The sequence below is a fragment of the Virgibacillus alimentarius genome (assembly GCF_017874635.1).
Lineage (GTDB): Bacteria > Bacillota > Bacilli > Bacillales > Amphibacillaceae > Virgibacillus_B > Virgibacillus_B alimentarius.
The window spans coordinates 1-49,980 of sequence record NZ_JAGIKX010000022.1; the positions used below are offsets into that span (position 1 = coordinate 1).

Below are 49,980 nucleotides of genomic sequence, written 5' to 3' on the forward strand. Positions count from 1 at the left end.
TTATCAAAAGTTACGTCAACGTGGTAAGGCTCATGGTACAGCAGTTGGGGCCGTTGCACGCAAGTTAACGCATATTATTTTCGCAATACTTAGGGATAACAAACCTTACGAACCAAGACCAACTCTTGAATAATAACCCTCTTTCCAATTTAAAAATACATAGTTGGAAAGCTTATTTGACATGCCTAATTTTAAATATCACCACTTTTCAAGAATAGCTAAATACTTTTTCATTCTTCTCTTGACTTTTTATAGCTGGTCTTTTTATAAATGGCTGTTTTCGTATAGGAATCTTCGGCAGCGTTACATCGCACGCAGAAAATGCGTATGCATTCTCAAGGAATCTTTGTATATTTCAACTGCTAATTTCCTTTAACTGTTCAAAAATTAATTTTCCAATAACAACAATCTTTTAGAAAACAGCCTTAAAAATCAGTGGATTTCCTACAGTATAAAACAAAAAGAATGATGATGATATGAAAATTAAAGAAAGTTCAATTCAAAAAAGTCTAAAATGTACCTGTGGTTAAAAAGATGGTAGGAGTAATATTAGAATAGAATGTTGGTTTAATAAAACAAAAAAGCAGCTATAAGATAGCTGCCCATAGAAAGGTGGTGTGATGTTATAGTACAGAACATATAAAAATCATTCAAAAAACATTATCTTGCAGGGTGATCACATTCGTCACATACATTTCTGTAGCAATCGGCTTTTTCATTCATGGCGTTGCCACATTGGTGACATCTTTTTTTGGGTAGATTTCGAAAAAACTCAACAACGCTCATCATTTTTAGCATCCTCCTAATTTTCTGATAAATCCATTGTATTATAACAATATGACTTTTGTCAACAGTGTATTACAACAAAACACGAAATCACATAAAAAGAGAAATATTAGAACAATGTTATGTTATAGTACAGTAGATGTAAAAAATTATCCTAATTATCTCGCAGGGTGGTCACATTCGTCACATATGTTTCCATAGCAATCGGCTTTTTCATTCATCTCATGACCACATTGGTGACATTTTTTCTTAGGTATATTTTTAAAAAACTCAATAACATTCATCATGTTGATCATCCTCTCAATTTTCTGATAAATCAATTGTATTACAACAGTATGCTAATTGTCAACCTTGTGTTACAACAAAATTTGAAAAAGGGCGTGTTTTTATGAAACTAACAATCCTTGGCTTTTGGGGTGGATATCCTGCTGCAGATGGGGCCACTTCAGCTTATTTATTAGAAGAAAAAAATTTTAAATTATTGCTTGATGCAGGAAGTGGTTCATTAGCTAAATTACAAAAGTACATAAATCTTAAAGATTTGAATGCAGTTATTCTGTCGCATCACCATCATGATCATATAGCTGATATTGGAGTTTTACAGTATGCAAAACTGGTCCAATCCTTTACTACAGATTGCAGGCGAACACTGCCTATTTATTCCCACAACGAAGATAAGGAAAGGTTTGATGCTTTATCTCATGATTACACGGAAGGGGTTGTATATAATCCAAATGCACCTCTTCACATAGGACCTTTTTCAATTACTTTTATGAAAACATTTCATCCTGTACCATGCTATGGAATGCGCATTACGAACGGTGAAGGAACACTTGTATACACAGCTGATACAGCTTATAAAAAAGAATGGGAAGCATTTGCTGCGAATGCGGATGTACTAATTACGGATTGTAATTTTTACGCAGATCAGGATGGGACAAAAGCAGGTCATATGACGAGTAAGGAAGGAGCTATTATCGCGGAGCATGCTAACGTAAAGCAATTAATTTTAAGCCACCTGCCACAGTACGGGGATCATTCGAGATTAATACAGGAAGCGAAACAATATTATAATGGTCCTGTTCAGTTGGCTAAAGAAGGCCTGACGTGGGAATTTAAAAGTGGAGAACAATAAGTGCAAAAAAGCTCGAATCTTTGATTGCTCAATTTTTTTAACGTAAGATATAGAAAGGCAAGGAGTATATATTAGAGGAGGCTATTATAAATGAAATTTATTGATAATAAAGGTATCACAGACCCCAGTATAAATTTAGCAATCGAGCAGTATGTTTTACAAAAGTTTGGGACAGAGGATACGTATTTACTGTTTTATATTAACCGTCCATCCATTATTATTGGGAAAAACCAAAATACAGTCGAAGAAATAAACACAGATTATGTGGATGAACAGGGAATAAAAGTGGTTCGCCGGTTGTCTGGCGGGGGAGCGGTTTACCATGATGAAGGTAATTTGAACTTCAGTTTTATAACAAAAGATGATGGTGACAGTTTTCATAACTTTGCTAAATTTACCGAACCAGTTGTCCAAGCGTTAAATAAAATGGGCGTACCCGCAGAATTACAAGGTAGAAATGATCTCGTCGTAAATGGACGTAAAATTTCCGGAAATGCAATGTTTTCTACAAAAGGGCGGATGTTCAGCCATGGAACATTAATGTTTGACTCAGAAATTGAACATGTAGTCTCTGCGTTAAATGTTAAGAAGGAAAAAATACAATCTAAGGGAATAAAATCGATCCGAAGTCGTGTAGCGAATATAACAGAATTTCTTGATGAAAAAGTAACAATGGATGACTTTAAAGAGCTTATTTTGCGCTATATTTTTAATGTTGATGACGTTAAAGATGTACCACGCTATGAATTGACTGAAGAAGACTGGGAAAATATTCATCAAATCTCGAAAGAACGTTACCAAAACTGGGATTGGAATTTCGGCAAATCACCTGCCTATAATATAAAAGAAAGCTATAAATTTGATTCAGGTTTAGTTGATGTGCGATTAAATGTGAGAAAAGGCATCATCGAAAATTGCAAGGTTTATGGAGATTTCTTTGGTCTTGGTGACGTCAAAGTAATTGAAGACCAATTAGCAGGTGTCCGGCATAATCGTCTTGCTATTGAAGAAGCGTTAAAAGATGTAGATGTTTCCCATTACCTAGGAAAAATCACGAAAGAGGAGTTTGTTCAATTAATTTATTAATGCCAAATGAATACGTTTATATAACACTCTCTCCATAATAAAAGCAGCCTAATTTTTTACATAGGCTGTTTTAATTTTTTAAAAATTCTATTTTAAGACTTGAAAAAATAGTAGCAGTAATTTACACTTGATAGTGAATTGAATGATTATTCATTCATTAATGCAGGGAGGATTATTTATGAATTTAAGTGAACAACTTTCAGTGACAGCCAAGAATTATCCACATAAGTCTGCCTATATTTTTCAAGGGGAAAAAACGAGCTATTTAGAGTTAGAAGGTGCAGTTACTAAATTTGCATCCCAACTAAAAGCGTTAGGCTATCAACGAGGGGATCATATTGCATTAGTGGCTGGGAACAGTCCTCATTACATTATCAGCTTATATGGTGCTCTTCGCATCGGTGCGGTTATTATTCCAGTTAATCCAATGTATACTCCACAAGAACTGTCCTATATTTTAAACAATGGAGATGTGAAAGCAGTTATTACGATGGATGTATTAGTGGAAAAATTTGAAGCTATTAAAGATAAGCTGCCACAAATCAACCATTACATAGTTTGTGAAACAACTTCGGAGATGGCGACGACTGAAGAACAATCCTTCCCCGGAGAAATGAAATCGTTTACAAATATGGTTCGCGAAGGCAGCCCTATATTGGATGCACCGGAATTAAATGAAGAAGATGTAGCACTAATTTTATATACATCTGGAACAACCGGAACACCAAAAGGAGCGATGCTTACACATAAAAATCTTTACTCCAATGCGAAGGACACTGCTGATTACTTAGCGATCAACGGGGAGGATCTTGTGATTGCAGCATTGCCAATGTTCCATGTCTTCTGTTTAACCGTTGCGCTAAATGCCCCGTTAATGAATGGGGGAACCATTATTATTTTACCGAAGTTTTCCCCTACATCCGTTTTTAAGGTTGCTAAAGATCATAAAGCTACTATATTTTTTGGTGTTCCTACAATGTATAATTACTTATTACAAAGCTCTGAAGGCCATGAAAATGATTTTAGTAATATTCGTTTATGTATTTCTGGAGGAGCGGCGATGCCGGTCACTCTATTAAAAGAGTTTGAAAAAGTATTTCAAGTTATTGTATCAGAAGGATATGGATTGTCAGAAGCTTCTCCTGTAACCTGCTTTAATCCACTTGATCGTCAAAGAAAGCCTGGATCAATCGGTTGTAATATTGTGAATGTCAAAAATAAAGTTGTCGATGAATTTGGAGAAGAGGTTGAGGTTGGAGAAGTAGGAGAGCTTATTTGCAAAGGCCCTCATATCATGAAGGGATATTATAAAATGCCGGAGGAAACTGCTGTTGCATTAAAAGATGGATGGCTTTATACAGGAGATATGGCCCGTATGGATGATGAAGGGTATTTTTATATTGTCGATCGTAAAAAAGATATGATTCTTGTCGGAGGCTATAATGTTTATCCAAGAGAAATTGAAGAAGTCCTACATCAGCATCCAAATGTTTTAGAAGCTGCTGTGATAGGCATTCCAGATCCAAACGTGGGGGAAGCAGTCGTTTGCTACGTGGTTACAAATGATCATTCACTAACAGAAGAAGCTTTGATAGAATTCTGTTCTGCTAATTTAGCTAAGTATAAAGTCCCGAGTAAAATTGAATTTTTGGACGAACTGCCGAAAAATACAACCGGCAAAATTCTTCGTAAAAGTTTACGTGAAAATATAGCTAATAAATAAAGAAAAGTGCTGTTTCAATGGGGGAACACCTCATAATTGAAGCGGCATTTTTTTAAAAAAACAAAAAAGATACAACAAACAGTTTAAAAAAGATACATATTTTAGAAAATTGTATCTTTTTGTATCTTTTTTCCTGTAAATCTGGTAAATTAGTTCTAAAGCCTCTTTCTTTTTTCGATAAATGAAGAAAGGATGACTATTTAACATGTTGAATGAATACTATTCATCAGCAAATAAATCACCAAGTGAAATTACTCCACTAACAATGGCTGTTTTGGCACAGCAAGATGAAAATGGTAATCCAAGTACATTTGTATTGGAAGAAGAGTCAGAATACATTGTCAATAACTCCCCAAGTAAAATCATTAATAACGCCTGCATTTATTTTGGTGCAAGCCTCAAAGGGAAGCAAGAAGGGACCAGGAATATTTGCGGTATTACCCATAAAGCACCGATTTCTATTGATCCCTTTAGCGGAATGTATTTTTTCCCGACGATGTCTCCGTCCAATCCTAAATGTTCCTGGATTGCTCATTCTCATATTGATAAAGTGAATAAAGCTGATAATCAATGTACAGAAATACATTTTAAGAATGGAAAGAAAATTATCATTGATATATCATTTGGCTCTGCACTGAATCAAATACAGCGTACGGCACAATTTCGCTATATACTTGATAATCGAATTAAGCATTTGCAGAAAAAGCAGGGAGATCCGGATAAAGAGCCTTTACCATAAGTTCTTGTATAATCGCTTCTACTTTTTTACGAATAGCAGGATTAAAATAATTACGTTTTTCTTCCCTCCCTTGACATAGAAACAGAAAGGATGAAAACGATTCATTTTTATTGAGTGTAACAACATTTATTTTTTTATCTTTCATTGTTTTCCGTAATTGTCTGCGTTCATCTGTTGCATTAGAAGCCATTTTTTCCAAAAGTTCTGTGTACGGTTCTTTAATTTTGAAGCCTCCTTTTTGGATATGCTTCATATCTTGTTCGATAACAACAATTGCCATCGAGAGAAATAAAAAACGAGAGGCTATTTGCAGTTCATCTTTATTTAAATAGCGCATCAGAAATCCTCCTCCACAAAAAGGAACGTTTGTTCTATTATATGATAAAACAAAGAAAAAATACATGAAAAAGAAAAAATATTTTTCGAGATGAAACGAAAGAGGCTTATGTTTACTTTTTACTTTGTAGATTTTAATGTTTACATTAAAATAAATATAGATAGACTAATATATATACATCGTAAATACATGTTTTTATGAGGATGAGGGGATCTGGTGGCTAAATGTATTTATTTAACATCATATCAGATGGGAAGCAATTGCTTGAAAATGATCAATTAGACAATTATATTATGGATTTGCTAAATCATTATGAAAGTTTAGGGCCTTTACCAGGGATTTTATTACCGTTTATTGAAGCATTTCTCCCTTTTTTGCCGTTAGTTGTATTTGTTTTAGCGAATGGTGCTGCATACGGATTACTGGAGGGCTTCTTATTATCGTGGTTAGGATCAAGTCTTGGTTCCATACTTGTTTTTTTTATTATACGCAAGCTTGGTGATAAGCGAATTTTCATAGCAATACGGAGAAATAAACAAGTCAATAAAGTCACAAACTGGCTGGAGAAGCGTGGCTTTGGTCCACTATTTTTGTTATTGTGCTTTCCGTTTTCTCCTTCATCTGTTATCAATGTTGTAGCTGGTTTATCAAAAATCAGTATACAACAATTCATTTTAGCTGTTTTCTTAGGGAAATCAGTAATGATTTTTTCGATAGCTTATGTTGGATCAAGTATTGTATCATTTGCTAAGCATCCGGTTAAAACAATCATTGTTGGTGTTTGTATTATGCTATTTTGGATGTTAGGCAAGTATATTGAAAAAAGATTACAGAAAAAAACAATATGGAAGGATACTGAGATGGACAACGATTAAAGACGTTCCAAACAGGGTATATTACAAATAAAATAACTGTGGAGGAAACCATATGAAAAAAGTGAATTATCGCCGATTAATTCCAGTTATTTTATTTGTTGCTGTTTTTGGGATGCTTTTTCGTTCGAATTTGTTTACAAGTTATGTTGTAGATGGTAAATCAATGGAGCCGACACTTCATGATGGCAATTTATTAATGGTTAATAAAATTGCATATGATTTAAAAGATGTGGTTCGTTTCGATGTCATTGTGTTTCATGCAAATACAAAAGACGATTATGTTAAGCGAGTCATTGGATTGCCTGGTGATGAAATCGTATATAAACAAGATAAACTTTATGTAAATGGGGAGTATGTGCAGGAGAGATTTCTTCATTCCTTAAAAGTAGGAAGTACACATGAACCGTTTACAAATGATTTTACATTAATGGAAATTACCGGACATAAAAAAGTACCAGAAGGAAAGCTATTTGTAATGGGAGATAATCGCCCGGACAGCCTAGACAGTAGGTCATTTGGTTTTATATCTATTGAACAGCTAGTTGGAAAAGTAGATGTCAAATATTGGCCGCTTTCTTAGGTGTTTGAAGACTAGTTAATAGTATGTTAAAACTTCTATCTTTGATAAAATAAGATAGAAGTTTTACTTTTTAGAAAAACGATTCATAAAAAGAATGTGGATGATATAAATGGGGGATGAAAATGGGACTCCGGTTTTTGTTGGGAAGGGCTGGAACTGGTAAAAGCAGTCGGACATTAGATGAAATAAAAGAAAAATTGCAGAATGACCCACAGGGGCCATCGATATTCTATATCGTTCCTGATCAAATGACCTTCCAGCAAGAATATGCATTATTTAAAGATGAAAATATTAAAGGAAGTATTCGTGCGCAAGTGGTTAGTTTTTCCAGATTAGCTTGGCGAATATTGCAGGAGACTGGTGGATCTACACGGCAATTTATTAGCTCAGTAGGAATTCAAATGATGCTCAGGAAGATTATCGAAGAGAAGCAAACAGATTGGCGTATGTTCCAAAAAGCAGTAGAAAAGCAGGGATTTTTAGAGCAATTGGAAAAAATGATAACTGAGTTTAAAAGGTACTGTATTACCCCAGACATTCTTGATGAACAGATAGAAAGTATTAATCAATTTGTTCATCAATCTCCGCACGAAGAAGCTTTAACAAAGAAATTAGAGGATTTATCTTATATTTATGAAAAACTCGTCTATGCCTTACAAGATAACTATATTGATAGTGAAGATCAATTACAGCTATTAGCAGAAAAAATTAGTGAAGCCACGTTATTAGAAGGGGCAACTATTTATATTGATGGATTTTATCGATTTACACCACAGGAATTGCTCGTTGTAGAGGAATTATTAAAGATCTGTAAAAATGTAACGATCACTTTAACCGTTGACAATCTAGACGATGAGTCGGTATCAGAAATGGATTTGTTTTATCAAACAACGGAAACATATTATAAATTACAAGGAATAGCTGCGAAAAACCAAATTCCAGTTCAAGAAACTGTTGTGTTAGATCCTGAACATGGAAGATTTAGGGACAGGCCCTATTTCGCTCATTTGGAACGTAATTTTGACGTCTGGCCTTCACCCGCATATGAAGGAGGCGAAGTACCCCTGAAGATTGCGGAAGCAGTTCATCCCCGCGCAGAAGTGGAAGGTGCTGCACAAGAGATTATTCGGCTTGTTCGTGAAGAAAAATATCGTTTTCGTGATATAGCCATCTTTATTAGACAAACAGATGTGTATCATGATTTAATCGCAACCATTTTTCGTGACCATGGTATACCTGTATTTATTGATGAAAAACGTACCATGTTAAACCATTCCCTTATTGAATTTATTCGTTCCTCCCTAGAAGTAGTTGAAGGAAATTGGCGTTATGATGCAATTTTTCGTGTGCTAAAAACGGGATTCATACCATCGTTAGACACTGAATTTCCGTTAACTAATGACGCTATTGATGAATTGGAAAACTATGTACTCGAATATGGGATTCGTTCAAGGGAGAGCTGGACGGGAGATAAGGAATGGATTTTCAAGAGATTCAAAGGATTTGACCAAACGACTCAAACGGATTCCGAGAAGAAAAAACAACAACATATTAATCGTTATCGATTCCAAGTGGTGAGTGCTTTACAAGACTTTGATAAGCAAATAAGAAGTGCTAAGACGGTGTATGATTTTTGTGAGGTTACCTACACATTACTGGAAAAGCTGAATGCTCCTAAACGGCTCGAAAAAATACGAGAATACTATGATGATCAAGGTGAGCTCGAAAAAGGAAGAGAACAAGAACAAGTATGGAATGCTGTTATTCAATTACTGGAAGAGATGGTTGAAATGGCTGGAGATGAAAAAATGAGTCTAGCAACATTTCGGTCAACACTTGAAGCGGGTTTTGAATCATTGAAATTTGCCCATGTTCCACCGAGTATCGATCATGTTATTGTTGGTACGATCGATCGTTCGCGAATTAGCGGAATTAAATGTTCCTTTTTATTTGGTGTTAATGACGGTATATGGCCGATGAAGCCGTCTGCAGATAGTGTGATTAATGAGCAAGAAAGAGAAATACTTGCTGAACATGGACTTGAACTGGCTGAAAGCAGCAAGCGCCAATTACTTGATGACTGGTTTTATATTTATATTGCCTTTACTGCTGCGAGAGATAGACTTTGGGTAAGTTATCTGCTAAGTGATGAGGAAGGTAAATCGAAAATGCCCTCACAATTGATAAAGCGAATGGAAGATTTATTTCCATCTTGCTGTGAACATATTTTACTGCAAGATCCCGATGAGTTGGTTGAGGCAAAACGATTTATTACAACCCCATTAAAAACGAGAGCAGCATTAACAACGCAATTAGCTAGAAACCGAAAAGGCTATCCGATTCAGTCGGTTTGGTGGCATGTCCTTAACTGGTATATCAAAAATCACGGGAAGTATAGTACAACATACATGATTTTACAAAGCCTCTATTATCAAAATCAGCCTATCAATCTATCAAAAGAGACTGCTCGCAAATTATATCCAAAACAAGTGAAGGCGAGTGTGTCACGGCTGGAAACATATTATCGCTGTTCATATCAGCATTTTGTAAAGTACAGCTTAGGATTAGAGGAGAGAAGAACGTATAAACTGGACGCTCCAGATATAGGGCAATTGTTTCATGAAGCTTTGAAAACAATTACAGAATGGATTCAAGTGGAGGACAGAAACTTTGCTGAATTAACAAAAGAAGATTCAAGCAGTTATGCGCAAAGAGCAATGGTTCAATTAGCTCCAGTTTTGCAGAATCAAATTTTGCATAGTTCGAACCGTTATAAATATATCCAATACAAGCTCCAAGAGGTGATTGCACGTGCTACCTTTATATTAAGTGAACAAGCACGAAGGAGTAATTTCTCACCAGTTGGACTAGAACTTGGGTTTGGTACAAATCAAAAACTGCCACCGCTCTCCATGCCGCTTCCAAATGGATATGAATTAATATTGCGAGGCAGAATTGATCGGGTAGATAAAGCATTAAATGAGGACTCCTTATTCTTAAGAATTATTGACTATAAATCAAGTGCAAGAGGGCTAAATTTAGTGGAAGTATACTATGGATTAGCCTTGCAAATGCTCGCTTATTTAGATGTAGTCCTATCTCATTCAGAGACGTGGCTGGGGACAAAGGCAAATCCTGCAGGAGTACTTTATTTTCATGTGCATAATCCAATGATTTCCGAAAATCAAAAAATCGAGGATCTCGAAATTGAAAAAGAAATTTTTAAACAATATAAAATGCAAGGGCTGCTGATTTCCGATGAACAGATTGTAAAAATGATGGATACATCCCTTGAATCAGGGACAAGCCAAATTGTACCAGCGGGCGTAAAGAAAAATGGCGGATTTCGCAGCAGTTCGAAAGTGGCTGACAAAGATACGTTTGCTAGTTTACAAACGCACATACACCATTTGATGAAACTGGCAGGAATCGATATAACATCCGGTGGTATTGATTTAAATCCTTTTCAGCATAAACAAAATACTGCTTGCACGTATTGTCCTTTTCTCTCCGTTTGTCAATTTGATCCTACCCTGGAAGGAAATAAATATCGAAAGCTAACTGATATGAAAGATGATGATGTTTTAGAAATAATTCGCAGAAAGGAAGAAAAGAAGTGGTGAGCTGGACAAAAGAGCAGGAAGAAGCGATTTATACAGATGGCAGTGATATCCTTGTTGCAGCAGCTGCCGGTTCTGGGAAAACAGCTGTATTAGTGGAACGGATTATTCAAAAATTGCTAAACAAAGAAAACCCAGTAGATATTGATTCTTTACTTGTTGTTACATTCACAAATGCTGCTGCTCAGGAAATGAGAAACCGTGTTGGATTAACGCTGGAAAAAGCATTAGCAGAAAACCCAGCATCTAATCATTTAAAAAAACAGCTGTCTTTATTGCAGCGGGCTTCCATCTCTACGTTACACTCCTTTTGTATGGATGTAGTAAAACAGTATGCTTATTTACTTGATCTCGATCCATCTTTCCGAATTGCTAATGATATGGAAGCTGATTTAATGAAACAAGATGTGATGGATGACTTATTTGAAGAATGGTACGGCAAAGAAGGAGAAGAACAGGAACGCTTTTTTGCTGTCGTAGACCGTTTTTCTAGTGATCGAAGCGATGTAGATGTTGAAGAGGTCATTCGTAAGTTGTATGCATTTGCAATTAATCACCCCTGGCCTGACCTGTGGCTTGATGAGCTAGCGCAAACCTATGATGTCCCTGAAGATTGCCAAGAACAGGAACTTGTTTGGCTGGAAATTCTTAAACGGGAAGTGCGCATGCAACTAAAAGCAATTGAAGAAGAAATCTCTCTTGCGCTAAAGATTGCAGAGTCAAGTGATGGACCTGTCCAATACGTGGAGGCAATTGAATCAGATTTAGCCAATGTACAGCAGGCATATAAATATATAGGCAGCTGGGATGACTTACAAGTATTTATGGCTTCTAGTACATTTGTGAGCTTATCAAGAAAAAAGACAGAATGTGATAGTGGAAAGAAAGAAAAGGTAAAAAAACTGCGGGATGGCTATAAAGATCGCTGGAAAAAAATGAAGGAAAAATGGTTCATGCGCAACCTTCAGGGGCATATTAGCGATATGAGGGAACTTGCTCCCGTCATCAAACAACTTACTGCACTAGTAAAGCAATTTAAGGAGAAATTCACAAAACAAAAAAGAGAAAAAGCAATTGTTGACTTTTCGGACTTGGAGCACTTTTGCCTGCAATTATTTTTAGATGCATCATCTACAGCAGGCAATCCAATACCATCATCTGTTGCAAGGCACTTCCAAGAACAATTCAGTGAACTATTAGTCGATGAATATCAGGATGTAAACCGCGTACAAGAAACCATTCTAATGCTATTAAGCGATCAAAGCGGTAGTGGGAATATGTTTATGGTTGGTGATGTCAAACAAAGTATTTACCGTTTCCGCCATGCAGAACCAACGCTCTTTATTGAAAAGTATAATCGTTTCGCAAAAGAAGAACATGCTGGAAAACGAATAGATCTAGCACGTAACTTCCGAAGCCGAGAAGATGTTTTAACAGGTGCTAACTATATCTTTAGACAAATTCTTGATGAAGAGTTAGGTGACATTCAATATGATGCAGATGCTGAGTTAATTTATGCCAATAAAATGTATGACGTATTAAAAAATAGCGAAACAACTCCTGAATTTCTCATTATTGATCAGGAAGCGGATGAAGCATCAAAGAATACTTTAGAAGAAGAGGATTATCGAGATTTGGAAAAAGCTCAGCTGGAAGCAAGAGCATATGCAGAAAAAATAAAAGCTTGGATTGGACAGAAAGAAAGTGCCCCCCTTCAGATCGTTGATAAAGCTACTGGAAAGCAGCGTGATATCCAATACCGTGATATTGTTATCCTGCAACGTTCGATGGGACAGGCACCGACAATGGTTGAGGAGTTAAAAAATCAAGGTATACCTGTTTATGCAGAACTATCGACAGGTTATTTCGATGCCATTGAAATCAAAATATTGATTAGCTTATTAAAAGTGATCGATAATCCACGTCAAGATATCCCGCTAGCATCTGTATTACGTTCACCGATCGTTGGATTAAATGAAGAAGAGTTAGCTTCTATTCGTTTAGCAGGTCAAAGGAAGCCCTTTTATGATGCTTTAAAACAGTTCAAAAATCAAAATAATAATGAAACGTCTACAAAAGCTGCGAATTTTCTAGAACAATTAAGACAATTTCGGATAGCTTCCAGACAAGGGGCTTTATCGGAATTAATTTGGCAAATTTATCGTGAAACAGGCATTTATGATTTTGTTGGTGGGATGCCCGGCGGTCGTCAACGCCAGGCGAATTTACGTGCGCTATATGACCGGGCCCGCAGCTATGAAACAACATCATTTCGGGGGTTATTCCGCTTCTTGCGTTTTATTGAGCGCATGGAGGAAAATGGAGAGGACCTTGGAGCTGCAAGAGCACTTAGTGAACAAGAAGATGTTGTGCGCATGATGACGATTCACAGCAGTAAAGGGCTTGAATTTCCAGTCGTTATTTTAGGCGGAATGGATAAACAGTTTAATATGCAGGATTTAAACCAAAAGTATTTATTGCATAAAGATCTTGGGTTTGCAAGCAAGTATATTGATCCAATCAAGCGAATTACGTATCCGACATTGTTTTATTATGCCCTTCGTGAGGAAAAGTCACGTGAACTTTTAGCAGAAGAAATGCGTGTGCTTTATGTAGCGCTAACTCGTGCTAAAGAAAAATTGGTTATGATCGGGAATGTATCAAGTTTTGAGAAGAAAAGAGACAAATGGGAAAAGATGCTTGAATATTCACAGTGGGTTTTACCTGTTCACTTTCGTGCTGAGGCCAAAAGTTATCTGGATTGGGTAGGTCCTGCGCTTATCCGGCATAACGATAATGATGTACTTAGAGCGGAGCAAGGATCTAATGATGAAATATCTTCTGAGATACGGTTAGATCCTTCGAACTGGAAAGTAACTATTGTACATGGCAGTGCTTTAGCAAATTTAACAGAAAAAAAGGAAGAAGCGGATAAACAATTAGAAGAACATATCATTAACTGGAAGCCGATTACAATGGATAACAGAGAAATGGAGCAATGGGTGGATGAACGTCTATCATATACGTATCCGTTTCAGGAATCTGCTGAATCCCGGGCGAAACAAACGGTAACGGAAATAAAACGCCAGCGGGAATTAAAGGATGAATACAGTGCTGACCAAATCGTTAAACCTTTTCAACCATCCATTGTCAAACGGCCAAATTTCATGCAAAAAGAAAAAATAATTACTGCTGCTGAAAGAGGAACAGCAATGCATACAGTAATGCAGCATTTACCAATGACAAAATCATTGAATGAAGAGGAAATAGAGGAATATACAGAAGTCCTCGTAGAACGTGAAATTCTTACAAAACAAGAAGCAGAAATTATTGATATTAGGGCTATTAGAGAGTTTTTTATGACGGATATTGCTGCTTGTATGATGAATGTCTCAACGATTTATCGTGAGGTACCGTTCAGCATAACATTGCCCGCAAGTGAGATTTATGCATCGTGGAAAAGCGATGTGGACGAACAGGTACTCATTCAGGGTGTCATTGATTGTCTGATACCGAAAGAAGATGGTTGGATGCTTTTAGATTACAAAACGGATGTTATTGATGGGAAAGTAACAGAACAAATGATAAATAAACTTAGAGCAAAATATGAAGTTCAGATGAATCTTTACCGTCATGCGATTGAACAGATTTGGCGTCAACCTGTAAAAGAGACATATCTTTATTTCTTTTCCAAACAATTAATGGTGAACGTTCCAACAAAATAAAACATTTGTATTTGAAGCTAAGCTCGCTAAAAAGTGAGTTTAGCCTTTTTTCATCATTGGGGCGATTTTCATGATTTTAGACAAAAAGAGTGAGATTAATTACATGTATGAAGGAATTTCTTTGATTGTACCGAATTGTAGTATAGATAAATAGATATTATTGGAAGGGATGCATACAAGTAATGAAACATTCGGCTGTGCCTATAAAAGAAAAAAATCGCCTTGCATGGATTGATGCAGCAAGGGGATTCGCAATTTTGGGTATATTCATCGTAAATGTTGGTGGGTTTTCTGCTCCATATTTTTTATATGGGGGAGCGGAAGAGGCGTGGCCTTCAGGCGTCAATCAATTTGTACAAGTAATCATTGACATCTTTTTCCAAGCTCGTTTTTATACATTATTTTCCATGCTGTTCGGCTTTGGGTTTCAGCTGATGAAAGATAGTGTAGTTCAAAAGGGATTACGCTTATACCCATTTTTAACAAGGAGAATGTTTATTTTAATTGGATTTGGTATAGTTCATGCTTTTTTCATCTGGTATGGAGATATTTTACTTTCATATGGAGTGATCGGTTTATTTTTGCTTTTCTTTGTAAAGGTAAAAGATAAAACATTGCTCATGTGGGGATTTGGTTTATTAGGTGCTTGTACCGTTTTAATTACACTCGCATTGTATGCAGGGCGGGATTTACTTGATGTCACACAGGAAACCTCAATAAATCAAGCAATGGAAAGTTATCAAAGCAATAATTTATCTATTATTTGGTCACAAAATTATACAGACTGGATGTATTCAAATGGTGCTGGCTTTTTATTAATGTTTTTTGTTCTTTTACCGTTGTTTTTATTCGGCATGTATATCGCAAGCAAGAGATGGCTGCATGAGCCTAAGCGCCATCACTCCTTGTTGCAATCACTATGGATGATTAGTTTGGTATTATTTACTGTTTTTAAAATAGGGCCTTATTTATACGGCAATCCGTCATGGTTTATGTTTATGCAGGATAATATAGGTGGAACTGCTTCTGCACTCTTTTATATTATTTCTATTACATTGCTTGCACAGACAAATGTTGGGAAGAAGTTGATTAATCATTTGTCCTATGTTGGGCGAATGTCATTAACGAACTATATGATGCAATCGGTTATTTGTTTTATCTTATTTTATGGGATTGGCTTTGGGCTTTATGGATCCGTTAGCCCATCATTAGGAGTTATGATCGCACTGCTTGTTTTTGGCGGTCAAATCTTTTTTAGCAAATGGTGGGTTACGAACTATCGGTTCGGTCCATTTGAATGGGTGTGGAGAAGTTTGACGTATATGAAACGTCAGCCTTTCCGAAAAAAGCAAGCGGATTGTTGATCAAGTGAAATAAAGACATCAGAAGTTTTTAGAAAAAATGCGAGTGTCCTTTTTAGGGATACCCGCATTTTAAAATTACTTGTTAAATACTTCTTTAATCTGATCCAAAGCCCATGTTAGTTCTTTTTTAGTAATAATAAGTGGAGGAGCGAATCGAATGACATTTTCATGTGTTTCTTTGCATAAAAGCCCTTTTTCCTTTAAAGCTTCGCAGTACGGGCGAGCTGCTTCAGTTAGTTCAACTCCAATAAATAGGCCTTTTCCTCGGACTTCCTTAATAACTGGATTCTTAATATTTTTCAATTCACCCATCAAATAATTACCGAGCTCTAGTGAGCGTTCAGCTAATCTTTCATCTTCAATAACATCCAATGAAGCTGAAGACACGGCACACGCTAAAGGATTTCCTCCAAATGTGGAACCGTGTGAACCGGGGTTAAATACACCAAGAATCTTCTTATTTGCAACAACACAGGAAATAGGGAAGACTCCGCCGCCTAAAGCTTTTCCTAATATGAAGATATCAGGTGAGACATTTTCCCAGTCACAAGCGAACATTTTTCCTGTCCGTGCTAAGCCTGCTTGAATTTCATCTGCAATATAAAGCACATTATTTTCTTTACAAACTTCATAGGCTTCTTTTAAAAAACCTTCAGGAGGAATAACAATACCCGCTTCACCTTGAACCGGTTCAAATAAAAATCCAGCAGTATTTTCATTAATCGCATTTTTTAGTGCGTCAATATCACCATAAGGAATAATTTTAATACCTGGCAGCATGGGGCCAAACCCACGTTTATATTCATTTTCTGATGACAGAGATACAGCGGTCATCGTTCTGCCATGAAAATTACCTTCACATGCAATGATTTCTGCTTTGTTCTCGGCAACCCCTTTTACATCGTAAGCCCAGCGTCTTGCTGCTTTAATCGCTGTTTCTACAGCTTCTGCACCAGTGTTCATTGGCAGTGCCATATCTTTATTCGTTAATTTACAAATTTTTTCATACCAAGGCCCAAGTTGATCATTATGAAATGCTCGTGATGTTAAGGTTACTGCATCTGCTTGCTTTTTTAATGCTTCTATAATTCTTGGATGGCGATGTCCCTGATTAAGAGCAGAGTAAGAACTTAGCATATCCATATACCGATTGCCTTCAGGGTCTTCTATCCAAACACCCTTGGCATGTGAAACGACGACAGGAAGCGGATGATAATTTTTTGCGCCGTATTCCTGAGTTTGATCAATGATTTGTTGACTTATTTGTGACATACGATCCCTCCCATAAAATACATTCAACTAAAGTATAACAGTTTTTATTAAATTTTCCGATGAAGTGAAATGTAAAGAATGTTCAAAGATAATTCATATGTATTCCCATTATTTACATGATATGATATCGTTAAGATGTAGTTGGACTTTCAAGGAAGAAAGAGGAGGTACAAATATGGCACATATGCATATTACATCATGGGTACTTGCATTTATTCTAATCATTCTTGTTGCAATGTTTTACAAACAAGGGAAAGTAAAACCGGGAAAAATACTTCATATGATCTTACGCTTAGATTATTTATTTATTCTGTATACCGGAGGAAGTCTGCTAGGTGATTATTTTTCCTCAACGATTGGGCACACTGGCGAAGTAATTATAAAAGTGATTGCCGGATTATGGGTTATTATGGCAATGGAAATGATAGGGGTAAAACTTAGTAAAGATAAAAGTGCAAAGGGCTGGGTAATTCAATTAGTTATTGCAGCAATTATTGCAATAGCTCTAGGATTCGGTCGCCTGCCATTAGGTGTATTACCATAGAATGAAAAAGACGAAGAACTGTTCCATTCGGGCAGTTCTTTTTTGATGAAAAGGAAATATGAAGTATTTTCAACAAAATAGCGTTTTTTATTGACTATTATTGTGTAAAGTTAATAATAGGAAATGAACAATAAGAAATTCGGGGGAACTTATATGAAAAAAGTCGTACTCATTCTGTTAGCTGTACCATTTTTATTAATAGGAGCTAAGCCAATTATGGCAGAAAATGAGGCAGGGTTACAGGAAGAAATCATTTATAATATACTTGTCGACCGTTACAATAACGGGGATAATACATTGAATGGGCAAGTTAGTGTCGATGACCCATATGCGTATCATGGCGGGGATATTAAAGGAATTATTGATAAATTGGACGAAATCCAAGAGCATGGTTTTACAGCGATTACCCTTTCTCCAATTATGGAAAATGCAGATAATGGCTATCATGGTTATTGGATTGAAGATTATTATAATGTTGAACAGCAATTTGGCACAATGGAAGATGTTCAAACACTTGTAGAAGAAGCACATAAAAGAGATATGAAAGTTATATTGGAATTTGTAACAAATTATGTTGCGGACTCTCATGAAATTATCAGTGACCCGGATAAAGCAGATTGGCTGAAAGAAAATAAACTAGAAATCCAGGAAGAGACAAAGTGGCTGGAGCATGCCGCTGTTTTAAATCAAGAGAATCCAGCTGTCAGGGAATATTTGTTTGATGCTGCAGCGTTTTGGATAAATGAGACAGACATTGATGGTTTTAAATTACATGCCGCAGATATGGCTTCAGATGAGTTTTTAAAGAAATTTACTTCATCGTTGAAAGAGATAAATCCTGACTTTTATATACTTGCAGATGTGATGCAGGATAATCAAAGGATAAAAGAATTAAAAAACATTCCTGCTATTGATGCAGTAGATAATCAAAAAGTGCGGAAGGAATTAAATGAAGTATTTGATCAATCTGGTCAAGGCCTAGCCCCGCTAAATCAGCATTTGGAAGAAAAAAATAATACGCTTGATTTGCTCTCTGTTGATAATAAAAATACAAAGCGATTTTCTCAAGCTGTTGCTGAAAATGGACGTAAAGCATCTACTGTTTGGCAATTGGCATTAACTTACATGTATACTACTCCAGGGGTCCCCAGCATTTACCAAGGCTCTGAAATTCCGATGTATGGGGAAGGGGTTCCTGAAAGTCAAATGATGGTTTTATTTAATAGCGGGGAACAAGACATACCGGAATTCCTTGGACGTATTTCATCAATTCGAACTGAATTTCCCGCTTTAGTGCATGGTGATTATGAAGAAGTAGGGTCTAGTGGTGCGATGAGTGTCTTTAAACGCACGTATAAAGATGAAACATTATATGTTGCAATTAATAATGATAGCGAGTCGCGTTCTGTTTCAGTAACTGATATTGATTCAGGTTTGCAATTAAAAGGGTTGCTTGGTGATAATCTTGTTAGAGAAAAGGAAAACGGAGAATTTAAAATAGGCATTCCTCGCGAAACAGCAGAAATATATGTCGTAGAAGAAGATACGGGCATTAATTGGTTATTTATTGCCTTTATTCTTGGAGTTTTTTTCCTATTTATCTTCGCCGTTATCTACCTAAGTCGTAAACAGAAAAAAAGAAACTGACCTTATAAAAGTACCCGATCAAGTAGGCTTTTCTAAAAAGATCTCTTGATCGGGTACTTTTCTGATCAAGCTATCCATTTCCAATCGTTCCGCCATTCACATGAATAACTTGACCAGCTACATAAGTTGAGTTATTACTAGGCAAGTACACAAAAGCCGGAGCGAGTTCTTTCGGTTCACCTGGTCTATGCATCGGAGAGTCGTGACCGAATTTGATCAGATACCGAGAAAAAAGTCTTTCATTAAAGGTAATGAGCATCTAATCTATAGACACCCAAAAAAGTAGCATATGAAAATCTTTGCAATTGTCACATGCTACTTTAATTTATTAAAAGCAGCCCCACATAAAGAGATCCCATTGTCTTATAAAAAGGCTGTTACATTAGAAAGTCCCATAATCGTGTGCTGATTTCGCTCCTTGCTTTTGCAAATAATAATAAATGGTTTGGTAATGCTTGATGTCTATTTCACCTGCTATGTATTTTTTTTGATAATAATCTAATAAATGATTGATCGATTCCGGTTGTTGGTTCCGGTCTCGTTCATAGGTGCTAAATAATTCATTTATTTGCATGTTGGACCTCCTCTTATATAGTTATACCTTAGGGTTTGTCTATATATATGAAAGAGAAAAGGGATTCATGCGTGTTTTTTATTTATATGGCTTATTTAAGAAAAATAGTGCAATCGTTCCCGGGCCGGAGTGAGCGCCAATGACAGCTCCGACCATTTCAATAATAACTTCTTTTACATTGAATTTTTCCTTAATCAATGAAGCCAGCTGCTCTGCTCGTTCTAAATCATCACCGTGGCTTATTCCGATTACCTGATTTTCAAAATTTGCACCTCGTTTTTCCATTACTTCCAACATACGTTTTAATACTTTTTTAGATCCCCTAATTTTTTCCAAAGGGATTAACTTTCCATCATCGACATGTAATAAAGGCTTTATTTTTAAAAGTGATCCTACAAAGGCAGCCGTCCTACTGACCCGACCTCCCCGGTGTAAATACTCTAAATCATCAACTGTAAAAATGTGTTCCATATGTTGTGCGTGATCCGTTGCTGCATGAATAATTTCATTTAGTTGTGCTCCCTCTTTTGCCAGTTTTGCAACATGCAGAACGACTAATCCATATCCAAGCGAAGCACATTTCGTATCAAGAACATGAATTGGTGCATCTGGATATTCTTCCTTTATTTCTTGTTCTATCATTTTAGCGGTTTGATATGTACCTGATAACTGAGAAGAGAACGCTAAATATACCAATGGTTGATTTGTTTGCGCATATGATGTAAAAATAGTTTTAAAGGTTTGTGGCGAAACTTGGGATGTTTTTGCATGCCCCCCGTTTCTCAGCGCGTCATACACTGTTTTTGGTGTTATTTCAATACTATCTTTATAGTCATTTCCGTTTATATGAACGGTTAATGGTACCATTTCAATGTCAAATCCGTTATAATAGTGTTCCGACAAATCACATGCTGAATCAGCAAGAATTTTAATTGTCATTTCTTCACCTTCATTCATCTAAAATAATGCTTGAACCTACATATTTAGTTTATAGTTAGATGGTAAGATAGTCAAAATATATATCATTAATATTTTAAATAATGTAACAAATAATGTTTAGAAATTTTTAGAAAGGTAAGTAGAGGAGAGAGAGGAAGGTTTTTTTATGTTTTTCATGGAGGCAAAACGTATCGCGATCGTGATCGTTGGTTCGCTGCTTGTAGCAGTATCACTTAATTTCTTTTTAATTAATGCCAATGTATATGCGAGTGGATTTACCGGTGCTGCTCAGTTAGCATCTAGCGTATTTAAAGATTTTTTAAATTTAAAGGTTACGACAGGGACATTATTATTTCTATTTAATATCCCGGTGTTTGTATTAGGTTGGTTTAAAGTGGGAAAAGGCTTTACCATTTATAGCGCAATTTCCGTTGTGTTTGCTACGATATTTTTAGAAATATTGCCTGTGGTATCTTTAACGGACGATATTATCTTGAATGCAGTGGCAGGTGGAGTTATTGGCGGTGCTGGTGTAGGAATTTCATTAAAATTAGGTGCTTCAACAGGTGGAATGGATATCATTGCAATGATACTATCACGTTTGCAAGATAAGCCTATAGGGATGTATTTTTTGATCCTTAATGGCATTATTATTGCGCTAGCTGGTATTTTGTATGAACCTGAAAATGCCTTGTATACAATGCTCACATTATATATCACTACGTTAGTGATTGATGCTATCCATACACGTCATGAAAAGGTAACAGCTATGATTATTACGCACAAAGCGGAAGAATTACAAAATGCTATCCATCAGAAAATGGTACGGGGGATTACAATATTACCTGCAAAAGGGGCATATAGAAAAGAAGATAAGAATATGCTATATCTTGTTATCACACGCTATGAATTATACGATTTGGAACAAATTATCACTGACGTAGATCCCGAAGCATTCACAAACATTGTACAAACAGCAGGCGTCTTTGGATTCTTTAGAAAAGAAGGAGAACAAATAAAAGCAGATTAAAATGATCGATTAATAAAAAAAGGACAGCAAAGTAGCTGTCTTTTTATCATATAAGAAGGATATTGTTGCTTATTAAAATCCGTGTTTTGTAAATACTTCTTCTACTTTAGGTGTTAGATTATCCCACTCCGCATCAAATTGTTTATTTACAGTAATAAAATTTTGATAACCGAATACATTATCAACACCGTCAAGTTGCATCAAGTCGTTTAAAATATCATATTCACTTTTATCACCAGTCATAACAGAAATACTATCATTGCCTTCAAATATAAGTTTATCTGTTGTAAATTTCAGTGCATTTGGATTTGGTGTTGTTTCAGCACGAACTCCCATTATCTCTTTCCTCCTTACTTTACATACTTAGCTTTATAGTAGCAGAAATAAGCAAAGGAGAAAAGGAATAAACCTTAAAAAAACCAGTCTCACTTTTAGTAAGACTGGTTACTTGTAGGGCGTAAACTCTGTTTCATCGCATTAATGAAGTAGTAATTACGATACAAGCTTTGTATGACTTATATTAGCCTAAGTGATTTTGGTCTTTGAGCTGTTGCTCAAGTTGTTGTAATTGCTGTTTTTCTTCAGGAGTTGCATTATTATATGCTGCTTGGATAGCGTTTTGTGCAGCTTGTTTGTCTGCTTGATTATTATTTTGATTCCCTTGCAAATTAGTTGTTAAGTTGGCAATAGCATCCTTTGCTTGTTGAAACAAATTATTATTGTTGCCCAACTAAAACCCTCCTATAGTGTGGTTATCTACTTCTTCGTTTTTTCGTTCTACATCAGATAGGCGAGAACGATAAGGAAACCTCTCAGCATGCTTTTTTACCGAATCAGCACTTTGATGGCTAAAACGTTTTGATTTGCTTCGCTTTCCCACCGCAAACTCCTCCTTCGTGAAAAACGGCAAACTGTATTTTTTATACTTTTCTCCAAGATAAACATGTTACTGTTAAAAAGTATAAACAGAAAGTGAACGCTTCATCTGCGTTCACTTCTAGTATGACTCGGGATGTTCATTAATATAGAAGGAAAATGCCGGTAATTAGACAGTTTTTAATTGAAGTTTTAAATACGCTTCCAGAAATAAACCGATGCCATCTTGCTCATTCGTTTTTGTTACATAATTAGCAATGGTTTTAAGCTCATCAATAGCATTCCCCATTGCAACTCCAACTCCTGCATAGTCAATCATTTCCAAATCATTATCCTCATCACCAAATGCAATGATCCGCTCTTTGGGAATGTTAAAATAATGGGCTATTTTTTGTAATCCAACCGCTTTGTTCATTCCTTTTTTTACAATTTCAATGATATTTAAAGGGGCACCCCACTTGCGGTGCTCGATCAACTCTGCATGAAAGTCATTTAAATGGTTACGTAATTCCTGGATATGTTTTTCGTTTGGATGTATAAGTAATGATGTTGGATCATCTGTAAGTTCACGCTTTAAACGTCCAATCGTAAATGGAGATTGCACTTGATTAGACTGGAAGATTTTAATAAGATTTTCATCATATTGATCAAGGTATACATTATCTTGAACTTCTGCTAAAATATTTCGAACATTCAGCTGATAGCAGGCATCAACAATTTTTAGGGCCGTTCTATTAGGCATCGGGTTATGAAGTGCACCCCATTTATCATCACGCGGATGATGAATGAATGCTCCATTGAAATTTACCATTGGTGTATTGAGTCCCAATGTATGGTAGTAAGGAATGCTCGACCGATGAGGTCTTCCTGTTGCAATAACAACAATATGACCTTCTTCCATTGCTTTAAGGACGATTTGCTTTGTTTGACTGCTAATTTCTTTCTTATCTGTTAAAAGTGTTCCATCTAAATCAAGAGCAATCAAATGTTGTTTATTTTCCAATGATTTCACCTCGTTTGAACTATAGTGTATAAGTGATTGAACAATATGTAAAGGATTATATTATCCACAATTTGCAAATAGTACTAAAAAAATACTATGATGTAAGATATAAAAATTTATTGGGGGATTAGGATATGATAGGTGTATATAAAGAAAGCATTAATAACATACCAACGTTAGTTGTTGCAGATACAGAAAAAACAAATGAAGCTTTGCCTGTTATTGTATATTATCATGGTTTTACAAGTGCGAAAGAACATAACCTGCCTCTAGCTTATCTATTAGCTGAAGAAGGATACCGCGTCGTTCTCCCTGATAGTATTTATCACGGGGAGAGAGAGTTAGAAGTAACTCCACAGCAGCGAAAAATTTCTTTTTGGGACATCGTAATGAAAAATGTTCAAGAGTTCCAGGACATTAGTAATTATTATGAAAAACAAAACCTCCTATTAAATCAACGTATTGGTGTTGCGGGTACAAGCATGGGAGGGATTACAACAACCGCAGCTCTTACCCAGTACCCGCAAATTAAGGTTTCGGCAGTATTAATGGGATCCCCTAAAATTACTACATATGCACAAACATTAGTAGAAAGCATTCAAAAAGTCGGTGATTTACCTTTGACGGATGAAATGATTGATCAATTGTATGTTCAACTAAAAACGTATGATTTATCTCTCAGACCAGAAAAGTTAAATAACCGTCCGCTCCTGTTTTGGCATGGAGAAGAGGATCCGGTGGTTCCTTTTGACCATTCTTACACATTTTATGAAGACGTACAATCACAGTATCAAGATCAAAACAAGATTCAGTTTATTAAGGAAGCAAATCGCGGTCATAAAGTGAGCAGATATGCGGTACTCGAGACAGTAAAATGGTTTAAAATGCATTTATAAAGTGATGTAAATCATTTTAAAAAAACATGAAATATGTTTAAATATAACTATAAGATTAAGAGGAGGTAAAACCGATGGATGAAGCTCTTAAGGAAAATTTGCTCGGAGCTCTTGAAAACGTAATTGATCCTGAAATAGGCATAGATATTGTGAACTTGGGATTAGTCTATGACGTTGATTTAGATGACGAAGGCTTATGCACAGTTACAATGACGCTTACGTCAATGGGATGCCCACTAGCAGGACATATTGAACAAGATGTCCGCCGAGCGCTTTCAGATATTCCAGAAATAAAAGAAATTAAAGTGGATATTGTTTGGGATCCACCATGGGGCAAAGATAAAATGTCTCGTTACGCTAAAATTGCATTAGGTATACCAGATTAATCATTAGGGTTGGTTGATTCATACAATGGATCAGCCTTTTTCTTTAAATTATCTATGTTGACTTATAAAAACATGAGGGCTGTTTATGCAAGGTAAAATTACATTTCCAATCTTCCAAATTGTTGGTTATAAAAACGCTGGTAAAACAACTTTAATAAAAAAATTGATTCAATATTTTTCAAAAGAAGGAATCCGGGTAGGTACATTGAAACATCATGGACATGGTGGAGAGCCAGCTTTTGTAAAGGATACGGACAGCTATGAACATTTAGAAGCAGGGTCTATCATAAGTGCAGTGCAAGGGGAAAAGATGCTTCAGGTAACGGTAAATAAGACAGAGGAACTTAAATTTGATGAAATATTAAAGCTCTACACATTTTTACCGTTGGATTTACTGCTCATTGAAGGGTATAAAAATGAAAAATATCCTAAAATAGTCCTCCTTCGGGATCAAGCAGATGCACAATTATTAAGTACCGTTTCAAATATCAAAGCGGTGGGGACATGGGATACTGAAAAACTTCATTCTACAAATTATCTTCATTTTTCAATCCAACATATTGATACCGTGTTGCCTGATTTAGCGAAGATGATTAAATATAAGTAGTGAAGAGGGAGGAAATGATGGAGAAGAATTTTTGGTTAACGAGCGAACCAATTGAAATAAATGATGTTATTTCAAAAGTGGTCCGTCCAGAGGCAGGTGCGATCAATACATTTATTGGGACGGTCCGAGAGTTTACGAAAGATAAACGTACATTATATTTAGAATACCAAGCTTATGTTCCAATGGCAGAAAAAAAGCTTCAAGAAATTGCTGAGGAAATTGAAGTGAAATGGAAAGACACAAAAACTGCAATCGCTCATCGGACAGGTCGCCTTGAAATTTCAGAAGTGGCTGTTGCCATTGCTGTATCTACTCCTCACCGAAAGGATGCCTTTGAAGCAAGCAGATATGCGATTGAACGGATTAAGGAAATCGTCCCTATTTGGAAAAAAGAGCATTGGGAAGACGGAGCATTATGGATTGGTGATCAAAAAGAAACGAAATCATATAAAGAACAGCTTCCAACGAAGGAGGAATGAAGTGATGGTTGATGTACTTCTTTTTGCTGAGCTGCAAGAAAAAGCCGGAAGTGAAAAATTATCAATAGAAGCAGACGGTGTTACAGTAAAAGAGTTAAAAAAGCAATTATTATCCACATATGATTTAGACAATATTAATCATGCAATGATCGCGGTTAATGAAGAATATGCAAATGAGGCTACTGTTCTTGCAAAGGGAGATGTTGTTGCATTTATTCCACCAGTAAGTGGGGGATAGTGATTTGATTAGCGGAAAAAGAAACATGGGTTTTTCCGCTTTTTACATTCATCTAAGATAACTTAAAATAACGCTTTTTCCAATGCACCTGTGTCCAAAACAAGATAGCCATTCTTGTCGATGGAAATAAGCCGTTTCTTCTTAAGTTGAGCCATTGTCCGGCTTATTGTTTCCCGACTTGATCCGATCATATTTGCAAGTTCCCGGTTTGTGAATGGAGTTGTTATATATGTTTTACCTTCCTTATCTTTTTTTCCATATATATTTCCCAGCCGTAATAAAAGGAAAATAATTTGTTCGTATGTATTGTGCAAACTTTTTTCTTCTAACCGACTTTGCAAATCTTTTCAATGAATGAAAGGAAGTATAGGACGAAGATTAATGCTCCAGAAATAGAAGGAAGAATTCGTCATCTATATATCTTTGAGGAATTCGATCGATTAAATGCGGGGGAATTTATCGAACTTTCCAATGACCACGACCCAAAACCACTCTTTCATCTGTTTATGGTAGAGCGCGAAGGGATATTTACCTGGGAATATCTTCAAGAAGGTCCATTACTGTGGCAGGTAGCTATTGGTAAAAAATAAGGGTCTGACCTTGGTTCGATCAGCCCCTTTTGAAAACTATAAAAACAAAATGACAAGAATACCTACAATAAAGCAGTAAAAGGAAAAATACTTTAATTTACCTTTCTCCATAATATTAATAAACCACTTTAAAGCGTAAAATGTTGCAATAATGGATGCAATAAAAGCTAATATATAAGGTATCATTAATACATTAAAATTAGGATCATTCACGATGTCACCGATCGAAAGCATTGTAACCCCAAGACTAACTGGTATATATAGCAAAAAAGAAAAGCGTAGAGCTGTTTTCTTTTTCAAGCCAACTAACATAGCGGCAACAATTGTAGCTCCTGAGCGGCTGATACCTGGAACTAATGCAACAGATTGCGCTAAGCCAATGATAACTGCATCTTTTATTGTTATCTCATCATCCTCTTTTACTCCCTGCAGATTGCGTATGATCCAGAGTGCTACACCGGTGATTAACAGTGTAACCCCTACAACTGCCACTCCACTTAATTTACTGCTAATGTAATCTTCAAGTAACAATCCAATAATCCCTGTTGGAATCGTAGCGGCAACTAAAAATAATACAAATCGGAAATCGGATTTAGCATCCGCCTTCTGTTTAAATATGTATCGTAAACTGTTCTGAATCAAACGAATAATATCTTCTCGATAAACAATTAAGACAGCGATTAGTGAGCCAAAGTTCACCAAAATTTCAAAGGAAAGCCCTTTAATTTCAATCCCGAACAATTCTCGAAGTATTACAAGATGTCCACTTGATGAAACAGGAATTGGCTCTGTGACACCTTGGAAAACACCTAAAAATGCATACTTGATTAGCAACCAAAACTCTGAAATATTTTCCATAAGATGATATCCTCCATCGATAAAACGTTAATCAAAAGCGTCTTCCATTATATCATAAATAATACAAATATAATTTTATTTTTCCATTACAAATAAGTCACCTTCTTATAGGCTTTTGAATAGTCTGAATGGTGAGGAGGTTGAAGAAATGCATTTGAAAAATGATCACGGGCATAAATATGAAATGTGTAAGAAGCATATGCATTCCTATGTGTTAGTAGAAACAAGCGATGGATCGACATTAGACGGGATTATTACGGGGTTGGATGATGAATATGTTTACCTCGCTATACCAATCGAACATGGCCATTCATCAGTTCCGTCTCAGCATTATCCTATGCATCGTCAATTTGGATACGGATATCCAGGATATGGCGGTTATGGCCACTACGGATATCGACCACGTTTTAGAAGATTAGTTTTACCTTTAGCTGCATTAACCGCCTTAAGTATTTTACCTTGGTATTAATCTACTTGCCGATAACATAACAACCCTTGCTCTTTTGTAGAAGGCAAGGGTTGTTATACATAAAAAAACAAAGCTTATGAACTCGAATGTAAGCCTTGTTTTTTATCTTTAATGTTCGCTATCTTCTTTTAATAATCCTCCACCTAAAACATAAACGGCTAATGTGAGGATGATTGCCAGTACAATTGTATGCGTTAGGTTGAATGGATCACCGGCCATGCTAGCAAGTACGTAAGAGATAGCACCACTTATTAGCAATGCCCAAATAAATGACATAATGAATTGCATGATATACACCTCGTTTTCTTACACTTTATACTACGTTAAGTTTACCAAAATAATTTATAAAATAAAAGGATTTCTTTTTTCATTGAGAATATGATAGAAGTATAGAAAGGAGTATTATATGTCTTATACCGTTATGAATTGTTTTCATTGGATCGGTTTTCATATTGTGAATTATTTACTAGAAACAGGTCATCATGTTGAAGGAGTGGATGATTTATCGTCCAATAAGAAAGAACATTTAGCAATGTTTTTGGGAAGAAATAGTTCATTTACACGAACTTCCAAAGATAAGCCAATTCAAAATGAGTCAGTCATTTTTTTGGGAGAAAACAATTTTTATCAAGATATCGAGGCGAAGCAAATTTTAAATATAACCAAAAGGGGAGCAAGCAAAACCCCTCCGGCCAATATAATTACTATTCATCCCCCTTTGCTTTTTGGAGAATGGATGCCAATGGATGAAAAGGGGATATATGATAAAGAACAACGGATTCTTTTTGAATCAAGCTATTTTTTAACAGAAGCTGTGTACATTAAAGATTTTATTTCTAGTATGTTTCGGATTCATCATTTAGTAAATATTCCGTCTGTATTAGATATGTATTCGCAAAATTCAATTGAAAATAAAACTGAAAAACTTGAAAATAAAATTTTTATTCGTGAAATTAAATCTACAAGGAAAAGCGTAGATCATGTTTTAAATCATTATCGCCAATTTAAAAACTTCTATGAATGAGCGTATTCTCTTCTAGCAGGATTGGAATGGATAGGATGAGAAGATAGGATGAGAAGTTTACTGATAATTGTATTTTATTTGTGATTATGATCATCTCTGCCTGTTCAGACTACTCCGGTAACCATCATCTTCAACATATTGATATGCTCATGGAAAATGCCGCTGACGATCGTGCGTGGGAAAAAATGCCTATTAGGGATTGCTTGATATCGGTGATAAGTACAATGTTGAGGAACATTTGATTTTCAAGAGGGGATGATAACTTGAGGTAGGTTTAGTCCAGCAATTCCGAAATAATTTCAGCAAGAAGTAAAAGATACAATTGCTGTATATGAAAAGTGGCCATTTACCAAGTCGTTCCAGAGAATGATAGGCGCTACAGAATTTGTTTTCTTATTTGAACTTGCAACAAGGAGAAGAATGATTTAAAATTAGTACCAAGTCATAACAATTGCTAATAATTTACTATAGGTCAAATTTAAATTTAAAATCTTACGATATGAGGAGATGGAGTCATGAACGTTGGTGTATTAGGAACTGGTCATTACTTACCAGCCAATGTGTTAACAAATAAAGATTTAGAAAAAATGGTAGATACAAATGATGAATGGATCAAAACTAGAACAGGAATAGAAGAAAGAAGAATAGCAGAAGATGACATGGATTCTTCCGATATGGCTTTCAATGCTGCACAAAAAGCATTAGAAGATGCAAATTTACGTGCAGAAGATATTGATTTAATCTTAGTCGCGACTGTTACACCTGACACACCGTTTCCATCCGTAGCTTGCATGATCCAAGAAAAACTTGGAGCTAAACAAGCAGCTGCAATGGATATTAGTGCTGCTTGTTCAGGATTTATGTATGGAATGATTACTGCAAAACAATTTATTGAAACAAATGCATATAAGCATATATTAGTAGTTGGCGTAGATAAGCTCTCTAAAATTACGAATTGGACGGACCGTAACACATGTATTTTGCTTGGTGATGGTGCAGGGGCTGCTGTTATCGGCCAAGTATCAGAAGGAAAAGGAATACTATCCTTTGAATTAGGAGCAGATGGAACTGGTGGAGAACATTTATACCAAAATGATGAAGGTTATTTGGTAATGAATGGACCTGATGTTTTCAAGTTTGCTGTAAGACAAATGCCTGAATCAGCTGTTAGTGTTATCGAAAAAACAGGTTATAATAAAGAAGATGTTGATTACTTAATCCCGCATCAAGCAAATATTCGAATTATGGAAGCAGCGCGCAAACGTCTGGGAATTTCTGAGGAAAAAATGGCTACATCTGTTAAAAGTTATGGAAACAATTCAGCAGCATCCATTCCAATCGCTTTATCAGAGGCGGCAGAAGGCGGGAAAATAAAAGACAATGATTTAATTGTCTTAGTTGGCTTTGGCGGAGGTTTAACATGGGGAGCAGTTGCTTTACGCTGGGGGAAGTAATTTGACCGTTAAGTGATTAAAAACAAATGCCCAAATATGGAAATGGAGTAACTAGCTTGTTACTGATTTGCTGATGTTCGCACAAATCACTGAATGTAATAGGGAGGAAAGACCATATGAAAGAGCGAAGAGTTGTAATTACTGGACTGGGAGCAGTAACCCCTGTAGGAAATGATGTGAAATCAATGTGGGAGAATATCGTGGCTGGGAATTCTGGCATAGATTATATCACAAAGGTAAATAAAGACGACTTTCCGGTACATGTTGCAGCTGAAATAAAAGACTTTGAACCAAAATTATATATCGATAAAAAAGACATTAGAAAAATGGATTTGTTTACCCAATATGCAGTAGCTTCTGCCAAAATGGCTGTTGAAGATGCCAACCTTACAATCGATGAAAGCATTGCTGACCGTGTTGGTGTTTGGATTGGCTGCGGTATAGGCGGTATGCAAACGTACGAAGAACAGCTGAGAAAATTTATCGAAAAAGGCTATAAACGTGTAAGTCCTTTTTTTGTGCCTATGTTAATCCCCGATATGGCTGCTGGGCAAGTTTCTATTCAGCTTGGGGCAAAAGGGATTAATTCCTGTACAGTAACTGCTTGTGCATCCGGTGCTAACTCCGTTGGAGATGCATTTAAAGCAGTTCAGCGCGGTGATGTTGATTATATCATTACAGGCGGTACCGAATCGCCAATCACGAACATGGCATTTGCTGGTTTTTCATCCATGAAAGCATTAACGCAAAATGATGATCCAAATACAGCAAGCCGACCATTTGATAAAAATCGCGATGGTTTTGTTATGGGTGAAGGAGCAGGTTTGATGGTTATGGAGACATTAGAATCTGCCAAGGAACGCGGCGCACATATTTATGCTGAAATTATTGGATATGGTGCAACCGGAGATGCCTTCCATATCACTGCACCAGCTGAAGATGGTGAAGGAGCAGCACGTGCAATGCAGCAGGCAATCTCAGACGCAGGTATTTCTACTACAGATGTCGATTATATTAATGCGCATGGAACGAGTACAGAATTAAACGATGCATATGAAACAAACGCAATAAAGACAGTATTTAAAGATCATGCCAAAGACCTGGCTATCTCTTCTACAAAATCAATGACGGGCCATCTTCTAGGTGGCGCTGGTGGTGTGGAATCTGTCATTTCTGTCAAAGCGATTGACGATAATACAATTCCAGCAACAATTAATTATGAAACACCAGACCCAGACTGTGATCTTGATTATGTGCCAAACGAGTCCAGACAGCAAGAAGTAAATGTTGTAATGAGTAATTCACTTGGTTTTGGCGGACATAATGCAACTCTGATTTTTAAAAAATATAAATAGCAGAAATGACTGATCAGCGATGATCAGTCATTTTATATATATTAAAAATATATTCATCTTAAATCGTCCATAAGCATAGACTGGAAATAAAAGTGATGGACAGGCGTGAATAAGATGAAAATGGGATATATTTTTATATTTTTAATTGGATTTGGACTAGCCGTCTCTGGTGGAGTAACCTTGATTGCCTATATGAATTTTTTGCCTGCTGGTGTAACGTGGGCAGAATATCTCCTGTTTGTGAAAGAAAGGCCAGAATGCTATTTCTTACCGATAGGTTTGTTATTAATGGCTGTCTCCATTTATAGATACAACCCTTAAATTTTTGTGTGAATCGAATAATTTTCATTCAGGATGGTCATAATGTATTTTAAATAGTTTCATTCAAAATTGGGGGTTGTTTAAATGTTATATTTACATGATGTTTGGGTGAATTGGTTTGAAGGTGAAGAAAACGGCTATGGTGTTTGTTATTTTCATGAATGGCGGAAAGAGGATGGAATAGAATTATTAGATCAAGTTCCATTACTATACATAACGCAGGACTTATATGATTATATCGAAAATGATATGCACGAACTACCTAGGGCTTTATTGGATTCTATTTTTAAAAGAGCATATCTTCGCAAAGGACAAGAAAGAACAGTTATCGATTATGCATGCGTTGTGACAGATGGTAATGATATTCTTGCGATTGATACCCTTGGATATCAAATACCGATTCGAAAAAGCAGACTAATCCCGAGGCAAGAACAGCTTGTATTTGATATGATTGAAAATACCAAACCGAACAAATATAAATTTGATAAAAGTCTATACAAGAAAGAATACCATATGCTTTCTATGGAACCAGAGCTGGTAATTGGATTGACAAGAAAGGAAAGACAATTGAAGCAATTATTGATGATGTCTTTAGATCAGTTGCGTACAACAAATAATTTAGAAGAATTAAGATATTGGTTAACGGAATGGGAGCCAAAAAAATATCCTTTTATTCGCTATATGGATGAAGAGAAAGTCTGGCAGGCATTATATGACGGGATGAAACAGGGATGGTCCCAAAAACATGAAGAGTTGTGTGCAAAATTAATCAAAGGTCAGCCATTCTTAGAAGAAATGTGGGAACATGAACAAAAGCAGGAACAAGGTACATCGAAACTAAAGTAAGGGGCTGGACAAAATTCCAGCAAATGTAAAAAAAGGTCAGATAGTCCATCATTCAATGGACTGCCTGACCTTTTTTATGAATGAGATAATTCTCGATATGGATGGTAACTTCGTTAACTTCATAGAGGGCCAACCTTTTTACATGTATCGATTAGTATTTTATCGATTCAGAAATCCTTATTTTTTCTTTTTGACTCTTCCAAGTCCCATTGCTTTTTTCGCTTTTGCTACTGTTTTATTAGCAACTTGTGCGGCTTTTTCAGCACCATGATCTAAAATATCGTCTAATTCATCAGAATCAAGTAATGCATAATATTTGTCTTGAATAGGTTCTAGAACAGAAATCACTGCATCCGCAAGACCCTGTTTAAATTCTCCGTACCCCTTAGCTGCATACTTTTCTTCTAAAGAGGCAACAGTTTCTCCAGTACAGCTGGAATATATCGAAAGCAGATTAGAGATTCCAGGTTTATTTTCTTTATCATATTTTACGATGCCTTCTGAATCAGTTACTGCACTCTTAATCTTTTTCTCGATTTTCTTCGGTTCATCGAGCATGGATATAAAACCTTTTACGTTTTCATCTGATTTACTCATCTTTTTGCTTGGATCCTGGAGTGACATAATACGTGCACCGACTTTAGGAATGCTGATTTCCGGTAACGTAAAAATATTATTGTATTTATTGTTAAACCGCTGTGCAAGATTTCTTGTCAACTCTAAATGTTGTTTTTGATCTTCACCAACAGGGACAAGGTTTGTATTATAAAGTAAAATGTCAGCTGCCATTAATGGAGGATAAGTTAATAGTCCTGCTGAAATGGCATCTTTCCCACTTGATTTATCTTTGAACTGTGTCATACGTTCCAATTCCCCGATATAACTGATCGACTGCATCATCCAGCTTAATTGAGTATGTGCAGGAACTTCGGATTGAATAAATAATGTTGATTTCCCCGGGTCTATTCCTGAAGCTATATATAAAGCAGCAAGGGAACGGATGTTATGTCTTAGCTTTAATCGATCCTGTGGAACTGTAATCGCATGCTCGTCCACAATACAAAAATAACATTGATGATCTTCCTGTAAAGGTACGAAATGTCGCAAAGCTCCTAAATAATTTCCAATTGTTAAAGTACCGCTTGGCTGAATGCCAGAAAAAATTGTATTCATATTGCCCAACTCCATCATCATTTATTTTTTTCCATTAAAAAAGTCCATTTATCCCTGAGAAAGGGACGAATGAACCGCGGTGCCACCCTTATTATCTTAAATAAGATCACTTGAAAGTTTAAAAAGCTCAAAAGTCCAATTCCAATTAACCTTCGTACTTGTTTTCACCAGCCACAAGTTCTCTAGAAACCAGCGGGCAATTGTACTGTGCCTTTTTCATCGCTAATGTATTGGTTTTTTATTATTATATATATCATTATTATGAAATGCAAGTAGAATAACTTTCATCTTGCTAGGGGGGAGGATTTGATGAGATTTACTTTTGACGGGTTTTCGTTTAAATTGTCTATGTACTACATAATTTGAGTTAGAAAAATAATTGCTCTTTAGAAATTCATTCTATCATATCCGAATATTTAAAAGGGGGGAATGAAAATTGTGATTTACAATTGAAATCATGGTGTTCGTTTCCAGGTTTCGTCGCTTAACGTAATATCGTAAGGGGAACAAGAGAAATAAAAAACAAACGGATCGTCATAGAGCCTCAACTCTTATTTGTCCGTTTGTTTTTTGCAGATGGAAGAAAGAACATCAAGATTATAATAAACGAAAATGCGGCTAGTGCTAAAAATGGAATGGTAATAAACCCAAGCCAATTGATATATTCGCCATTACAGGGAACTTCACCAGCACAAGGTTTAATTTTTGCAAAACCAGGTATTTTTTGTTCGAAATAGTGAAAAAGTGAAATAAACCAGCCAATGACTGCCATGGGAAGTACATACTTTTTAATCGTTATATCATTTTGGAAGGTACTAATACCTAAAAATAAAACCAATGGATACATTAAAATTCGCTGGTACCAACAGAGTTCACAAGGAATGAACCCTTGGATTTCACTGAAATAGAGACTCCCAAGGGTAGCTACTATCGAAACGATCCATGCCAAATAAAGATATAATTGATGACTTTCTGCTTTTTTCATCATTTACTTCTCTTCTTCTAATGCTTTATTGATAGCATTCGTAATTTGTTCGTAGTTAAATGGATCTTCAATCATTTTTCCGTTTACCATGATGGATGGTGTTAACTCTATGCCATAATCCTTCACTAGCTCTGTGTCTTTGCTGAGTTCGGCTATTTCCGATTCATCTTTCAAAGATGATTTTAATTTTTCACTATCTATTTCAGGTATATCCTCCGCAATCTCCAGCAGCTTATCTGTAGTCATCCATTCTTTATTTTCGTCAGGTTGTGCATTAAAAAGTGCGTTATGGAAATCCCAATATGCATCAGGATTTTGTTTAAGGATTGATTCCGCTGCCAGCGAGCCTAATTTTGATTCTTCACCATGGAACAACACATTAATAAATGAGAATTTAACCTTACCTGTATCAACATAATCCTCCATTAATTGTTGCAAATGATTTTGCCCCCAAGTTTTGCATGCCGGGCACATAAAATCTCCAAATTCTACTATAGTTACAGGGGCATTTTCATCCCCCATTACGGGTTGTCCTTCTATAGATGGTTGTTTAGTTATTTCGGCTTGTTCTCCATCTCCTTCATTTGCAGTATCCTTGTTGTTAAGCAAAAAGATTGCTACAAGAAGTACAACAACGATTAATGTGATAATCACCGCGAATTTAAATGGCGATTTTTTCATCAAAACACCTCTCTTTACTATATTTATGTAAATTTATCATATCATCTAATGCTTTAATATAAGGGGAAAGGAACCTGTTACAAGTTTTTCCCACTACTTGTTGCTTATGTGATAGTACCAAAACGGAATGAAATTGTCTAATACACACTTTTTTACAATTTTTTGTTTTTTTTTCATTCATTTTTTGAGGTATGTCGTTTATAATGGATATAGATTGAACTACCCACCACTTACCACCCTTACGTATTGCTTGAAGTGGGGGATTCCTGCGAACACCAAAGCATCCTTCGGTTATCGCTTCATATCTTGTACGTTGGACTCGCCACATTACCTACTTTGCTTGGTTTTCGCTACGTCGGTAAGTGTGTGATGAAAGAACGTGAAGATTTTACGTTGCAGACATTTTTTCCTGCAACAACCTCATATCTTCCGTTTTCAAAGAGCAATCTGCATGGGAATATGATATCATGCAAATGCATGTTTTGCTACGCAAAAGGCAATTCATCTCCCGCTTATTTTTGGGCTATGCCCTGCACAAAATGGAAGTGGGAGTCTTCTTGCCTAAAACGATAAAATAGGAGATTGATAGAATATGGAAAAAATGAGACGAGTGCTTTATGCACTTATCAGTGTTCTCCTACTTAGTATTATAATACCTTTTGGTAGTACATCAAAAAGTAGTGGTGAAGAGGTACTAAATGCTAATGGTCATAAGGAACGAGCGATTGGAATTGAACCGTTAGATGTAAGCAAAAACTTTAAACGATTTACATATGATTCCGGTTTGAACTTTGAATATCCAGATGCTGTAAGGGGGATTTATGTAACTGGAAATTCTGCTGGTGGCAGTCGTATGGATTCACTTATTGATCTAGTAGATTCAACCGAATTAAATGCTATGGTAATTGACATAAAAGAAGACAATGGAAATTTAACATTTAAACCTGAAAAAGGGTCACCATATGAAGAAATGGCAAAACCATATATTGACGACCCGCATAAAATGCTTAAAGTTCTTGAGGAAAAGGGAATTTATCCAATTGCCAGAGTAGTTGTTTTTAAGGATTCTGTTCTAGCAAATAAACGTCCAGATTTATCTTTTAAACAAAATGGAAAGGTGTGGGTGAATGGCAAAGATGAAGCATTTGTAAACCCATTTAAAAAAGAAGTATGGGAATATAATGTCGAAATAGCTAAAATGGCAGCTGAAATAGGATTTCAGGAAATTCAGTTTGACTATGTAAGGTTTCCAGAAGGGTTCGAAAACCGAGACAAGGAGCTCGATTATACGCTCGGAGATTATAAGGATTCAAAAAAAGGAAATGTAAAACGTCGAGTTGAAGCTGTGACCGACTTCGTTGCCTACGCAAGGGAAGAATTAGAAAATTATGGTGTGGATGTTGCTGTTGATATTTTTGGATATGCAGCTACAGTAGAAGAGACACCAGGCATTGGACAAAACTTCTCGAAGATATCGGAAAATGTTGATGTTATTTCATCCATGATTTATCCCAGTCATTGGACATCTCATTTTGGCATCGAAAATCCCGATGAAGAACCATATAAACTTGTAAATGAATATGCAGAATTGGAGAATAAACTATTAGACGGTTTAGATAATCCTCCAGTATCAAGGCCTTGGATACAGGACTTTGAAGCACCATGGCTGTATGATGGCCCCGTAAAACAATATGGAAAATCAGAAGTTGAAGCACAAATTAAAGCATTAAAAGAAAATGGAATAAATGAATATTTAATTTGGAATGCTGGTAACTCTTATACTGAAAACGTTGATTTTGCGCTATAAAACAATAAAAAACAGAGCAATTAAATCTTATGTTCTGTTTTTTTGCTTAGGATTTTGAATTGATTTCATTTGTTTGGGTACAATTGAAATAGGCTTATTTAAAACGGAATTAACAAAATGTCGCGTCTTCGTTATACTAAATAAGACCACACTAAAAATTGAGGAGTAGATCCATGAATTGGTATAAAAAATTAAACGAGTATTTTCCGGTTGAAGAAATGAAATCAAAAGAGCATATAGAAATGCTTTTAAGGGAAAAAGGAGACATATACCACAAAGATGAAAGTCCTCAACATGTTTTAATGTATGCAGAATTTGAATCGTTTATTTTTATTGATTATGTATGGGTTTCATCAAAGGCAAGAGGTCAAGGAATCGGTCATCAATTAATTGAGAAGCTTAAAAAGAAAAATAAACCAATTATTCTGGAAGTAGAGCCTGTCGATTACGATGATACAGATACTGGAAAACGGCTGCATTTTTACAGACGAGAAGATTTTAAACATGCTAAGTCAATCGGTTATAATAGGCGTTCCTTAGCTACAAATGAAAAGACACCTATGGAGATATTATACTGGTCACCGAATGATGATTCGGAGGATGTCATCTATGAAAAGATGAAAAAAATGTATAATGATATTCATACGTATAAAGATGAAGAAATATATGGTAAGTCCTACCAGCCTGTCGATGAAGTATTGACTTATAATGAGGAACGTGAAACAGACATTTTTGAGGCTTTGAATACAACAAAAAATATATAAAAATAGGCCAATGAATAAATAAAATGTTTAAATGAAAATAATGCCGGGAATTTTATAACTAATTGAAAACATTTTGTGAACATTTTTAACCTATTCTACAATTTTAACGAATATTTATTGAATACCCTCTACCTTTCGCTTGACAAATATAGTATAATTTACATATAGGGTTATTTAATACTTATTTTAATCTAATAAGTTATTTAATGTCTATAAAATGACGATAGATATATTAAAAATGAGGAGTGAAGTAACACATGGTAACACTTTATACCTCACCAAGTTGCACATCTTGCAGAAAAGCAAAAGCATGGTTAGAAGAACATGATATATCATTTAAAGAACGTAATATATTTTCCGAGCCATTATCACTGGATGAAATCAAAGAAATATTACGTATGACGGAAGATGGTACCGATGAGATTATCTCAACCCGCTCAAAGGTTTTTCAAAAACTCGATGTTAATATCGATCAATTACCTTTAAAGGATCTCTTCCATCTAATACAAGAAAATCCAGGTTTATTGCGCAGACCAATTATTCTTGATGAAAAACGTCTGCAAGTTGGATACAATGAAGATGAAATTCGCAGATTCTTGCCAAGAACAGTACGGACATTTCAATTACGTGAGGCTCAACGAATGGTTAACTAGTTATTCAGGTAATAGAATACCGTTATAAAAAACGCAGATTCTCTTTTATGTGATCTGCGTTTTTGCTATACTCGAGAAAATAAATATATTTTTATAGGCATTTTAATTTTCAAAATGACACAGGATATCATACAATGAGAGTATAGAAATAAAAGTATAGAATGGTTAAAGAAAAAGCATAAAGGGTATTAATAAATAAAGCTAATAAATACAACAAAAGTTTATAATAAGAGGTGAACTCGTCTCCCACCTACTACTTACTTTAGAAAGTAAAGGAAAGGAAAGACACAGACTTTCGCCACAGGTATTTGACGATAAGCCGAGTTTTTCTAACAGAAGGGAGAGGTTAGTATGGAAATTGAGCGGATTAATGAGAATACAGTCAAGTTTTACATTTCATATATAGATATTGAAGATCGAGGATTTGAGCGTGAAGAAATCTGGTATAATCGGGAACGCAGTGAACAGTTATTTTGGCAAATGATGGATGAAGTAAATTATAAAGAAGACTTTACTGTTGAGGGACCACTGTGGATTCAGGTTCAAGCGCTAGAAAAGGGATTAGAAATTATTGTTACAAAAGCCCAAATTTCTAAAAATGGGGAAGAACTTGAAATTCCAATTGAAAATGGGGAATCGATCGATGTGCCTGTTGATGAAAAGATTGAGAATATGTTAGAGAATAAATTTGGTAAAAATGAAAAACAGGCGGACGAAGGATCAGATGATGATGACAAACTATGGCTTATCGCATACTTCGAAGACTTTGAAGATGTTATTCAATTAAGTCACTATTTCCCAGAACTAAATGAAGATAATAAAGAAATACTGTACTATTATGATGATAAGTATTATTTATATATCGAATTCTCAGAGCAGCTGTTTGATGACAATCGTCAAGAAGATTTAATCAGTCAAATCTTTGAATTCGCTAATGATTCAGATGTAACCATTCACTTCCTGGAGGAATATGGGAAGAAAATATTCCATAACAATACTTTTTCACAAGTTAAAGCCCATTTTCCAGCACAGCTTTAAGCGCCTATTGAAGGAAGGCGTTTTTTTTTTGCCTTTTTGCAGGGGAATGGTAATTTATGTCGAATATTGTATGCAAGGAGGTGATTTGCTTCTATGTTGCAAGCTGAATCAAGTGAGGGAAAGCTTATTACGCTTGTCAAATTAACACGTAAAGAAATAGAACGCGAAAGAGAAGGACATTTGTTTTACTGTCCCTCCTGCAGAGAAGAAGTCATAATCAAGGCTGGTTCCAAAATAATACCGCATTTTGCGCATAAAAGCGCACAATATTGTCCGTCTTCTGAAGGTGGGGAAGGCCCTTATCACGAAAAAGGAAAGTTATTACTTTATCGATGGTTAAAGAAACAACAACTGCAAGTTGAATTAGAAGCGTACGTACCCGAGATCCATCAACGCCCCGATTTATTACTTCGCATAAATGATAAGAAAATAGCAATTGAGTATCAATGTGCAAGAATACCAATTTCGCAAGTGATCCAACGTAATGAAGGGTATAAGACACTTGGGATTACTCCAATATGGATTCTAGGAGCGGGTCGCTTTAAACGGCAGACAAAAGATCACTTTAAAGTAGATCAGTTTACTCTTCAATTTATCCACATGTTTACTTCTTTTTATCCACCCACTTTATTTTATTTTTGCCCAGATAAGCATCAATTTGCAATTATTCAAGATATGTATTTTTCAAAAATGAGCCAAGTTATTAGCAAATGTTCTATTTTTTCTTTGAAAACATGCAAATTCACTGATTTATTTCATCAGCATACTTTTTTGCCTTTTCATTTATATCAATTATGGGGAAAGGAGAAGAGAGATTTTCGTCTACGGCCAAAAAGGCATTTATATGGGGAAGAATTAAAATGGCATCAATGGCTTTATTTAAAACGTACAATGGTTGAATGTCTTCCTTCCATCATCCATCTTCCCGTTGCCGCGCAGTACAGAATGAAAACCCCTCTGTGGAATTGGCAAAGCCGTTTAATTATTGATCTGCTTCATCCAATTCCGCTTCATGGTCACTTTTCGATCCATTCCTGCAAAAATATCATAAAGAATCATTTTTATCACACACACCATTTTCCCCTTATTCATAGTACAGATTGCCCGGTATATCAATATCTCCAACTTTTAAAGAAATTAAATATAATCAAGCAACAATCTTCCAATGTTTTTCAAAAAATAAAACCAATTTTATTTTATAAAAATATAGAAAAGGCGATACAAGGTGATGAAGCCTTAATCAAATACTTACAGAATTTACCTATTTAAAGCAGATTAGGAGCATGATTTAGGGGAAATTCGATATACTAAATAAATAAGGATTTTTTAAAGCCATTATTTAAAAGACCCTTATTTATAAAGGAATTTTTTTATAAATAAAGAATAACTAATTTAAAGAGATTAAAAGGAGGAAATTGTGTGACTAAATTGACGAAAGAAATCCCTAAACGCAATGAAATACCTGAAGAATTGACATGGAATTTAGAAGCCATTTTCGCAACAGATGAATTATGGGAAGAAGAATTTAAAAAACTGCAAACAGATATTCCAAAAATTTCTGAGTTTGAAGGAAAACTTGGCGAATCATCACAAAAATTGTATGAACTGCTAAAGTATCAGGATGAAATATCGGAACGTCTCGGGAAACTGTTTACATATGCACATATGCGCAGTGATCAAGATACAGGAAATTCCTTTTATCAGGAGATGAATACAAAAGCAGAGAATATCCTGACGTTAGCTTCAAGCTCCATGAGCTTTATTGTACCGGAGATATTACAAATAGATGAGGATAAACTCCGTCATTATCTTGAGGAAAATAAAGAGTTACAGCTATATCGTAAAACGTTAGACGAAATAACCAGGCAACGCCCGCATGTCCTCAGCCAAAAAGAAGAAGTATTGCTGGCAGAAGCGTCTGATCCGTTAGGAAATGCATCCAACACATTCGGCCTGCTGAATAATGCAGATTTGACTTTTCCAGTTATTAAAAATGATAAAGGTGAAGATGTTGAACTTACACATGGAAGATACATCGGATTTTTGGAGTCTAAAGATCGAAGTGTACGGGAAGCAGCCTTTAAGGCAATGTATAATACGTATGGAAATTTTAAAAATACGTTTGCCTCAACACTAATAGGTAATGTAAAGAAAGATAACTTTTATGCGAAGATCCGCAAATATGAATCAGCAAGAAAGGCGGCATTGGATAGTAACAATATACCTGAAGAGGTTTATGACAATTTAGTTGAAGCAGTAAATGAAAAGCTACCATTGCTCCATCGTTACGCAGCGTTACGTAAAAAAGTGCTAAACCTAGATGAATTGCATATGTACGATATGTATACACCACTTGTGGATGATGTAGATATGGAGATAACGTACGATAAAGCAAAACAATATGTATTAGAAGGTTTAGCACCACTTGGTGAGGAATATGTAAATATTGTGAAAGAAGGATATAACAATCGCTGGATTGATGTTGAGGAAAACAAAGGAAAAAGAAGTGGAGCATATTCATCTGGTGCATATGGAACCCAACCTTACATTTTATTGAACTGGCAAGATAATGTAAATGATATGTTTACGTTGGCCCATGAGCTTGGGCATTCTGTCCATAGTTATTATACACGGAAAAATCAGCCTTTCCGCTATGGTAATTATTCCATTTTTGTTGCAGAGGTAGCTTCGACATGTAATGAAGCTTTACTTAACGATTATTTACTTAAAAATTTGGATGATGAGAAGCAAAGACTATATTTATTGAATCACTTTTTGGAAGGTTTCCGGGGCACTGTATTTCGTCAAACGATGTTTGCTGAATTTGAACATGACATTCATAAACGCATGCAAGAAGGTGAAGCGTTAACTGCTGAAAAATTAACAGATATTTATTATAATTTAAATAAAAAATACTTTGGAGAAGACGTCGTTTCTGATGAAGAGATTGGCCTGGAATGGGCAAGAATTCCTCATTTTTATATGAATTATTATGTGTATCAATATGCGACAGGCTATTCTGCAGCTACTTCACTTGCCAGTCAAATTCTAGAAGAAGGGGATGCTGCTGTGGGAAGATACATTGAAAACTTCCTAAAAGCTGGAAGCAGTGACTACCCGATTGAAGTATTAAAAAAGGCTGGCGTGGATATGACATCGAAACAGCCAATTCTTGATGCATTAGGAGTGTTTGAAGAAAAACTAAATGAAATGGAAAAATTATTGCTAAAATAAGAAAAGACCAGACGCTTCGTCTGGCCTTTTTATCTCATTCCGCGATAAACTCGTTTATGTGTAAATGAGAAAATCGTTAGATAAATGGATAAAAATAATAATGGCAACGTTATAAAAAGCGGGATAAGCTTCATTAACGCAAGAAGGTTCAAGAAAAATGCGAGAATGGATATCACCAAAAATATAAAAGGAAGGATATCACGCATTGGATTCACCTCGATTATATGATATATGGTACAACTATTGTATGTTTGAGAACCTTGAAGTAGAAGTGACATTTTTGTGAATATGTGCACACACTTATTGCGTAGGAAATCATCTATTGTTATAGTATTAATGTAAGATAAATAAATAAAAACCCCTTTTTGTTTAATCATGAAACTTTCTCCCATCCCCCCTTTGTAATGATATACAAAGCAGAGGAAAGACAAAGGATATACGTTGCCCTGTATATCCTTTGTTTTTTGGCGAAATATACAAGAAAAGGTTGTCTTGGCAAGTGGATGCTTGTACGAGACAACCTTTTTCTAGTTCTTCATATATTTCCAAAAAGCACCATATTTAACCGGAATTTTTTTCACTTTCTGTTTGAGCTGTAATTTTTTCATTTCACGATCCGTTTTAGCAATGCTCCAGTCATATACAACTGAAATTTCTTTATTCCCCACAACCTCATAAAATGCTAGAAAATTTTCAAGAGGAGGTTTTTCAGAGGGGATTGGATTTTTTTGAAGTATTTCTTTTAAAACTAATACATAAATATGATAAGGGTACAGACCAGAAATTTTAATTCCCTGTTCTTCAACAAGCTGATTAAAGAATACAAGTGAAGGGATATAATCGACATCCATTTCTTTTGTCAGTTTTAAATCACATTGAAGTGCTTTTTTAGAGGAAGTCGAATACAGATCTCTTTTAAACTCTGAAATATCAAGATTGGATTCTTTTGCACAATGGATAAGTACATCTTCATTAGAGATATTTTGCTTGCCTAAGAATAGGCTTTCCTGCATTTTTCGCAAGAATATTCTTCCGGCTTTTTTGCCTTGGAGTTCAGCAGCTTTTATCGCTAGCGATGCAACCCAAGGATAGGATACTGGATTTTCTATCCATAAATCTCCGTCACAACTCATACCTGTTCGTTTTGCGGTTTTTTCCCAAATATCTTTTAATTTTTGAGGTTTTTCAAATTTATCAGTGTTTAACGTGCTAAGATGCCCTGTGATAATCGGGCGTATCGTAAAAAAACGTCCATATTCAATAGAAAGTTTTTTTAAATAAGGCTCTATCGACCAACATTCTGGGCAAAGTGGATCAACGAAAACGTAAATTTCAATTGGCTTTTGCACAAAATCAGAAAAGCTATATTTAGACGATGTGTTTGGATGATTTGAACCTTTCAGTTCATATTGATTCAAACTCACATCGATTCTCCTTTCTATTATTATCAATTGTTTAAAAAATGCCCAGTATATGCGGCTGAGGGCATTTTGGACATTTATGAAGGTGTATTCATCATATGATTTGCAGTCATGGTTAATTTTTCAAATATAGCTGTACGATATGGATCCTCAATTTCGGATTCTTCTAATGCAGCTTTCATACATTCAAGCCATGCATCTCTTCGCTGCGGTGTTATTGGAAACGGCAAATGTCTTCTTCTCATCATAGGATGACCGCGCTCTTCTGTATATAATTTTGGACCGCCGAAAAACTGTGTTAAAAACAATCGTTGTTTACGAGCTGTTTCTGTTAAATCTTCTGGAAAAATGGGTGTTAAAGCAGGGTGTTTTCCTACTCGGCGATAAAAGTTTGTTACAAGGCGATCAATTGTGTCAAAGCCGCCAATTGCTTCGTAGATTGTTCCGAATTGTTGTGTCATCCCAAATCTTCTCCTATTAAAAATTTACGTTTGTCTTTCTTATTTATGTGTATATATTGTAGCAACCGAATTAGCGCGTCGCAACTTATCTGATTGACGGGTATTGATTGGTAGTCAAATATGCTTGCTTCATAATGAAGAAAAAAAGCGCTGAATTTTATTTGGAGTTGTTCGATTTGGAATCTGGAACTGGGTTAAAAGTCTCTCAAATGTTTTTAAACCTATTTCTTCATTTGGTGCTTCCAGTTCCAATTCATAATCTGATTTCCCGTTAAATATGCTATAATCCAGTACTAATAAAACTTCTCTATATTTCAATTCCCTGCGCTCTGTTATTAAACTTCCATAATAAATAAGGGACTCTGGCGAGATTTGCAATTGTTTTAATGATTTAGCGGCATTTTTTATTACTCTATTTTTTCCCTTAATCCAGTTCATTGCTTCCTGTTTTGTTAAAATATCATGTGTTTCAAGTAAACCATTCGGATGTGGTTCTTTTAATGTTAAATGATAGGTATCCTCCTTTTCTCTAATTCTCAATGCACATCCGTTTTCCTTTAAGGAAAAGTCCTTTGTCTCAAAATAATAGTTTGTCTGTTTTTGAGCGTCTGCTGGAAATGGTAAATGATCCAATAGATTATTAAATTCCTGTTTTGTTAATAAATTTTTATATTCAATCTCTATTTCTTGTGTCACCTGAATAATACCTCCGAGGAAAGTTTATGCTAATTATCCCGAAATTCTCTTAAATATGCAATGATTAATGATTGTGCAATGTTGTGGTAAAATGAAATTAGGTTGTTATCTAACATGAAAATAGGTGGTGTCAGCTAATGAATTGGGAAGCAATACTAGCACCTTATTCACAGGTTGTTGAAGAACTAAAAGTAAAGCTTAAAGGAATGCGGGCTCAATTTGAATATGAATCGAAACATTCTCCTATTGAATTTATTACAGGTAGGGTGAAGCCCATTCAAAGTATTATCGAAAAGGCAGAAAAAAGACAAGTTCCACTTGAGAGAATTGAACAGGATATTCAGGATATTGCTGGCGTTAGGGTAGTATGCCAGTTTGTCGACGATATATATACGATTGTTAAAATGCTGCGCGCACGGGAAGATTTTATTATCATTGCGGAAAAAGATTATATTTCACATAAAAAAACAAGCGGTTATCGCTCCTTTCATATGATTATCGAATATCCAGTGGAAACAATTCATGGTGTGAAAATCGTGATGGCGGAAATACAAATTAGAACACTTGCGATGAATTTTTGGGCCACCAATGAGCATTCATTAAATTATAAATATGAAGGAAGTATACCACCTAATATTAAATCGAGATTACAGCGGGCTGCAGAAGCGGCATTTAAGTTAGATGAGGAAATGTCGATCATAAAACATGAAATACAAGAAGCACAACGGATATTCCATCGAATGTAGAAATAAATGAACCAAATCATGATAAAGGGGCTGACAGGATGAAGTTTACAGTTGTTTCAAGAGGCGATGAACGTTCCAATAAGATTAAATTAACGGTTAAACAGTATTTAACAGATTTTGATCTAATCTATGATGAAAAAGAGCCGGACCTTGTTATTTCTGTGGGTGGAGATGGAACATTCCTAGAAGCATTTCATCGCTATGTATATCGTTTAAAGTCAACCGCCTTTATTGGGGTACATACTGGACACTTAGGATTTTATGCAGATTGGGTACCAGAAGAAGTTGAAAAATTAATTATTGAAATTGCAAAGACGCCATTTCAAATTGTTGAGTACCCGCTTTTAGAAGTCATAATTCGATCACATACTGGAGGCAAAGAAGACCGATTTCTTGCCTTGAACGAATCAACGATTAAAACAGCAGAAGGTTCGGTTGTTTTTGATGTTCAAATTAAAGGAGAACACTTTGAAACATTTCGCGGAGATGGATTATGTATATCAACCCCATCTGGAAGTACAGCATATAATAAAGCATTGGGCGGAGCAATTCTACACCCTGCCGTAGATGCGATTCAATTAACCGAAATGGCGTCCATTAACAACCGAGTTTTTCGTACAATCGGTTCCCCATTAATTTTACCTAAGCACCATACTTGTTTATTAAAACCTATGGTGGACAGCAGCTTTTTAATCGCAATTGATCATTTTACAGAAACTTATACGAACGTAAAATCAATCCAGTGCCGGGTTGCTAAAGAAAGGATTCGCTTTGCCAGATTCCGTCCATTTCCTTTCTGGAATAGGGTGAGGGATTCATTTGTAGCTGAAGAATAGAGTAAGTAAGAGGGGCATGAAAATGAGATGGGAAATTGAACAGGAACATGATGGGATGCTGCTTCGTGATTACCTACAACATGTACTGGCATTTTCAAGAAGATTAATAATAGCAGTAAAGACAAATAAGGGAATTACTGTTAATGGAATCCCGCAAACTGTCCGCTATTGCTTATCTGCCGGGGATATACTTACGATCAAGTTTCCGAAAGAGGAAGTAGGAGCGTATATGAAGCCGGAGAAAATCCCGCTTTCGATTGTTTATGAAGATGAAGATATTATTATTATTAATAAAGAGCAGGGGATGGCAACAATCCCCTCGTTTCAACATCCAACAGGCACAGTAGCGAATGGATTGTTGGCTTATTATGCAGAAAATAAGATTCCATATACAGTACATATAGTAACAAGACTTGATCGGGATACATCAGGTTTACTGCTCATTGCAAAACATCGGTATAGCCATTCCTTGCTTGCGGTTTCTCAAAGAGCAGGAGAAGTGGGGCGCAGATATAAGGCTGTCATACAAGGACATCTCAAGAAAAAGGAAGGTATCATCAACAGGCCAGTTGGCAGGAAAGAAGGATCCATTATTGAACGAACTGTCACTTCAATAGGAAAGCGCGCTATTACCAAATACAAAGTCTTAAAGGAGACCTCTCATTTTTCCCTCGTTGATATTAAACTTGAAACTGGCCGAACCCATCAAATTCGTGTTCATTTCTCTTCCATTGGACACCCACTTGCAGGCGATGACCTATATGGTGGTTCCATTGAAAAAATGAAGCGGCAGGCACTGCACTGCTTTGAGCTGAGCTTTGTCCATCCGTCCACAAATGAAAGAATGGTTTTTCAATCGGCCGTTCCAGAGGATATCGGAAGGTTAATGGAATCGGATCAGTCATCAAAACGATGAAATTTTTCCTCTATAAAAGGCTGTTTTGATGGTATAGAAGTTGTTTTTTCTTCCGGTAAAGAAAAAGCTGTTAATCGATTCCCGAATACACATCCTGTGTCGATATTTATTGTTTTATTTATTTTTCTCGGTTCATTTACAGGTGTGTGGCCATAGACAATCCATTGATCTCCTTGATAGTATTTCGCCCAGTCTCTGCGGATTGGGCGACCATCCGGATGAAACTTTCCGGTAGTATCCCCGTACAAAACAAAAGACTTAACCTTTTTGTCTGTGCGTCCAATCAAAGATGTTTTGATTCCAGCATGTGCAATAACAACTTGCAATTCTGGAATCTGCAAGTATAGTGGCGCATGTTTATATAAAAACATAAACTGTTTGCGAATTTTTTCCTGTTCTTTTTGACCTAAAGCTTTATACTCCGCTACAGTTGTTTCTAATCCATGTTTTTCTTGTACGTTATTTCCTAAAAAATAACGATATAATTTATTGCAATGATTGCCCGGAACGTATTGTGCCTCCTTATGAACGACAACCATATTGTATACTAATTGAATAACAGAGATCGACGCTGGACCACGATCTGTAATATCTCCTACAAACACTGCCCTTCTTCCTTCGGGATGAAAGAAGGTATTTTGCTGTTTTTTATAGCCAAGTTTAGTAAGGAGTTCGCATAATTCCTCGTAGCACCCGTGTACATCACCAATAATATCGATTTTCAATGTTATCATCACCTTAAATGTTATTCCGTTATGCATAGTATATATATAGAATGTTGATTTTATAAGTATTTAGCTTTTTTCAAACATGAATGGATGTATTTGACAATTAGCTAAGTGTTGTTATAATAGTTACGTGTTAGATAGATAAAACTTAAAATCACCCCTCGTTAGGTGAGGCTCCTATATGGAGGTAAGCTACTGCCCAGAAACGTCGAGAGACACCAATGGGTCAGCAGAAACTATCGACTTAAGGTGGTTTCTAATGTAGCCGAATGAAGAATATCATTCATTCAAGCCATATAGTGCTAAAACTCTACGATGATGGTTTTTTAATCATGGATAATGATAAACACCCTTCTTCGTGGAGGGTGTTTTTTAGTTCGCCCAGCATGGGCGAACTCTAACGGGTGAAAGTCCCGAGTGCAACCATGTAGCGGTAAGCACATAGCCAAAAGCAAGGGTGTCC

General features: G+C 35.8%; 52 protein-coding genes, 3 pseudogenes, 1 riboswitch and 1 other annotated feature. Of the genes and pseudogenes, 34 read left to right on the forward strand and 21 right to left on the reverse strand.

Annotated features, from left to right (window positions below):
- Nucleotides 1-133: pseudogene (locus tag J2Z81_RS16085) on the forward strand (IS110 family transposase); the annotation flags it as partial.
- A 527-nt stretch (nt 134-660) separates the two neighbouring features.
- Here J2Z81_RS16085 and yhfH (J2Z81_RS10845) read toward each other — a convergent pair.
- Complete coding sequence (gene yhfH, locus J2Z81_RS10845) at nt 661-798, reverse strand: protein YhfH (protein WP_318842354.1); 138 nt, start codon at nt 796-798, stop codon at nt 661-663.
- 146 nt (nt 799-944) lie between these two features.
- Entirely contained in the window at nt 945-1,082 is a 138-nt protein-coding gene (yhfH, locus tag J2Z81_RS10850; protein ID WP_390337272.1) for a protein YhfH, read from the reverse strand.
- A gap of 92 nt (nt 1,083-1,174) precedes the next feature.
- Here yhfH (J2Z81_RS10850) and J2Z81_RS10855 point away from each other — a divergent pair, with 92 nt between their 5' ends.
- From J2Z81_RS10855 to J2Z81_RS10870, 4 genes are all read left to right on the forward strand, one after another.
- The gene (locus J2Z81_RS10855) at nt 1,175-1,921 is read left to right on the forward strand and encodes an MBL fold metallo-hydrolase (RefSeq protein ID WP_226371341.1); all 747 of its coding nucleotides are present in this window, start codon (nt 1,175-1,177) and stop codon (nt 1,919-1,921) included.
- A gap of 90 nt (nt 1,922-2,011) precedes the next feature.
- Nucleotides 2,012-3,007 (forward strand): lipoate--protein ligase, encoded by a 996-nt coding sequence (locus J2Z81_RS10860; protein ID WP_226371342.1) that lies wholly within the window; start codon nt 2,012-2,014, stop codon nt 3,005-3,007.
- A 178-nt stretch (nt 3,008-3,185) separates the two neighbouring features.
- Nucleotides 3,186-4,730 (forward strand): fatty acid--CoA ligase family protein, encoded by a 1,545-nt coding sequence (locus J2Z81_RS10865; protein ID WP_226371343.1) that lies wholly within the window; start codon nt 3,186-3,188, stop codon nt 4,728-4,730.
- A gap of 205 nt (nt 4,731-4,935) precedes the next feature.
- Nucleotides 4,936-5,469 (forward strand): competence protein ComK, encoded by a 534-nt coding sequence (locus tag J2Z81_RS10870; RefSeq protein ID WP_051681374.1) that lies wholly within the window; start codon nt 4,936-4,938, stop codon nt 5,467-5,469.
- Here J2Z81_RS10870 and J2Z81_RS10875 read toward each other — a convergent pair.
- Complete coding sequence (locus tag J2Z81_RS10875; protein WP_226371344.1) at nt 5,417-5,806, reverse strand: hypothetical protein; 390 nt, start codon at nt 5,804-5,806, stop codon at nt 5,417-5,419. The genes J2Z81_RS10870 and J2Z81_RS10875 overlap by 53 nt on opposite strands.
- A 224-nt stretch (nt 5,807-6,030) precedes the next feature.
- Here J2Z81_RS10875 and J2Z81_RS10880 point away from each other — a divergent pair, with 224 nt between their 5' ends.
- The 5 genes from J2Z81_RS10880 to J2Z81_RS10900 all read left to right on the forward strand — a co-directional run bounded on the left by J2Z81_RS10880 (nt 6,031) and on the right by J2Z81_RS10900 (nt 15,970).
- On the forward strand, nt 6,031-6,681 hold the full coding sequence (locus J2Z81_RS10880; protein WP_226371345.1) for a TVP38/TMEM64 family protein: 651 nt from the start codon (nt 6,031-6,033) through the stop codon (nt 6,679-6,681).
- 52 nt (nt 6,682-6,733) lie between these two features.
- Nucleotides 6,734-7,261, forward strand: coding sequence for a signal peptidase I (lepB, locus tag J2Z81_RS10885; RefSeq protein WP_029266971.1), 528 nt, complete (start codon nt 6,734-6,736; stop codon nt 7,259-7,261).
- Nucleotides 7,262-7,383: 122 nt separating this feature from the next.
- Nucleotides 7,384-10,884 carry a helicase-exonuclease AddAB subunit AddB gene (gene addB / locus J2Z81_RS10890; RefSeq protein WP_226371346.1) on the forward strand — a complete coding sequence of 1,167 codons (3,501 nt, stop codon included), beginning with the start codon at nt 7,384-7,386 and terminating at the stop codon, nt 10,882-10,884.
- Nucleotides 10,878-14,606 carry a helicase-exonuclease AddAB subunit AddA gene (gene addA, locus J2Z81_RS10895; RefSeq protein WP_226371347.1) on the forward strand — a complete coding sequence of 1,243 codons (3,729 nt, stop codon included), beginning with the start codon at nt 10,878-10,880 and terminating at the stop codon, nt 14,604-14,606. The genes addB and addA overlap by 7 nt, the downstream gene beginning before the upstream one ends.
- 182 nt (nt 14,607-14,788) lie before the next feature.
- Nucleotides 14,789-15,970 (forward strand): DUF418 domain-containing protein, encoded by a 1,182-nt coding sequence (locus J2Z81_RS10900; RefSeq protein ID WP_226371348.1) that lies wholly within the window; start codon nt 14,789-14,791, stop codon nt 15,968-15,970.
- 75 nt (nt 15,971-16,045) lie between these two features.
- Here the strand turns inward: J2Z81_RS10900 and J2Z81_RS10905 are convergent, their stop codons facing one another.
- Nucleotides 16,046-17,242, reverse strand: a complete 1,197-nt coding sequence (locus J2Z81_RS10905; protein ID WP_226371349.1) for an ornithine--oxo-acid transaminase — start codon at nt 17,240-17,242, stop codon at nt 16,046-16,048.
- 175 nt (nt 17,243-17,417) lie between these two features.
- Between J2Z81_RS10905 and J2Z81_RS10910 the strand changes: the two genes are divergently transcribed.
- Nucleotides 17,418-17,786 (forward strand): YisL family protein, encoded by a 369-nt coding sequence (locus J2Z81_RS10910; protein ID WP_226371350.1) that lies wholly within the window; start codon nt 17,418-17,420, stop codon nt 17,784-17,786.
- Nucleotides 17,787-17,939: 153 nt separating this feature from the next.
- Nucleotides 17,940-19,433 (forward strand): alpha-amylase family glycosyl hydrolase, encoded by a 1,494-nt coding sequence (locus tag J2Z81_RS10915; protein WP_226371351.1) that lies wholly within the window; start codon nt 17,940-17,942, stop codon nt 19,431-19,433.
- A gap of 70 nt (nt 19,434-19,503) precedes the next feature.
- Here J2Z81_RS10915 and J2Z81_RS10920 read toward each other — a convergent pair.
- The 3 genes and pseudogenes from J2Z81_RS10920 to J2Z81_RS10930 all read right to left on the reverse strand — a co-directional run.
- Nucleotides 19,504-19,647 (reverse strand): annotated as a pseudogene (locus tag J2Z81_RS10920) (SDR family oxidoreductase); the annotation flags it as partial.
- A gap of 168 nt (nt 19,648-19,815) precedes the next feature.
- Nucleotides 19,816-20,007, reverse strand: coding sequence for a YppF family protein (gene yppF, locus J2Z81_RS10925; protein ID WP_029267001.1), 192 nt, complete (start codon nt 20,005-20,007; stop codon nt 19,816-19,818).
- A gap of 78 nt (nt 20,008-20,085) precedes the next feature.
- Complete coding sequence (locus tag J2Z81_RS10930; RefSeq protein WP_226371352.1) at nt 20,086-20,946, reverse strand: DegV family protein; 861 nt, start codon at nt 20,944-20,946, stop codon at nt 20,086-20,088.
- A 166-nt stretch (nt 20,947-21,112) separates the two neighbouring features.
- Between J2Z81_RS10930 and J2Z81_RS10935 the strand changes: the two genes are divergently transcribed.
- Complete coding sequence (locus tag J2Z81_RS10935; protein WP_029267005.1) at nt 21,113-21,976, forward strand: YitT family protein; 864 nt, start codon at nt 21,113-21,115, stop codon at nt 21,974-21,976.
- 72 nt (nt 21,977-22,048) lie between these two features.
- On the opposite strand, the gene J2Z81_RS10940 is transcribed toward J2Z81_RS10935, so the two are convergent.
- The 4 genes from J2Z81_RS10940 to J2Z81_RS10955 all read right to left on the reverse strand — a co-directional run bounded on the left by J2Z81_RS10940 (nt 22,049) and on the right by J2Z81_RS10955 (nt 23,855).
- Nucleotides 22,049-22,312, reverse strand: coding sequence for a NifU N-terminal domain-containing protein (locus J2Z81_RS10940; RefSeq protein ID WP_029268002.1), 264 nt, complete (start codon nt 22,310-22,312; stop codon nt 22,049-22,051).
- A gap of 184 nt (nt 22,313-22,496) precedes the next feature.
- Nucleotides 22,497-22,706 (reverse strand): DUF3813 family protein, encoded by a 210-nt coding sequence (locus J2Z81_RS10945; protein WP_029268000.1) that lies wholly within the window; start codon nt 22,704-22,706, stop codon nt 22,497-22,499.
- A complete protein-coding gene (locus tag J2Z81_RS10950; protein WP_198020913.1) occupies nt 22,707-22,856 on the reverse strand; it encodes a hypothetical protein in 150 nt (49 codons plus the stop codon). It abuts the gene before it with no gap.
- A 165-nt stretch (nt 22,857-23,021) separates the two neighbouring features.
- Complete coding sequence (locus tag J2Z81_RS10955) at nt 23,022-23,855, reverse strand: Cof-type HAD-IIB family hydrolase (RefSeq protein WP_029267998.1); 834 nt, start codon at nt 23,853-23,855, stop codon at nt 23,022-23,024.
- Between the two features lie 134 nt (nt 23,856-23,989).
- Here J2Z81_RS10955 and J2Z81_RS10960 point away from each other — a divergent pair, with 134 nt between their 5' ends.
- The 5 genes from J2Z81_RS10960 to moaD all read left to right on the forward strand — a co-directional run bounded on the left by J2Z81_RS10960 (nt 23,990) and on the right by moaD (nt 26,461).
- Nucleotides 23,990-24,751, forward strand: coding sequence for an alpha/beta fold hydrolase (locus J2Z81_RS10960; RefSeq protein ID WP_029267995.1), 762 nt, complete (start codon nt 23,990-23,992; stop codon nt 24,749-24,751).
- A 74-nt stretch (nt 24,752-24,825) separates the two neighbouring features.
- The gene (locus J2Z81_RS10965; RefSeq protein ID WP_029267993.1) at nt 24,826-25,137 is read left to right on the forward strand and encodes a metal-sulfur cluster assembly factor; all 312 of its coding nucleotides are present in this window, start codon (nt 24,826-24,828) and stop codon (nt 25,135-25,137) included.
- An 85-nt stretch (nt 25,138-25,222) separates the two neighbouring features.
- Nucleotides 25,223-25,744 (forward strand): molybdopterin-guanine dinucleotide biosynthesis protein B, encoded by a 522-nt coding sequence (mobB, locus tag J2Z81_RS10970; protein WP_226371353.1) that lies wholly within the window; start codon nt 25,223-25,225, stop codon nt 25,742-25,744.
- Between the two features lie 14 nt (nt 25,745-25,758).
- Nucleotides 25,759-26,223, forward strand: a complete 465-nt coding sequence (locus J2Z81_RS10975) for a molybdenum cofactor biosynthesis protein MoaE (RefSeq protein WP_029267989.1) — start codon at nt 25,759-25,761, stop codon at nt 26,221-26,223.
- Nucleotides 26,224-26,227: 4 nt separating this feature from the next.
- Nucleotides 26,228-26,461, forward strand: coding sequence for a molybdopterin converting factor subunit 1 (gene moaD, locus J2Z81_RS10980; RefSeq protein ID WP_029267987.1), 234 nt, complete (start codon nt 26,228-26,230; stop codon nt 26,459-26,461).
- Nucleotides 26,462-26,523: 62 nt separating this feature from the next.
- Here the strand turns inward: moaD and J2Z81_RS10985 are convergent.
- Nucleotides 26,524-26,805, reverse strand: a pseudogene (locus J2Z81_RS10985) (Crp/Fnr family transcriptional regulator); the annotation flags it as partial.
- 6 nt (nt 26,806-26,811) lie between these two features.
- Between J2Z81_RS10985 and J2Z81_RS10990 the strand changes: the two are divergent.
- Complete coding sequence (locus J2Z81_RS10990) at nt 26,812-27,051, forward strand: DUF2249 domain-containing protein (RefSeq protein WP_226371355.1); 240 nt, start codon at nt 26,812-26,814, stop codon at nt 27,049-27,051.
- Between the two features lie 36 nt (nt 27,052-27,087).
- Here the strand turns inward: J2Z81_RS10990 and J2Z81_RS10995 are convergent, their stop codons facing one another.
- Nucleotides 27,088-27,909 (reverse strand): undecaprenyl-diphosphate phosphatase, encoded by an 822-nt coding sequence (locus J2Z81_RS10995; protein ID WP_226981332.1) that lies wholly within the window; start codon nt 27,907-27,909, stop codon nt 27,088-27,090.
- A 148-nt stretch (nt 27,910-28,057) separates the two neighbouring features.
- On the opposite strand from J2Z81_RS10995, the gene J2Z81_RS11000 reads away from it, so the two are divergent.
- The gene (locus J2Z81_RS11000) at nt 28,058-28,378 is read left to right on the forward strand and encodes a hypothetical protein (RefSeq protein ID WP_029267980.1); all 321 of its coding nucleotides are present in this window, start codon (nt 28,058-28,060) and stop codon (nt 28,376-28,378) included.
- Between the two features lie 108 nt (nt 28,379-28,486).
- Here J2Z81_RS11000 and J2Z81_RS11005 read toward each other — a convergent pair whose 3' ends face one another.
- The gene (locus tag J2Z81_RS11005) at nt 28,487-28,666 is read right to left on the reverse strand and encodes a DUF2929 family protein (RefSeq protein WP_029267977.1); all 180 of its coding nucleotides are present in this window, start codon (nt 28,664-28,666) and stop codon (nt 28,487-28,489) included.
- Between the two features lie 118 nt (nt 28,667-28,784).
- Here J2Z81_RS11005 and J2Z81_RS11010 point away from each other — a divergent pair, with 118 nt between their 5' ends.
- From J2Z81_RS11010 to J2Z81_RS11030, 5 genes are all read left to right on the forward strand, one after another.
- On the forward strand, nt 28,785-29,402 hold the full coding sequence (locus J2Z81_RS11010; protein ID WP_226371356.1) for a hypothetical protein: 618 nt from the start codon (nt 28,785-28,787) through the stop codon (nt 29,400-29,402).
- A gap of 515 nt (nt 29,403-29,917) precedes the next feature.
- Nucleotides 29,918-30,856 carry a beta-ketoacyl-ACP synthase III gene (locus J2Z81_RS11015; RefSeq protein WP_029267973.1) on the forward strand — a complete coding sequence of 313 codons (939 nt, stop codon included), beginning with the start codon at nt 29,918-29,920 and terminating at the stop codon, nt 30,854-30,856.
- Nucleotides 30,857-30,972: 116 nt separating this feature from the next.
- Nucleotides 30,973-32,211: a beta-ketoacyl-ACP synthase II gene (gene fabF, locus J2Z81_RS11020; protein ID WP_029267971.1), complete on the forward strand. Its 1,239-nt coding sequence runs from the start codon at nt 30,973-30,975 to the stop codon at nt 32,209-32,211.
- A gap of 120 nt (nt 32,212-32,331) precedes the next feature.
- Nucleotides 32,332-32,532: a hypothetical protein gene (locus tag J2Z81_RS11025; protein ID WP_029267970.1), complete on the forward strand. Its 201-nt coding sequence runs from the start codon at nt 32,332-32,334 to the stop codon at nt 32,530-32,532.
- Between the two features lie 84 nt (nt 32,533-32,616).
- Nucleotides 32,617-33,378: a YjbA family protein gene (locus J2Z81_RS11030; protein WP_029267968.1), complete on the forward strand. Its 762-nt coding sequence runs from the start codon at nt 32,617-32,619 to the stop codon at nt 33,376-33,378.
- Between the two features lie 177 nt (nt 33,379-33,555).
- Here J2Z81_RS11030 and trpS read toward each other — a convergent pair whose 3' ends face one another.
- The 3 genes from trpS to J2Z81_RS11045 all read right to left on the reverse strand — a co-directional run bounded on the left by trpS (nt 33,556) and on the right by J2Z81_RS11045 (nt 36,217).
- A complete protein-coding gene (gene trpS, locus J2Z81_RS11035; protein ID WP_226371357.1) occupies nt 33,556-34,551 on the reverse strand; it encodes a tryptophan--tRNA ligase in 996 nt (331 codons plus the stop codon).
- A 58-nt stretch (nt 34,552-34,609) separates the two neighbouring features.
- Nucleotides 34,610-34,780: a binding site (T-box leader), on the reverse strand.
- 315 nt (nt 34,781-35,095) lie between these two features.
- Entirely contained in the window at nt 35,096-35,536 is a 441-nt protein-coding gene (locus tag J2Z81_RS11040; protein ID WP_226371359.1) for a disulfide oxidoreductase, read from the reverse strand.
- Nucleotides 35,537-35,539: 3 nt separating this feature from the next.
- Nucleotides 35,540-36,217: a DsbA family protein gene (locus J2Z81_RS11045; protein WP_029267962.1), complete on the reverse strand. Its 678-nt coding sequence runs from the start codon at nt 36,215-36,217 to the stop codon at nt 35,540-35,542.
- A 592-nt stretch (nt 36,218-36,809) separates the two neighbouring features.
- Between J2Z81_RS11045 and J2Z81_RS11050 the strand changes: the two genes are divergently transcribed.
- The 6 genes from J2Z81_RS11050 to pepF all read left to right on the forward strand — a co-directional run bounded on the left by J2Z81_RS11050 (nt 36,810) and on the right by pepF (nt 43,713).
- Entirely contained in the window at nt 36,810-38,024 is a 1,215-nt protein-coding gene (locus J2Z81_RS11050; RefSeq protein ID WP_226981333.1) for a putative glycoside hydrolase, read from the forward strand.
- Between the two features lie 173 nt (nt 38,025-38,197).
- Nucleotides 38,198-38,788, forward strand: coding sequence for a GNAT family N-acetyltransferase (locus J2Z81_RS11055; RefSeq protein ID WP_029267959.1), 591 nt, complete (start codon nt 38,198-38,200; stop codon nt 38,786-38,788).
- Nucleotides 38,789-39,045: 257 nt separating this feature from the next.
- The gene (gene spxA, locus J2Z81_RS11060; protein WP_029267956.1) at nt 39,046-39,441 is read left to right on the forward strand and encodes a transcriptional regulator SpxA; all 396 of its coding nucleotides are present in this window, start codon (nt 39,046-39,048) and stop codon (nt 39,439-39,441) included.
- 351 nt (nt 39,442-39,792) lie between these two features.
- Nucleotides 39,793-40,479, forward strand: a complete 687-nt coding sequence (mecA, locus tag J2Z81_RS11065; protein ID WP_029267954.1) for an adaptor protein MecA — start codon at nt 39,793-39,795, stop codon at nt 40,477-40,479.
- A gap of 93 nt (nt 40,480-40,572) precedes the next feature.
- The gene (locus tag J2Z81_RS11070) at nt 40,573-41,748 is read left to right on the forward strand and encodes a competence protein CoiA (RefSeq protein ID WP_226371358.1); all 1,176 of its coding nucleotides are present in this window, start codon (nt 40,573-40,575) and stop codon (nt 41,746-41,748) included.
- 150 nt (nt 41,749-41,898) lie between these two features.
- Nucleotides 41,899-43,713 (forward strand): oligoendopeptidase F, encoded by a 1,815-nt coding sequence (gene pepF, locus J2Z81_RS11075; RefSeq protein WP_029267950.1) that lies wholly within the window; start codon nt 41,899-41,901, stop codon nt 43,711-43,713.
- A 527-nt stretch (nt 43,714-44,240) separates the two neighbouring features.
- On the opposite strand, the gene J2Z81_RS11080 is transcribed toward pepF, so the two are convergent.
- From J2Z81_RS11080 to J2Z81_RS11090, 3 genes are all read right to left on the reverse strand, one after another.
- Complete coding sequence (locus J2Z81_RS11080) at nt 44,241-45,137, reverse strand: ClpXP adapter SpxH family protein (RefSeq protein ID WP_029267948.1); 897 nt, start codon at nt 45,135-45,137, stop codon at nt 44,241-44,243.
- Between the two features lie 74 nt (nt 45,138-45,211).
- Nucleotides 45,212-45,595 carry a globin domain-containing protein gene (locus J2Z81_RS11085; protein ID WP_029267946.1) on the reverse strand — a complete coding sequence of 128 codons (384 nt, stop codon included), beginning with the start codon at nt 45,593-45,595 and terminating at the stop codon, nt 45,212-45,214.
- A 129-nt stretch (nt 45,596-45,724) separates the two neighbouring features.
- The gene (locus J2Z81_RS11090) at nt 45,725-46,291 is read right to left on the reverse strand and encodes a CYTH domain-containing protein (RefSeq protein WP_029267944.1); all 567 of its coding nucleotides are present in this window, start codon (nt 46,289-46,291) and stop codon (nt 45,725-45,727) included.
- Nucleotides 46,292-46,428: 137 nt separating this feature from the next.
- On the opposite strand from J2Z81_RS11090, the gene J2Z81_RS11095 reads away from it, so the two are divergent.
- Genes J2Z81_RS11095 through J2Z81_RS11105 form a run of 3 tightly spaced genes read left to right on the forward strand, consistent with a single transcriptional unit; the run spans nt 46,429 to nt 48,789 of the window.
- A complete protein-coding gene (locus tag J2Z81_RS11095; protein WP_029267942.1) occupies nt 46,429-47,037 on the forward strand; it encodes a GTP pyrophosphokinase in 609 nt (202 codons plus the stop codon).
- A 38-nt stretch (nt 47,038-47,075) separates the two neighbouring features.
- Nucleotides 47,076-47,873, forward strand: coding sequence for an NAD kinase (locus J2Z81_RS11100; RefSeq protein WP_029267940.1), 798 nt, complete (start codon nt 47,076-47,078; stop codon nt 47,871-47,873).
- Between the two features lie 22 nt (nt 47,874-47,895).
- Nucleotides 47,896-48,789, forward strand: a complete 894-nt coding sequence (locus tag J2Z81_RS11105; RefSeq protein WP_029267938.1) for an RluA family pseudouridine synthase — start codon at nt 47,896-47,898, stop codon at nt 48,787-48,789.
- Here the strand turns inward: J2Z81_RS11105 and prpE are convergent.
- A complete protein-coding gene (gene prpE, locus J2Z81_RS11110; protein ID WP_038221012.1) occupies nt 48,771-49,514 on the reverse strand; it encodes a bis(5'-nucleosyl)-tetraphosphatase PrpE in 744 nt (247 codons plus the stop codon). The genes J2Z81_RS11105 and prpE overlap by 19 nt on opposite strands.
- 156 nt (nt 49,515-49,670) lie before the next feature.
- A riboswitch (M-box (ykoK) riboswitch) is annotated at nt 49,671-49,844 on the forward strand.
- Nucleotides 49,845-49,980 lie beyond the last annotated feature (136 nt).

Coding starts and splice junctions, on each gene's coding strand:
- mecA (WP_029267954.1), top strand. CDS start 39,793: ATGGAAATTGAGCGGATTAATGAGAATACAGTCAAGTTTTACATTTCA.
- J2Z81_RS11050 (WP_226981333.1), top strand. CDS start 36,810: ATGGAAAAAATGAGACGAGTGCTTTATGCACTTATCAGTGTTCTCCTA.
- moaD (WP_029267987.1), top strand. CDS start 26,228: ATGGTTGATGTACTTCTTTTTGCTGAGCTGCAAGAAAAAGCCGGAAGT.
- J2Z81_RS11070 (WP_226371358.1), top strand. CDS start 40,573: ATGTTGCAAGCTGAATCAAGTGAGGGAAAGCTTATTACGCTTGTCAAA.
- J2Z81_RS11000 (WP_029267980.1), top strand. CDS start 28,058: ATGCATTTGAAAAATGATCACGGGCATAAATATGAAATGTGTAAGAAG.
- J2Z81_RS11085 (WP_029267946.1), bottom strand. CDS start 45,595: ATGACACAACAATTCGGAACAATCTACGAAGCAATTGGCGGCTTTGAC.
- J2Z81_RS10965 (WP_029267993.1), top strand. CDS start 24,826: ATGGATGAAGCTCTTAAGGAAAATTTGCTCGGAGCTCTTGAAAACGTA.
- J2Z81_RS10930 (WP_226371352.1), bottom strand. CDS start 20,946: ATGACAATTAAAATTCTTGCTGATTCAGCATGTGATTTGTCGGAACAC.
- yhfH (WP_318842354.1), bottom strand. CDS start 798: ATGCTAAAAATGATGAGCGTTGTTGAGTTTTTTCGAAATCTACCCAAA.
- J2Z81_RS11055 (WP_029267959.1), top strand. CDS start 38,198: ATGAATTGGTATAAAAAATTAAACGAGTATTTTCCGGTTGAAGAAATG.
- J2Z81_RS10990 (WP_226371355.1), top strand. CDS start 26,812: ATGAATGAAAGGAAGTATAGGACGAAGATTAATGCTCCAGAAATAGAA.
- J2Z81_RS10940 (WP_029268002.1), bottom strand. CDS start 22,312: ATGGGAGTTCGTGCTGAAACAACACCAAATCCAAATGCACTGAAATTT.
- J2Z81_RS10875 (WP_226371344.1), bottom strand. CDS start 5,806: ATGCGCTATTTAAATAAAGATGAACTGCAAATAGCCTCTCGTTTTTTA.
- J2Z81_RS10865 (WP_226371343.1), top strand. CDS start 3,186: ATGAATTTAAGTGAACAACTTTCAGTGACAGCCAAGAATTATCCACAT.
- J2Z81_RS10910 (WP_226371350.1), top strand. CDS start 17,418: ATGGCACATATGCATATTACATCATGGGTACTTGCATTTATTCTAATC.
- J2Z81_RS11015 (WP_029267973.1), top strand. CDS start 29,918: ATGAACGTTGGTGTATTAGGAACTGGTCATTACTTACCAGCCAATGTG.
- J2Z81_RS11005 (WP_029267977.1), bottom strand. CDS start 28,666: ATGCAATTCATTATGTCATTTATTTGGGCATTGCTAATAAGTGGTGCT.
- J2Z81_RS10880 (WP_226371345.1), top strand. CDS start 6,031: ATGTATTTATTTAACATCATATCAGATGGGAAGCAATTGCTTGAAAAT.
- J2Z81_RS10935 (WP_029267005.1), top strand. CDS start 21,113: ATGTTTTTCATGGAGGCAAAACGTATCGCGATCGTGATCGTTGGTTCG.
- J2Z81_RS10855 (WP_226371341.1), top strand. CDS start 1,175: ATGAAACTAACAATCCTTGGCTTTTGGGGTGGATATCCTGCTGCAGAT.
- J2Z81_RS11045 (WP_029267962.1), bottom strand. CDS start 36,217: ATGAAAAAATCGCCATTTAAATTCGCGGTGATTATCACATTAATCGTT.
- J2Z81_RS11100 (WP_029267940.1), top strand. CDS start 47,076: ATGAAGTTTACAGTTGTTTCAAGAGGCGATGAACGTTCCAATAAGATT.
- J2Z81_RS10905 (WP_226371349.1), bottom strand. CDS start 17,242: ATGTCACAAATAAGTCAACAAATCATTGATCAAACTCAGGAATACGGC.
- addB (WP_226371346.1), top strand. CDS start 7,384: ATGGGACTCCGGTTTTTGTTGGGAAGGGCTGGAACTGGTAAAAGCAGT.
- J2Z81_RS10975 (WP_029267989.1), top strand. CDS start 25,759: ATGATGGAGAAGAATTTTTGGTTAACGAGCGAACCAATTGAAATAAAT.
- trpS (WP_226371357.1), bottom strand. CDS start 34,551: ATGAATACAATTTTTTCTGGCATTCAGCCAAGCGGTACTTTAACAATT.
- J2Z81_RS11040 (WP_226371359.1), bottom strand. CDS start 35,536: ATGAAAAAAGCAGAAAGTCATCAATTATATCTTTATTTGGCATGGATC.
- J2Z81_RS10960 (WP_029267995.1), top strand. CDS start 23,990: ATGATAGGTGTATATAAAGAAAGCATTAATAACATACCAACGTTAGTT.
- J2Z81_RS11095 (WP_029267942.1), top strand. CDS start 46,429: ATGAATTGGGAAGCAATACTAGCACCTTATTCACAGGTTGTTGAAGAA.
- J2Z81_RS10900 (WP_226371348.1), top strand. CDS start 14,789: ATGAAACATTCGGCTGTGCCTATAAAAGAAAAAAATCGCCTTGCATGG.
- J2Z81_RS10915 (WP_226371351.1), top strand. CDS start 17,940: ATGAAAAAAGTCGTACTCATTCTGTTAGCTGTACCATTTTTATTAATA.
- J2Z81_RS10860 (WP_226371342.1), top strand. CDS start 2,012: ATGAAATTTATTGATAATAAAGGTATCACAGACCCCAGTATAAATTTA.
- lepB (WP_029266971.1), top strand. CDS start 6,734: ATGAAAAAAGTGAATTATCGCCGATTAATTCCAGTTATTTTATTTGTT.
- J2Z81_RS11105 (WP_029267938.1), top strand. CDS start 47,896: ATGAGATGGGAAATTGAACAGGAACATGATGGGATGCTGCTTCGTGAT.
- yppF (WP_029267001.1), bottom strand. CDS start 20,007: ATGCAAATAAATGAATTATTTAGCACCTATGAACGAGACCGGAACCAA.
- J2Z81_RS11010 (WP_226371356.1), top strand. CDS start 28,785: ATGTCTTATACCGTTATGAATTGTTTTCATTGGATCGGTTTTCATATT.
- mobB (WP_226371353.1), top strand. CDS start 25,223: ATGCAAGGTAAAATTACATTTCCAATCTTCCAAATTGTTGGTTATAAA.
- J2Z81_RS11025 (WP_029267970.1), top strand. CDS start 32,332: ATGGGATATATTTTTATATTTTTAATTGGATTTGGACTAGCCGTCTCT.
- J2Z81_RS11030 (WP_029267968.1), top strand. CDS start 32,617: ATGTTATATTTACATGATGTTTGGGTGAATTGGTTTGAAGGTGAAGAA.
- yhfH (WP_390337272.1), bottom strand. CDS start 1,082: ATGATCAACATGATGAATGTTATTGAGTTTTTTAAAAATATACCTAAG.
- fabF (WP_029267971.1), top strand. CDS start 30,973: ATGAAAGAGCGAAGAGTTGTAATTACTGGACTGGGAGCAGTAACCCCT.
- spxA (WP_029267956.1), top strand. CDS start 39,046: ATGGTAACACTTTATACCTCACCAAGTTGCACATCTTGCAGAAAAGCA.
- J2Z81_RS10870 (WP_051681374.1), top strand. CDS start 4,936: ATGTTGAATGAATACTATTCATCAGCAAATAAATCACCAAGTGAAATT.
- J2Z81_RS10995 (WP_226981332.1), bottom strand. CDS start 27,909: ATGGAAAATATTTCAGAGTTTTGGTTGCTAATCAAGTATGCATTTTTA.